This window comes from Pseudomonas taiwanensis DSM 21245, from assembly GCF_000425785.1.
Taxonomy (GTDB): Bacteria; Pseudomonadota; Gammaproteobacteria; order Pseudomonadales; family Pseudomonadaceae; genus Aquipseudomonas; species Aquipseudomonas taiwanensis.
The window spans coordinates 1-55,072 of sequence record NZ_AUEC01000023.1 but is presented as its reverse complement, the minus strand read 5'-3'; the positions used below and the strand labels follow the sequence as shown (position 1 = coordinate 55,072).

At 60.8% G+C, this 55,072-nt stretch carries 58 protein-coding genes, 4 pseudogenes and 1 riboswitch (1 of these 63 cut by a window edge); of the genes and pseudogenes, 38 read left to right on the top strand and 24 right to left on the bottom strand.

Annotation, left to right across the window (positions count from 1 at the left end):
- The 3 genes in view from eco to H620_RS0111065 are tightly spaced (at most 58 nt apart) and all read left to right on the top strand, a layout consistent with a single transcriptional unit that may run on beyond the window.
- Positions 1-433, top strand: the 3' portion of a protein-coding gene (gene eco / locus H620_RS0111075) for a serine protease inhibitor ecotin (RefSeq protein ID WP_023380746.1). 47 nt of this gene lie to the left of the window's left edge; the window shows 433 of its 480 coding nt (coding positions 48-480); the start codon falls outside the window, past its left edge; its stop codon occupies positions 431-433.
- A 58-nt stretch (positions 434-491) separates the two neighbouring features.
- On the top strand, positions 492-2,450 hold the full coding sequence (locus H620_RS0111070) for an acetoacetate--CoA ligase (protein ID WP_027907356.1): 1,959 nt from the start codon (positions 492-494) through the stop codon (positions 2,448-2,450).
- A gap of 35 nt (positions 2,451-2,485) precedes the next feature.
- Positions 2,486-2,761: a peptidylprolyl isomerase gene (locus H620_RS0111065; RefSeq protein ID WP_023380749.1), complete on the top strand. Its 276-nt coding sequence runs from the start codon at positions 2,486-2,488 to the stop codon at positions 2,759-2,761.
- A gap of 50 nt (positions 2,762-2,811) precedes the next feature.
- Here the strand turns inward: H620_RS0111065 and H620_RS0111060 are convergent, their stop codons facing one another.
- The gene (locus H620_RS0111060) at positions 2,812-3,435 is read right to left on the bottom strand and encodes a LysE family translocator (RefSeq protein ID WP_023380751.1); all 624 of its coding nucleotides are present in this window, start codon (positions 3,433-3,435) and stop codon (positions 2,812-2,814) included.
- Positions 3,436-3,573: 138 nt separating this feature from the next.
- Between H620_RS0111060 and H620_RS0111055 the strand changes: the two genes are divergently transcribed.
- Both H620_RS0111055 and H620_RS0111050 read left to right on the top strand, forming a co-directional pair.
- Positions 3,574-4,395: a helix-turn-helix transcriptional regulator gene (locus tag H620_RS0111055; RefSeq protein WP_027907355.1), complete on the top strand. Its 822-nt coding sequence runs from the start codon at positions 3,574-3,576 to the stop codon at positions 4,393-4,395.
- Positions 4,396-4,459: 64 nt separating this feature from the next.
- Positions 4,460-5,074 carry a LysE family translocator gene (locus H620_RS0111050; protein WP_023380755.1) on the top strand — a complete coding sequence of 205 codons (615 nt, stop codon included), beginning with the start codon at positions 4,460-4,462 and terminating at the stop codon, positions 5,072-5,074.
- Here the strand turns inward: H620_RS0111050 and H620_RS0111045 are convergent.
- Complete coding sequence (locus H620_RS0111045; RefSeq protein WP_023380756.1) at positions 5,031-5,747, bottom strand: metallophosphoesterase; 717 nt, start codon at positions 5,745-5,747, stop codon at positions 5,031-5,033. The two genes, H620_RS0111050 and H620_RS0111045, sit on opposite strands and share 44 nt — an antisense overlap.
- A gap of 75 nt (positions 5,748-5,822) precedes the next feature.
- Here H620_RS0111045 and H620_RS0111040 point away from each other — a divergent pair, with 75 nt between their 5' ends.
- From H620_RS0111040 to H620_RS26450, 3 genes are all read left to right on the top strand, one after another.
- Entirely contained in the window at positions 5,823-6,338 is a 516-nt protein-coding gene (locus H620_RS0111040; protein WP_027907354.1) for a DUF3016 domain-containing protein, read from the top strand.
- Between the two features lie 76 nt (positions 6,339-6,414).
- Positions 6,415-7,158 carry a carbon-nitrogen hydrolase family protein gene (locus tag H620_RS0111035; RefSeq protein ID WP_023380761.1) on the top strand — a complete coding sequence of 248 codons (744 nt, stop codon included), beginning with the start codon at positions 6,415-6,417 and terminating at the stop codon, positions 7,156-7,158.
- Positions 7,155-7,397, top strand: a complete 243-nt coding sequence (locus H620_RS26450; RefSeq protein WP_081669687.1) for a hypothetical protein — start codon at positions 7,155-7,157, stop codon at positions 7,395-7,397. Before H620_RS0111035 ends, H620_RS26450 begins: the two co-directional genes overlap by 4 nt.
- 4 nt (positions 7,398-7,401) lie before the next feature.
- On the opposite strand, the gene H620_RS0111030 is transcribed toward H620_RS26450, so the two are convergent.
- Positions 7,402-7,902, bottom strand: coding sequence for a methylated-DNA--[protein]-cysteine S-methyltransferase (locus H620_RS0111030; protein WP_023380762.1), 501 nt, complete (start codon positions 7,900-7,902; stop codon positions 7,402-7,404).
- A gap of 193 nt (positions 7,903-8,095) precedes the next feature.
- On the opposite strand from H620_RS0111030, the gene H620_RS0111025 reads away from it, so the two are divergent.
- Together H620_RS0111025 and H620_RS0111020 are read left to right on the top strand one after the other, a co-directional pair.
- The gene (locus tag H620_RS0111025) at positions 8,096-8,311 is read left to right on the top strand and encodes a hypothetical protein (RefSeq protein WP_023380763.1); all 216 of its coding nucleotides are present in this window, start codon (positions 8,096-8,098) and stop codon (positions 8,309-8,311) included.
- Between the two features lie 61 nt (positions 8,312-8,372).
- Entirely contained in the window at positions 8,373-9,035 is a 663-nt protein-coding gene (locus tag H620_RS0111020) for an SOS response-associated peptidase (RefSeq protein WP_027907353.1), read from the top strand.
- Positions 9,036-9,038: 3 nt separating this feature from the next.
- On the opposite strand, the gene H620_RS0111015 is transcribed toward H620_RS0111020, so the two are convergent.
- Positions 9,039-9,365 carry a hypothetical protein gene (locus H620_RS0111015; RefSeq protein ID WP_023380765.1) on the bottom strand — a complete coding sequence of 109 codons (327 nt, stop codon included), beginning with the start codon at positions 9,363-9,365 and terminating at the stop codon, positions 9,039-9,041.
- 949 nt (positions 9,366-10,314) lie between these two features.
- Between H620_RS0111015 and H620_RS0111005 the strand changes: the two genes are divergently transcribed.
- Positions 10,315-10,584, top strand: coding sequence for a hypothetical protein (locus H620_RS0111005; RefSeq protein WP_023380767.1), 270 nt, complete (start codon positions 10,315-10,317; stop codon positions 10,582-10,584).
- Between the two features lie 147 nt (positions 10,585-10,731).
- Here H620_RS0111005 and H620_RS27780 read toward each other — a convergent pair whose 3' ends face one another.
- Complete coding sequence (locus H620_RS27780; protein WP_371919395.1) at positions 10,732-10,905, bottom strand: hypothetical protein; 174 nt, start codon at positions 10,903-10,905, stop codon at positions 10,732-10,734.
- Positions 10,906-11,063: 158 nt separating this feature from the next.
- Here H620_RS27780 and H620_RS26445 point away from each other — a divergent pair, with 158 nt between their 5' ends.
- The 3 genes from H620_RS26445 (at position 11,064) to H620_RS0110990 (ending at position 12,573) form a co-directional block, all read left to right on the top strand.
- Positions 11,064-11,300, top strand: coding sequence for a hypothetical protein (locus tag H620_RS26445; RefSeq protein ID WP_081669686.1), 237 nt, complete (start codon positions 11,064-11,066; stop codon positions 11,298-11,300).
- A gap of 236 nt (positions 11,301-11,536) precedes the next feature.
- Positions 11,537-11,812 (top strand): hypothetical protein, encoded by a 276-nt coding sequence (locus tag H620_RS0110995; protein ID WP_148299919.1) that lies wholly within the window; start codon positions 11,537-11,539, stop codon positions 11,810-11,812.
- An 86-nt stretch (positions 11,813-11,898) separates the two neighbouring features.
- Positions 11,899-12,573: a polysaccharide lyase family 7 protein gene (locus H620_RS0110990; RefSeq protein ID WP_027907351.1), complete on the top strand. Its 675-nt coding sequence runs from the start codon at positions 11,899-11,901 to the stop codon at positions 12,571-12,573.
- Positions 12,574-12,661: 88 nt separating this feature from the next.
- Here H620_RS0110990 and H620_RS0110985 read toward each other — a convergent pair whose 3' ends face one another.
- Genes H620_RS0110985 through H620_RS0110955 form a run of 7 tightly spaced genes read right to left on the bottom strand, consistent with a single transcriptional unit; the run spans position 12,662 to position 18,390 of the window.
- Entirely contained in the window at positions 12,662-14,077 is a 1,416-nt protein-coding gene (locus H620_RS0110985; RefSeq protein WP_081669685.1) for an MFS transporter, read from the bottom strand.
- A 32-nt stretch (positions 14,078-14,109) separates the two neighbouring features.
- A complete protein-coding gene (gene aroQ / locus H620_RS0110980) occupies positions 14,110-14,547 on the bottom strand; it encodes a type II 3-dehydroquinate dehydratase (protein WP_027907349.1) in 438 nt (145 codons plus the stop codon).
- A gap of 4 nt (positions 14,548-14,551) precedes the next feature.
- The gene (aroE, locus tag H620_RS0110975) at positions 14,552-15,370 is read right to left on the bottom strand and encodes a shikimate dehydrogenase (RefSeq protein ID WP_027907348.1); all 819 of its coding nucleotides are present in this window, start codon (positions 15,368-15,370) and stop codon (positions 14,552-14,554) included.
- The gene (locus tag H620_RS0110970; protein WP_027907347.1) at positions 15,367-16,599 is read right to left on the bottom strand and encodes a CaiB/BaiF CoA transferase family protein; all 1,233 of its coding nucleotides are present in this window, start codon (positions 16,597-16,599) and stop codon (positions 15,367-15,369) included. The genes aroE and H620_RS0110970 overlap by 4 nt, the downstream gene beginning before the upstream one ends.
- Positions 16,596-17,051 (bottom strand): MaoC family dehydratase, encoded by a 456-nt coding sequence (locus H620_RS0110965; RefSeq protein ID WP_023380777.1) that lies wholly within the window; start codon positions 17,049-17,051, stop codon positions 16,596-16,598. The genes H620_RS0110970 and H620_RS0110965 overlap by 4 nt, the downstream gene beginning before the upstream one ends.
- Positions 17,048-17,446, bottom strand: a complete 399-nt coding sequence (locus tag H620_RS0110960) for a VOC family protein (RefSeq protein ID WP_023380778.1) — start codon at positions 17,444-17,446, stop codon at positions 17,048-17,050. Before H620_RS0110960 ends, H620_RS0110965 begins: the two co-directional genes overlap by 4 nt.
- Positions 17,443-18,390, bottom strand: coding sequence for a ketopantoate reductase family protein (locus tag H620_RS0110955; RefSeq protein WP_023380779.1), 948 nt, complete (start codon positions 18,388-18,390; stop codon positions 17,443-17,445). Before H620_RS0110955 ends, H620_RS0110960 begins: the two co-directional genes overlap by 4 nt.
- Before the next feature lie 93 nt (positions 18,391-18,483).
- Between H620_RS0110955 and H620_RS0110950 the strand changes: the two genes are divergently transcribed.
- The 7 genes and pseudogenes from H620_RS0110950 to H620_RS27770 all read left to right on the top strand — a co-directional run bounded on the left by H620_RS0110950 (position 18,484) and on the right by H620_RS27770 (position 25,210).
- Positions 18,484-19,395: a LysR family transcriptional regulator gene (locus tag H620_RS0110950; RefSeq protein WP_027907346.1), complete on the top strand. Its 912-nt coding sequence runs from the start codon at positions 18,484-18,486 to the stop codon at positions 19,393-19,395.
- Between the two features lie 130 nt (positions 19,396-19,525).
- Positions 19,526-20,182 carry an HAD hydrolase-like protein gene (locus H620_RS0110945; RefSeq protein ID WP_023380781.1) on the top strand — a complete coding sequence of 219 codons (657 nt, stop codon included), beginning with the start codon at positions 19,526-19,528 and terminating at the stop codon, positions 20,180-20,182.
- Positions 20,183-20,611: 429 nt separating this feature from the next.
- Complete coding sequence (locus H620_RS0110935) at positions 20,612-21,586, top strand: fimbrial protein (RefSeq protein WP_023380783.1); 975 nt, start codon at positions 20,612-20,614, stop codon at positions 21,584-21,586.
- Between the two features lie 509 nt (positions 21,587-22,095).
- Positions 22,096-22,866 (top strand): EAL domain-containing protein, encoded by a 771-nt coding sequence (locus H620_RS0110930; protein ID WP_342342017.1) that lies wholly within the window; start codon positions 22,096-22,098, stop codon positions 22,864-22,866.
- Positions 22,867-22,891: 25 nt separating this feature from the next.
- The gene (locus H620_RS25735; protein WP_049818769.1) at positions 22,892-23,866 is read left to right on the top strand and encodes a GGDEF domain-containing protein; all 975 of its coding nucleotides are present in this window, start codon (positions 22,892-22,894) and stop codon (positions 23,864-23,866) included.
- A 12-nt stretch (positions 23,867-23,878) separates the two neighbouring features.
- Positions 23,879-24,664, top strand: a pseudogene (locus H620_RS27775) (PAS domain-containing protein); the annotation flags it as partial.
- 84 nt (positions 24,665-24,748) lie between these two features.
- Positions 24,749-25,210 carry a methyl-accepting chemotaxis protein gene (locus H620_RS27770; protein ID WP_238346437.1) on the top strand — a complete coding sequence of 154 codons (462 nt, stop codon included), beginning with the start codon at positions 24,749-24,751 and terminating at the stop codon, positions 25,208-25,210.
- Positions 25,211-25,238: 28 nt separating this feature from the next.
- On the opposite strand, the gene dmeF is transcribed toward H620_RS27770, so the two are convergent.
- Entirely contained in the window at positions 25,239-26,171 is a 933-nt protein-coding gene (gene dmeF, locus H620_RS0110915; RefSeq protein ID WP_023380787.1) for a CDF family Co(II)/Ni(II) efflux transporter DmeF, read from the bottom strand.
- 7 nt (positions 26,172-26,178) lie between these two features.
- Entirely contained in the window at positions 26,179-26,454 is a 276-nt protein-coding gene (locus H620_RS0110910) for a metal/formaldehyde-sensitive transcriptional repressor (protein ID WP_027907343.1), read from the bottom strand.
- Between the two features lie 25 nt (positions 26,455-26,479).
- Between H620_RS0110910 and H620_RS27630 the strand changes: the two are divergent.
- The 3 genes and pseudogenes from H620_RS27630 (at position 26,480) to H620_RS0110895 (ending at position 29,784) form a co-directional block, all read left to right on the top strand.
- Positions 26,480-26,815, top strand: a pseudogene (locus tag H620_RS27630) (site-specific integrase).
- Positions 26,816-26,856: 41 nt separating this feature from the next.
- Positions 26,857-28,443, top strand: a complete 1,587-nt coding sequence (locus tag H620_RS0110900) for an ABC-F family ATPase (RefSeq protein WP_023380790.1) — start codon at positions 26,857-26,859, stop codon at positions 28,441-28,443.
- 150 nt (positions 28,444-28,593) lie between these two features.
- Positions 28,594-29,784, top strand: a complete 1,191-nt coding sequence (locus tag H620_RS0110895; RefSeq protein WP_023380791.1) for an MFS transporter — start codon at positions 28,594-28,596, stop codon at positions 29,782-29,784.
- Here the strand turns inward: H620_RS0110895 and H620_RS0110890 are convergent.
- On the bottom strand, positions 29,734-30,792 hold the full coding sequence (locus H620_RS0110890; protein WP_023380792.1) for an alpha/beta hydrolase family protein: 1,059 nt from the start codon (positions 30,790-30,792) through the stop codon (positions 29,734-29,736). The two genes, H620_RS0110895 and H620_RS0110890, sit on opposite strands and share 51 nt — an antisense overlap.
- 130 nt (positions 30,793-30,922) lie before the next feature.
- Entirely contained in the window at positions 30,923-31,534 is a 612-nt protein-coding gene (locus H620_RS0110885; protein ID WP_027907342.1) for an FMN-dependent NADH-azoreductase, read from the bottom strand.
- 133 nt (positions 31,535-31,667) lie between these two features.
- Here H620_RS0110885 and H620_RS0110880 point away from each other — a divergent pair, with 133 nt between their 5' ends.
- Both H620_RS0110880 and H620_RS0110875 read left to right on the top strand, forming a co-directional pair.
- Complete coding sequence (locus H620_RS0110880) at positions 31,668-32,570, top strand: LysR substrate-binding domain-containing protein (protein ID WP_023380794.1); 903 nt, start codon at positions 31,668-31,670, stop codon at positions 32,568-32,570.
- Positions 32,571-32,577: 7 nt separating this feature from the next.
- Positions 32,578-32,922 carry an MmcQ/YjbR family DNA-binding protein gene (locus H620_RS0110875; protein ID WP_425311460.1) on the top strand — a complete coding sequence of 115 codons (345 nt, stop codon included), beginning with the start codon at positions 32,578-32,580 and terminating at the stop codon, positions 32,920-32,922.
- Positions 32,923-33,039: 117 nt separating this feature from the next.
- Here H620_RS0110875 and H620_RS0110870 read toward each other — a convergent pair whose 3' ends face one another.
- A complete protein-coding gene (locus tag H620_RS0110870) occupies positions 33,040-33,468 on the bottom strand; it encodes a DUF1294 domain-containing protein (protein ID WP_027907340.1) in 429 nt (142 codons plus the stop codon).
- Position 33,469: 1 nt separating this feature from the next.
- Positions 33,470-34,300 (bottom strand): undecaprenyl-diphosphate phosphatase, encoded by an 831-nt coding sequence (locus tag H620_RS0110865; protein ID WP_027907339.1) that lies wholly within the window; start codon positions 34,298-34,300, stop codon positions 33,470-33,472.
- Between the two features lie 262 nt (positions 34,301-34,562).
- Here H620_RS0110865 and H620_RS27765 point away from each other — a divergent pair.
- From H620_RS27765 to H620_RS0110815, 11 genes and pseudogenes are all read left to right on the top strand, one after another.
- A pseudogene (locus H620_RS27765) lies at positions 34,563-35,363 on the top strand (cache domain-containing protein); the annotation flags it as partial.
- A gap of 138 nt (positions 35,364-35,501) precedes the next feature.
- On the top strand, positions 35,502-36,236 hold the full coding sequence (locus H620_RS27760) for a methyl-accepting chemotaxis protein (protein WP_409269921.1): 735 nt from the start codon (positions 35,502-35,504) through the stop codon (positions 36,234-36,236).
- Between the two features lie 215 nt (positions 36,237-36,451).
- The gene (gene pnuC / locus H620_RS0110855; RefSeq protein WP_027907338.1) at positions 36,452-37,018 is read left to right on the top strand and encodes a nicotinamide riboside transporter PnuC; all 567 of its coding nucleotides are present in this window, start codon (positions 36,452-36,454) and stop codon (positions 37,016-37,018) included.
- Positions 37,015-37,542, top strand: a complete 528-nt coding sequence (locus tag H620_RS0110850; protein ID WP_027907337.1) for an AAA family ATPase — start codon at positions 37,015-37,017, stop codon at positions 37,540-37,542. The genes pnuC and H620_RS0110850 overlap by 4 nt, the downstream gene beginning before the upstream one ends.
- A gap of 307 nt (positions 37,543-37,849) precedes the next feature.
- A complete protein-coding gene (locus tag H620_RS0110845; protein ID WP_027907336.1) occupies positions 37,850-38,287 on the top strand; it encodes a hypothetical protein in 438 nt (145 codons plus the stop codon).
- A gap of 1 nt (position 38,288) precedes the next feature.
- A complete protein-coding gene (locus H620_RS0110840) occupies positions 38,289-38,861 on the top strand; it encodes a hypothetical protein (protein WP_027907335.1) in 573 nt (190 codons plus the stop codon).
- Between the two features lie 51 nt (positions 38,862-38,912).
- Positions 38,913-40,448 carry a hypothetical protein gene (locus tag H620_RS0110835; RefSeq protein WP_023380803.1) on the top strand — a complete coding sequence of 512 codons (1,536 nt, stop codon included), beginning with the start codon at positions 38,913-38,915 and terminating at the stop codon, positions 40,446-40,448.
- A gap of 68 nt (positions 40,449-40,516) precedes the next feature.
- The gene (locus H620_RS0110830; protein ID WP_023380804.1) at positions 40,517-41,197 is read left to right on the top strand and encodes a C39 family peptidase; all 681 of its coding nucleotides are present in this window, start codon (positions 40,517-40,519) and stop codon (positions 41,195-41,197) included.
- Between the two features lie 33 nt (positions 41,198-41,230).
- The gene (locus H620_RS0110825; RefSeq protein WP_027907334.1) at positions 41,231-41,977 is read left to right on the top strand and encodes a hypothetical protein; all 747 of its coding nucleotides are present in this window, start codon (positions 41,231-41,233) and stop codon (positions 41,975-41,977) included.
- A gap of 50 nt (positions 41,978-42,027) precedes the next feature.
- The gene (locus H620_RS0110820; protein ID WP_023380806.1) at positions 42,028-43,308 is read left to right on the top strand and encodes a hypothetical protein; all 1,281 of its coding nucleotides are present in this window, start codon (positions 42,028-42,030) and stop codon (positions 43,306-43,308) included.
- Between the two features lie 124 nt (positions 43,309-43,432).
- Complete coding sequence (locus H620_RS0110815; protein WP_027907333.1) at positions 43,433-45,634, top strand: LTA synthase family protein; 2,202 nt, start codon at positions 43,433-43,435, stop codon at positions 45,632-45,634.
- A gap of 68 nt (positions 45,635-45,702) precedes the next feature.
- Here H620_RS0110815 and H620_RS0110810 read toward each other — a convergent pair whose 3' ends face one another.
- Positions 45,703-47,028, bottom strand: coding sequence for a sigma-54 dependent transcriptional regulator (locus tag H620_RS0110810; RefSeq protein WP_023380808.1), 1,326 nt, complete (start codon positions 47,026-47,028; stop codon positions 45,703-45,705).
- A 344-nt stretch (positions 47,029-47,372) separates the two neighbouring features.
- Here H620_RS0110810 and H620_RS0110805 point away from each other — a divergent pair, with 344 nt between their 5' ends.
- Entirely contained in the window at positions 47,373-47,639 is a 267-nt protein-coding gene (locus H620_RS0110805; protein ID WP_023380809.1) for a hypothetical protein, read from the top strand.
- A 112-nt stretch (positions 47,640-47,751) separates the two neighbouring features.
- Here the strand turns inward: H620_RS0110805 and H620_RS0110800 are convergent, their stop codons facing one another.
- The 5 genes and pseudogenes from H620_RS0110800 to H620_RS27415 all read right to left on the bottom strand — a co-directional run.
- Positions 47,752-48,312 carry a vWA domain-containing protein gene (locus tag H620_RS0110800; RefSeq protein WP_027907332.1) on the bottom strand — a complete coding sequence of 187 codons (561 nt, stop codon included), beginning with the start codon at positions 48,310-48,312 and terminating at the stop codon, positions 47,752-47,754.
- Between the two features lie 110 nt (positions 48,313-48,422).
- Positions 48,423-49,424: a magnesium chelatase ATPase subunit I gene (locus tag H620_RS0110795; RefSeq protein ID WP_023380811.1), complete on the bottom strand. Its 1,002-nt coding sequence runs from the start codon at positions 49,422-49,424 to the stop codon at positions 48,423-48,425.
- A 1-nt stretch (position 49,425) separates the two neighbouring features.
- Positions 49,426-53,187 carry a cobaltochelatase subunit CobN gene (gene cobN / locus H620_RS0110790; RefSeq protein WP_027907331.1) on the bottom strand — a complete coding sequence of 1,254 codons (3,762 nt, stop codon included), beginning with the start codon at positions 53,185-53,187 and terminating at the stop codon, positions 49,426-49,428.
- Positions 53,188-53,190: 3 nt separating this feature from the next.
- Positions 53,191-54,258: a cobalamin biosynthesis protein CobW gene (cobW, locus tag H620_RS0110785; protein ID WP_023380813.1), complete on the bottom strand. Its 1,068-nt coding sequence runs from the start codon at positions 54,256-54,258 to the stop codon at positions 53,191-53,193.
- Between the two features lie 95 nt (positions 54,259-54,353).
- Positions 54,354-54,562, bottom strand: a riboswitch (cobalamin riboswitch).
- 34 nt (positions 54,563-54,596) lie between these two features.
- Positions 54,597-54,733 (bottom strand): annotated as a pseudogene (locus tag H620_RS27415) (IS481 family transposase); the annotation flags it as partial.
- Between the last annotated feature and the right edge of the window lie 339 nt (positions 54,734-55,072).

The window sequence follows — 55,072 nt, the reverse complement described above, 5'->3', positions numbered from 1 at the left end:
GGCCGCCCCGGCGATGGCCGCCAAACTTGAAGATGTCGCACCCTACCCCAAGGCTGAAAAAGGCTTCACCCGGCAGGTGATCCACCTGCCGGCCCAGGCCGATGAATCGGCCCACACTCTGGAAATCCTGGCAGGCAAGACCTTGCAGGTGGACTGCAACCGCCAGCGCCTGGCCGGCAGCCTGGAAGAAAAAACACTGCAAGGCTGGGGTTATAGCTACTACCGTCTGGAGAAAGTCGGCGGCCCGGTCAGCACCCTGATGGCCTGCCCGGACGGCAAGAAGACCGAGGCCTTCGTGCCAGTGGTCGGTGAAGGCTTCATGGTCCGCTACAACAGCAAGCTGCCGGTGGTGGTGTATGTACCCGAAGGCGTCGAAGTGCGCTATCGCGTCTGGTCGGCATCGCAGGACGTACAAAAGGCTAAAGTGGAATAAGAGACCCTCTGTGGGGCTGCTTCGCGGCCCCACGCCCCAGATCCTGCGGAGGTTCGGCATGAACGATGTGCTCTGGCGCCCCTCCACGGCGCAGATCGAGGCCAGCCGGATGGATGCGTTCCGTCGCCGAGTCAACCTGCGCTACAACCTTGAACTCAACGACTACCCGGCGCTGCATCGCTGGAGTATCGAGCACCGCGCCGCCTTCTGGCAGACGCTGGCCGAGTACTTCCATGTGCGTTGGCATACCCCTGCCAGCCAGGTGCTCAGCGAAGGGCCACTGATGCCGGACGCCCGGTGGTTTGCCGGCGGGACCCTGAATTTCGCCGAGCACTTGCTGCACCGGCGCGATGATCGTCCGGCGCTGATCAGTGTGCGCGAGGATGGCCTGCGCGTGGTGCTGACCCATGCTCAACTGGCAAGCCATGTCGCCGGTCTGCAAAGGGCCTTCATCGCCGCCGGCATAGGCGTCGGCGATCGGGTAGCAGCGATCATGCCCAACACCTGGGAAACCCTGGTAGCGATGCTTGCCTGCACCAGCCTCGGGGCGGTGTGGTCCAGTTGTTCGCCGGAGTTTGGCTTGCACGGCATTATCGACCGCTTCGGGCAGATCGAGCCGAAGCTGCTGATCGCCTGTGCTGGTTATCACTACGCTGGCAAGACCCTCGACCTGGTGGACAAGATCAACCAGGTCTGCGCCCAGTTGCCAGGCCTCGAACAGTTGCTGATAGTGCCCTACACCCGCACCCAAACCCACGCCGATGCGTTCAGTGCACCGCAGGCAAGCCTGTGGGACGATTTCTACCGGGCCGGCGGTTCACCCAACTTCGTCCCGCTGCCGTTCGATCACCCGCTGTACATCCTCTACTCCAGCGGAACCACTGGAGTACCCAAGTGCATCGTTCATGGCGCCGGTGGCGTGCTGCTGCAGCACCTCAAGGAGCATGGCCTGCACAATGACCTGAAGGCCGACGATGTACTGTTCTACTACACCACCTGCGGCTGGATGATGTGGAACTGGCTGGCCAGCGGCCTGGCGGTCGGGGCCACCTTGGTGTTGTATGACGGCTCTCCCTTCCACCCCGGCCCCGAACGACTGCTCGACCTCATCGACGCCGAGGGCATCCGTGCCTTCGGCACCAGTGCCAAGTACCTGGCCGCGCTGGAGCAGGAAGGCATCGAGCCGTGCAACAGCCATCGACTCGACAAGCTGCGACTGATCATGTCCACCGGCTCACCGTTGTCGCCGCACAGCTATGACTACGTCTACGGCAAGATCAAGGCGGACCTGTGCCTGGCGTCGATGTCGGGTGGCACCGACATCGTCTCGTGCTTCGTGCTCGGCAATCCGACCTTGCCGGTACGCCGCGGCGAAATCCAGTGCAAGGGCCTGGGTATGGCGGTCGAGGTGTGGGACGAACACGGCAGGCCGATAACAGGTGAGAAGGGCGAGCTGGTGTGCATCCATCACTTCCCCTGCATGCCGCTGGGTTTTTGGAACGACCCCGATGGCAGCCGCTATCACGACGCCTACTTCAGCCAGTTTCCGGGTGTCTGGGCGCAGGGCGATTATGCCGAGCAACTGACCAGCGGGGGCTTGGTGATCCACGGTCGTTCCGATGCGGTGCTCAACCCTGGAGGGGTGCGTATCGGCACGGCGGAGATCTACCGCCAGGTGGAAAAGGTCGAACAAGTGCTGGAAAGCGTTGCCATTGGCCAGGAGTGGCACGGCGATGTGCGTGTGGTGCTGTTCGTGCGCCTGCGCGACGGTCTGCTCCTGGATGACGATCTGCGCCAGCGTATCCGCCAGGTGATCCGCCAGTACACCACACCGCGTCATGTACCGGCGGTCATCGCGCAGGTCACCGACATTCCCCGCACCATCAGCGGCAAGCTGGTGGAATTGGCGATTCGCAACGTGGTGCATGGGCGGCCGGTGAAGAACACCGATGCCTTGGCCAACCCAGAGGCACTGGACCAGTTTCGCGACCGCACGGAGCTGCGCGATCAGGCATAATGTCGCCCTTTTTTGCCCCGAAGCACAGGTGTCCCATGAAAGCCCAAGCCCGCCATATCCTGGTCAAGACCGCTGAGGAAGCCGAGAAGCTCAAGCAGCGCATCGCCAACGGCGAGGCTTTTGACGTATTGGCCAAGAAGTTTTCCACTTGCCCATCGGGCAAGCGCGGTGGCGATCTTGGCGAAGTACGCCCCGGGCAACTGGTAGGGGCAATCGACCAGGTGATCTTCAAGAAGGCGTTACGTGTGGTGCATGGGCCGATCAAGAGCAAGTTCGGCTATCACCTGGTGCAGACCTTCTACCGCGACTGATCGAGCAGTCACCGCGCAAGCCACGGCGTCAACCTGGGCTTGAGCCAATCCTAGCGACGTGCCGCCAGCAGTCCGAGGCCAGCGCAGCCAAGCAAGGAGGCGCTGACCCGGTTGAACAACCGACGCGGCGCAGGCTGGCTGAACCAGCGTTGCAGGTATGCACCAAGCCCGGCGTAGAGGGCGATGGCGGCCCATTCCAGCAGCAGGAACAGCACGCCCAACCACAGGAACTGCTCACTCACAGGCGTGGCGCTGCCCACGGACACGAACTGTGGCAGGAAAGCGGTGAAGATCAAGATGGCCTTGGGGTTGCCCGCTGCCACCCAGAACTCCTGACGAGCCAGGCGCCAGGTGCCGCGCGGATGGTCGGCTGCCAGCACGGCATCACCCACTGGAGCACGCCACAACTGCCAGGCGATATAGAACAGATACGCTGCGCCCACCACCTTGATCGTCAGGAACAGGTATTCGCTGGTGTGCAGCACCACGGCCAGGCCCATGGCCGCCAGCGCGATCATGCCACTGAAGGCGACGATTCGCCCGCCGCCGGCGACACAGGCCGTACGCAGGCCATAGCGGCTGGCGTTGTGCAGCGAAAGCAGGTTGTTTGGCCCCGGTGCCATGTTCAGGGCAAAGCAGGCGGGTATGAATAACAGCAGGCTCGACAGGTCCATTCGCGTTCTCCCAGACGTCAAGTGCTTATTTCGACGTTCGCCCGCACCAGGGTCAAGGTACAGCCATGGGAAAAAACTGTACGGTCGCCCCCTTGGCCTTGGCGCTGGTAAGCTGCCTGAGTGATCAAGGAGCCTGCCATGCCCTCTTCCTCGTCCCCCGCGCTGTGGCGCGATGCGGCGCTGCCCTTCGTCGAAAGCCGCCGCGCCTGCGATAGCCGGGCCTGCTACAAGGCCCATAGCCACCCAACCTTCTCCATGGGTGCGGTGGATGCCGGCAGCAGCTATTTCACCGGCGCCGGTGCCGGGCAAGCGCACCTCACCCCTGGCACCCTGGTGCTGGTTCCGGCGCAGCGTGTGCATGCCTGCAACCCCGAACCCGGTCAGGCCTGGAGCTACCAGATGCTGCACGTGGACGCGCACTGGCTGGCGCAGTTGCGTCTGGAGTCCGGTCTTGCCGCAGCCGAGACCGGGGCCCCCGCACGCATCAGTCGATCCCCTGCGCTGTACCGTGAGTTCTGCGATCTGAACGCCCTGCTGTTCTCCACGGCAGCCGCGTCGGAGAAGGAAGCTGCACTGGTAGCCTTCCTCGGCGACCATGACTTTTCCGTGCATCCGCCACTGTATCCTGCACCTGCGCCGTCGCTGGATGCGCCCACCCTGAGAACACTGATCGAACGCATGGAAGCCGACGACCCGGCTGAACTGAGCCTGGCTGCGATGGCCAGCCAGGCAGGCCTGGGCCGCTATCAGCTGATCCGTGCCTTTCGCGCGGCCACCGGGATGACGCCCCATGCCTACCTGCTGAACGCTCGCGTCAATCGGGGGCGGCGTTGGCTCCTTCAAGGGCATGACCTGGCCGAAATCGCCTATCGCTTGGGCTTCGCCGACCAGAGCCATTTCCAGCGAGTGTTCAAGGCCCATGTGGGTGTGACACCAGGGCAGTACCGGGCCACGCAATAATCTTCAATACGCGCCATCGGGCCGACGCCAGACTGGGGTTTTGGTAACCCGAGTGACCTGCCTCATGGAGCAGTTTCTGATTGTCGCCTTCGCCCACTTCCTTGCCCTGCTCTCGCCCGGCCCGGACTTTTTCCTGGTCGCCCGAAGTTCGGTATCCGCTGGCTGGCGAGTTGCCAGCGGCGCATGCCTGGGTATCGCCTTGGCCAATGGTCTTTTCATCGTCAGCGCCTTTGCCGGCCTTTCCATCCTGCGCGACGGCAGCGCCTTGTTCATCGCCTTGCAAGTGGCTGGCGCGGGTTACCTGCTGTACATCGGTACGTTGTTCGTTCGCCACGCCGGGAAAACCGAATTGGCAATGGCAGGCGAAGTGCAAGCGGCCGGTGGCTGGAGCCGCTGCTTGGGCATGGGCTTTTTATCCGGAATCCTCAACCCCAAGAACGCCTTGTTCTATGCAAGCCTGGCCAGCATGGTCGCCAGCAGCAGCGGTGCTTGGAAGACCGTCTACGCTGGCTGGATGTTCAGCATCGTGCTGGTCTGGGACCTGCTGGTCGCTGTGACCATCGGCAATCGCAGGGTGCTGAAACGCTTCGCGTACGCCTTGCCGTGGCTGGAAAGGCTCAGTGGCGCATTGCTGATCATGTTGGCCATGGCGCTATTCGGTCACCTGGTAGCGGGTTGACCAAGGTCAGTGTGCGCAGGTCCATCAGGCTGAAATGACCAAGGTTCCAGCCGCCGGTATCCAAGTGCCAGACATTGCCCAGCAGCGTGGCCTCGACCAGCGGCGTATGCCCCACCAGCAGTGCCCGCAGACCTTCCACCGCGCGGCTGTCGCGTTCGTGCAGGCGCCTGCGCGACCACTGGCAGAATTCGCAGACTTTGGGTTCGAGCACGCCTTCGAGTTGGTCACGCAGCACGCTCCAGTCGGCGAACGGGCTGTCAGCGTGCAACAACCCGACAAGGCCTTCGGAGGTCTGTACTTCCATGGCGATTGGCAAGCGCTCGAACGCATCGACGAAACGCTGCTGATCCGTCCTGGGCAGATCCAGAAACCAACCTCCGCCGGCAGAGCGATACATCTGCGGATCCAGCTGACCGCCGTTGAGGTGGTTCACCGCCAGCGACTCGTGGTTACCCTGCACGGCATGAAACCAAGGCCGGGCAAGCCAATCCAGCACCGCTTCGCTTTCCGGGCCCCGATCCACCAGGTCACCGACACTGAACAGGCGATCTACCTCGGGGTCGAAACCCACGGCATTCAACAACTGCTCAAGGCGGCTGAAATGCCCGTGGATATCACCCACCGCCAAGTCACGCCCCTTGCCATTGGCGGTTACCCGCCGAAACCGGCTCATTGCACTATTCCTCTACGGCAGCTCCCATGGCAGGCGTAAAATGGTTTGACACGCAGTCCGCTCCGGAGGTGCCTCGTGCGTAACGTCCTTGCCTGTGCCGTGCTCATGGTGCTTTCACTCAATAGCATGGCACAAGGCACACAAACCCTGCAGGTTCAGGTGCATTTCGATCACCCTGAGCACTTCCGCGATGCCAGGCTGGATCGCGCAGGTTACGCACGTGGCGCTGACGACTACGTCCTGAAGACCCTCACGCACTATCTGCAAAAGCTTGGCCAGCGCTACCTGCAACCCGGCCAGCAACTGGTCATCGATATCCATGACATCGACCTGGCTGGGGGCTTCGAACCCTGGCACGTCAATGCCTACGATGTACGCTTCATGCGCGAGACCACCTGGCCGACCATCGACCTGAGCTACACCTTCAGCCAGCCGGGCAAACCCGACCAGCATGCCCAGGAACGGGTCAGCGACAAGATGTACCTCAGCCGCCCCGGACGGGTAACCAGTAGCAGCGAGCGCCTGTATGCGGAAAAAGCCATGCTCGCCGACTGGTTCCGCCAGCGTTTCGCCGCCCAGCCAGCGTCATGATGGTCTCTTCACTGGCGAGGCGTAGCGTGCCGGTAGTATCCTCGGGGTTTGGATCCGTACCAAGGAAGGGCTAGCCATGAAACTCTGTGCCATACAACTGGCGTCGCACAAGGGCGACCTGGATAGCAACCTCGACCGCCACCGCTACTGCATCGAGCAGGCCGCCGCCCTGGGCGCCAGGCTGGTGGTGTTTCCCGAACTGTCCCTGACTGGTTACGAGCCGACCCTGGCCCGCCAATTGGCCCTGCCCCTCTCATCTGCCCGACTGGACCCGCTGCAAGCACTCTGCGACCACCATGACATAACGGTTGCAGTGGGCCTGCCACTGCCGACCCCCAATGGCATACAGATCGGCATGCCCATCCTGCGCCCGGGCCAACCCAGGCTGAGCTATGCCAAGCAGCGCTTGCACGACGATGAGCTGCCGTTCTTCACGCCTGCCGGGCAGAGCCTCGTATTCGAGGTGGACGAACACACCATCGCGCCAGCCATCTGTTACGAATCCATGTTCATGGCACATGCCGAGAAGGTCCGCGCCCAAGGGGCTGGTCTGTATTTGGTCAGCGTCGCTAAAACCGTCAAGGGTATCCGCGAAGGTTACGAGCACTACCCGGAGGTGGCCCGGCGTTTGAACATACCCGTATTGATGGCCAACTGTATCGGGCCGGCAGACACCTTCATCGGGGCCGGCGGGTCCGCGGCCTGGGACCCTCGAGGGCAGTTGCTGGCGGCATTGGATGAGCGGACCCAAGGCCTGGTGATGCTCGATCTGGCGACAGGCAGTGCCACTGCCCTGGTGTTACCGGAACTGCCTGCATGAGGTATCTGCTGCTTGCCTTGGCATGTTACGGGGCCACCTACTACCTGGTCGGTTTGACGATTCAAGGCCAACTGGCAAACATCGCCGACGGGCTTAGCCATCGACCGGATGCGCCAACGCCCGCTCAATATCTGCGCGAAGTACGCCACCAGGCGCGCCGCGCCCATCGTCACTACACGTTGTTGGCTGGCTCGGCACTAGCACTTGGGTGTTGCCTGGTGGTCAGTTGGGCAAGCTGAACGCCTACCATTCCAGCGCCAGGCTCTGCCGTCCTTCCAGTGCCAGCAAGTATTGCTTGGCCTGCAAACCACCCGCGAAGCCGGTCAAGTTGCCGGAGGCGCCGATCACCCGGTGGCAGGGCGCGATGATCGAAATCGGATTGCGCCCGTTGGCCGCGCCGACGGCCCGAACTGCGCTGGGGTTGCCGATCTGCCGGGCAATCTCGCTGTAGCTGCGGGTTTCACCGAAAGGAATGGTCAGCAGCGCCGCCCACACCTGGCGCTGAAACTCGGTGCCGACAAAATCGAGCGCCAATTCGAAGCGCTGCCGGGTACCGGCAAAGTATTCACCCAGCTGACGAGCGGTTTCGCGCAACAGCGGATGGTCGTCGTCGCGCTGCAGTTCGCCAAGGCAAACGCGGTTTTCACGTTCATGCTCCCACAGGACGGCTGCCAAACGCTGGTTGCGGGCCACCAGGGTCAGCGTGCCGACAGGGGATGCCATCAGGGTGAATGAACTGGACATGGAAGACTCTGCTCAGCAAGACGTTCGCCGCACTCTAACCCTGCCTGCGGCGCCCTGCACCCGCTTTCTTGCTCAAGCAACGCCAGCCGCGGGTGTACCGACGGTAAGCGAACTGTCATTTATTCATGAGCTTCCTTGATGCTTATCCGCAGCAGGACTAATACTTAGATCTCTGCCTGGGGAGGCACAAAAAATGCAACCAAGATTCGTTATCGTTCCGGCGGTACCCATCGAAAAGGAGTCATTTCGTATCGGTGCGCGCTACTATGCGGCGACCACGGGTGGTGGCTTCGACATCTACGATAACCAGGCCAAGGAGCGGCTCAAACCTAGCTATCCGGACAGGACGGCCGCAGAGGCGCAATGCGTTCGCATGAATGCCGCGGGTGATGCGCCCCCCAAGTCGTGAGCCAATCGCCACCTTGAGAGCGGCGACGCTATGCAGACAGTTCCGGCAGGAGGGTTGGTTGATGTGCGGGCGCCTCTCTCAATACCGTGGCATTCACGAGTTCGTCGACACCCTTGGTATGCCCGGAGCCTGGCGTAACGTCATCGACGGGCCCGTCACGCCTGGCTACAACGTGGCCCCGTCGACCCCGGTGGTGGTCTTGCGCATAGACGGTGCCGGCCTCAGGGCCGACCGAGTGAGATGGGGCTGGCGGCCACACTGGGCCGAAGACCGCGCACCACCGATCAACGCGCGCGTCGAGAAAGTCGCCCATGGCGCCTTTTTTCGCGCGATCTGGCCCCACCGGGCAATTACCCCAGTCGACAACTGGTACGAATGGGTCGATGAAGGCGGCCCGAAAAAGCAGCCTTACCTGATCAGGCGTCGCGACGGCCGCCCTGCCCTCTGTGCCTCGATAGGACAGTTCACCGGCCACGACAATGACGGCTTCGTGATCATCACCGCCGACGCCCAGGGCGGTATGGTCGACGTACACGACCGACGCCCCGTCGTGTTGTCGCCCGCGCTTGCCAGGGCCTGGCTGGCCCCGTCGACAGCACTGGCACAGGCTGAGCAGATGGCGTTGCACCTGGGCGAACCCGCCGAATCCTTCGAGTGGTACCGTGTGAGCGTGGCTGTGGGCAATGCGCGTAACCAGGGGCCGGAGTTGATCCAGGCCGTATGATCACTACAGGCAGTCGCGCGCCGCCTGGCGCAACTTGTCACCCGCGAAGAAACCACCTTTGTAGAACGTGGCGAGGCCGCCGTCGTGGTGCTTGACGACTTCCAGCACCTCATCGGATGCCAAGGCACTGGGCACCGTCAGACGGTAGCCGTTGTTGATCGATTTCTGAACCGTGAGCGGGGCTATGGCTTTCCATTTAGGCAGCACGCACGCGGCGTAATCCTCGGGTGATTTTTTCGTGGTTTTACTGCCTGTGGGGGCCGCTGGCGATGCACAGGCAGTCAGGAAAGCGGCCAGCGCAAGCGGAAACAGAATGCGAAAGGTATGCATGGACAAAGTGACCAAATCAAAGTGATGGCAGTTTACTGAGCTACTGTAAGGAACTCCAACCCACCAAAGTCGCCCCCAACCCTCTTGTACGCACTTCATCGCACATCCGGGCAAGCCGCGACACGCCACTGAAGGCTGACCGGGTCTGCGACGTATTACCAATAGGCCAATGCCGGCGACTGTCTACAATGGGCCTCGCTGACGGATCAGCACCCATCGGAAAGCCCGCCTCGGCGGGCTTTCCCCTGCCACCCTGCGACCTCATGCCATTCGCCGCCCTGCGGTAGGCCCTAGCAGCACCTGCCATGCCGGGTATCCACTGGTCAGATCCGCACCGCAGCGAGACAAAACGGGCGCCTACTGAGGGTCATGCCTTCTGGCTCGGCATAGCAGATGTCCATCGAGGTGAGCCGCCATGAAACGCATCCACAAGATCATCCAGTTACACCGCCGTCAGCTGCACTTCCATCTACCACCCAGCGGGCTGGACAGTGAACTGCCTGCCCTACCCCCACACCCGGTTGTCACTCTCCAGTTGGCCCAGGTTCGGGAGGTCGCCATACCCAGTAACGGGGATCAAGCGCTGGCCTGCAAGAACACGAATATCGCCACGACATCCACGGTCAACACCGCCGTTACGATGAAACTCAAGAAGTAGAGGTCATTCTGGAACATGGCTGCACCCCCCATTTTTGTCAGTGTTACTGGGAGTGCAGCAAAACCTGTTCCACCCTAGCGGTACGCATGAACTTCAACGTGTGACTTGCCAGGGCCCGGTCAAACTTCGATCAGGACCGCTGAGCCCGACCGTAGGGGCCCATGCCATAAATAGGCTAAGCTGCAATCTCCGGCGCCTCGATGGCACTGGGCGTTTCGACACGCAGCTATCCATCGTCGCTCTGGCGATTCACACCAACGAGCCGGAATCTGGCTCAAAGAGGGTGTACCAATGGCGACAATCGAGACAAAGGCGTTCGCTCGCGGGCTGCAACGGGTGGAGAACAGCTGGCAGGCCTATGTCCTGTCACAAAAGTCCGCCGCGGGTCTGGTGGGAAAGGAGCTCGAATTAGCCTTGGCGATCAGTGCTCGACACTTCACGAAATTTCAGAATCAGAGCCAACAGTTCTATGCAGAGGTTCGAAAGCGTGTGGGAGACGCCGAAAAACTGGAAAGGGACATGGCGTTGTATCCCCATTACTACCTGCCTAAACCCCAATAGCCGCCACGCTTCGGTCTGCGCCGGCTGGAGTAATGGGCGAGATCCTGCGGCGCGGATCCCTCCTTCACCTGAACACTCACCCTAAGAGCATGCTGATGCATGCCCTGGGTGATACAGCTGCATGGGTTTTTGGATCAGCACGCAACCTCAAGGTCTGGCCGTGTGGCTTTTGCTCCATTGCGTTTTCAGCGGCAAGCGGTTGAAACCGCTAACCCCTGGGTCGACGTTCTGAATAGAACCGCCATTGGAGAGAAATCGCTCGACTTGCTCCGAGATCCGTAAATGCGCTTCTCGGTTTTGGGCGGGCTGGGGCGGGAACATGATGACAACCTCACTGTTGTGCCACTGTAATCCAGTACTCGGCATCCACTATACGCCAAACCCTACAAAAAATACGCAATTCGCCGCAATATTATGCAAAATAGCCACAACATAGAGACAATCAACCAATCACGCAGCGCTTGCAGCGGGAGCACGTCATGACCCTTCGAAGCCTGGCCAGGAATCTTCCGTCAGATCCAGAAAGAGAGGGATGGGTGCTTGGCTGGGGCGTCCTGCGCGCCCTGCACCCCTGGCATTTTGTCGACGTCTATGCCGACCGGAACACCGCCTGGGCGGAAGCGCAGCGCCGCGGATCAGATTATGTCGTTGAGTTCGGCTCGCATCGCCTTGGATCGGATGAATTCATCTGCGGGATAACACCGCCTGAAGGCTAAGGCTTGGCCGGCAAACCCAGAGGGACGCCTGCGGGGCACGTTGGTAGGGACTGGCGGCACATCGATGCAGCCGCCGCGCCCTGACACGCCCTCCAAGACCATCGACCCTTGGTCGACTTTTTGTACCATCCAGTACATTCCTTGATTACACTCCGCGCGTTTCACCCCTGTCCTACAAACTGACGATCTGATACTTGGAGTGTATTAAGTCGATGCAAACGGATTCGATTCGCCTGATGAGCGATCTGGAGCAACAAATGCTGCTGGAAGAGCTCAGCAGCAACGCAACGCAGGTCGAAGAGCAACTGAAATTCGTCGTTTGTGGACAATCCACTTTAAGTGAGCTGGAGAGTCTGCTCGGCCCCTTCGAACAATGTGAAGTGCTGGGCGACATGAAATTACTCCGCTGGAGGTTTGTCTACACCGAGGGGGGCCTGGCCCTGAGTGATCCTCAAGTCCTCACAGTGGCAATCGACCAGAAAGACTGCATAACCGATTTCGCCTTGGTCTAGCGCTGCGAAAGCGCTCGCCAGATTCGGTCCGCTCCATTGATCTGCCATGAAACAGGCACCCCGTATCATTGTCAGGAGACGTATCAATGAGCGTAAACATCAACAGTCTCACGATCACCACGCCGGTTCCCACTTCAGCCACCAACCCGGTTGCGCTGGAGCTCAGTGGAGCCGAGGCGATCGCACAACTGCCCAGCGTCGTCAAGGTCTTGGCCGATGGCTCTGTACAGTTCTCGGCACCGACCAAAGGTGCATCCAGCAAGAGCACTCACCGCACGCGGTGCGAATGGAAGGAGCCGGTCTATTGGTCGCTCGCAAGCGATGCCGAGCACATCAACGTGCAGGAGATGACGCTGACCAAGGTCAACTCCGCCCAGAAGGTTGTCATTGCGCAGCTCCATGTGAAGGACGACGATAGCCCGCCAGTGAAGGTGTTCCGGAGCAAGGCAAACATCACCCTGGGATTTCGCAAGACATTCAATCAGGCGGCCCCAGTGAACATGACCCTACTCAAAAACGTGCCCCTCGGGACGACGTTCAGGGTGATCATACGCGTCCTGGCTTCGGGTGCCCTGACCGTTACCGCGCAAAGCAATGGCCGCGCGGGATCGTCCGGCAGGCTGGAGATGGACAGTTCCTGGCGCTCATCGCTGTTGAACTTCCACGGCGGTGTGTACAACCAGGTCGACTATACCGACGCCACTGCAGCTGATGACGGCTCGATCTATATTCTGAGCGAACTCTCGCTGACTCACGTCTGACCTTCGGGCGCCGGCCAGGTGGCACTGTCCGTTCAGTTGTCGGTGCCGGCTTCACCGCTTGCCCGTCGCCCCCATAGTCATGGCGGCCCTAGTGGGTGCGTAGCACTTGCTCACCAGCATTCCCAGGCAAGCGGATGGCGTCGGCCAGGGCGACACCGGCGATCAATGCCACACCGATTAGCGCCCAGTGAAAATCACTCACCGTCAGCTCACCCTCACCTCCTCGCAGCATCAGCGAAAGGCGCAACAGCAGCGCGACAACCGCCACACCAAGCGCCATCGCCAGCTGGAAGAACATACTGAACAGTGTCGATGCCTCGCCCATCTGCTGCTTGGGCACCTCGGAAAATCCGAGCGCGTTGTAGGTGGTGAACTGCATCGAACGCGACAGTCCGCCTATGAATAGCACCAGCGCCATCCAGTACCACGCCATCCCCTGTTGCAGGCCCAGACAAGCCAGGATGCAACCGACGCCGATCAAGCCGTTCACCAACAGTACGCGTCGAAAGCCATGACGCCGCAACAACCCCGTCGTAAACGGCTTCATCGCCAGGTTACCGGCGAAGATCGCCAGCACCAGCAACCCAGTATCCAACGGTGACATGCCCAAACCGATCTGCAACAGCAACGGGACCAGGAACGGCAAGGCGCTGATCGAAAGGCGGAACAGCGTGCCACCGACGACGCTGGCCCTGAAGGTGGCGATACCCAGGGTCGTCAACGGCAGCAGCGGCGCCGGATGGCGCTGGCAATGACGGACCGACATCCAGGTCAGGAGGCCACCCACCGCCAGCAGGGCTAAGCCTCTATCGAGGCTGCCACCGGAAAGCGAACCCAACATCTCCAGCCCAAGCAGCCACGCGGCGCAGGCCAAGGCAAGAAGAACGAAGCCGAGCACATCGAAGCTGCGGACTTCGCTCGAACGAGTATTGGGCACCAGCCACCACGCCGCCGCGATAGCCAGCAGGCCCAACGGGATGTTCAGGTAGAAGATCCACGGCCAGGACAGGTGGGTCACGATCAGCCCACCAACGGGGGGGCCGAGGACCGGTGCCACCAACCCAGGCCAAGTGATTACCGCGAGCATCTTCACCAGGTCCTGCTTTTCGGTGGTGCGCAACACCACCAACCGACCGACCGGGACCATCAGGGCGCCACCGATACCCTGGAGCGCCCGTGCGGCGACAAAGGTTTCCAAATTGTAAGCCAGGCCGCAGAGCCAGGACGCCAGGGTAAACAGAGCAATGGCACCGGCGAATACCTGGCGGGCACCGAAGCGGTCAGCTACCCAGCCGCTGAGCGGAATGAACACTGCCACCGCCAGCAGGTAGGCGCTGATGCCGATGTTCAGACTCACCGGACTCGCGCCAAAATCATGGGCCATCTGCGGTAGCGCCGTGGCGATGACGGTCGCATCGAGGTTTTCCATGAAAAAGGTGATGGCGACCAGCAAGGCAATGCAAGTGGTCTGCCGGGCGCTGAGGGTTACGGCCGCTTCGGTCAAGGCTACACGTCCTTCTGAAAGTGAAGAATCGGTCAGACCATCTTCATCGCCGCACGCAGGGCGAGCAGATAAGTCTCGACACCGAACCCGCAGATCTGTCCGCGCACGACTTCGGCGAACACCGAATGGTGACGAAACGGCTCTCTGGCATGGATGTTCGACATATGCACTTCGACCACCGGCGCCTCGAGGATGGCCAACGCATCGCGGATACCATAGCTGTAGTGCGTCCACGCCCCGGCATTGATCAGCACAGCATCGACCCGATCTTCAAACGCCTGATGGATTCGCTCGCACATGGCGCCTTCGAAGTTGGTCTGGAAGCTCTCGACCCGCGCCCCCAGTTCCTCGCCCAGCGCCTGCAAGGACTGGTCGATATCGGCCAGCGTGGCCGTACCATACTGGCGCGGGTCGCGTTTGCCGAACATGTTGTGGTTGATACCGTGCAACATCAGCACATTGGCAACCATGGGCTTACTCCAGAGGAATGGTCAGTCGGTCGATCACGGCGCGGGTTTCGGGACGCACCCCACGCCACCAGGCAAACGCTTCCGCCGCCTGCTCGACCAGCATGCCCACACCGTCGGCCAGGCGCGTCACGCCTTGTGCTTGCGCCAGACGCAGGAATGGCGTCAGGCCTTTGCCATAAGCCAACTCGTACGCCAGCCGCGTCGCGCCCAACACATCAGCAGGCAACGGCGGCAGTTCACCGGTAAGGCTTGCAGAGGTGGCATTGACAACGATGTCGAACGCCTGCCCTTCCAGCTCCTCGTAGCGGCTGATACGTAGCAGCGGATGGTCCAGTTCATTGCGCAAGGACACCGCCTTGGCCATGTCGCGGTTGGCGATCACCAGCTCGCTCGGGCCCGCTTGCAGGAACGGCAGTAGTGCTCCACGAACCGCACCACCAGCGCCGAGTACCAGCACCCGACGGTTGCGCAGCGGCTCTGCAAGGTTCTCTTCGATATCCCGCAACAAGCCGATGCCATCGAAGTTCTCGGCGAAGATATGGCCATCCTCGAACTTCAGCGCATTGGCCGCCCGTGCCAGCTGAGCCCGCTCGCTGCGCCGGTCGGCCAGCTCGAAAGCGCGCAACTTGAATGGCGCGGTGATGTTCATGCCCAGCCCGCCATCGCTGCGAAATTGCAGCACCTGGGTCTCGAACCCCTCGAGCTCGCCCTCGATGGCACCATACGCCAGGGTCTGGCCGCTGGCCTGGGCAAACAGGCCGTGGATCAAGGGGGATTTTGTGTGATTGATCGGTCGCCCGATCACTGCATAGCGGTCGCTCATCGTGCATCTCCGTGGGTGAACAGCACACCGTCCGCTTGCATGGCGGTGATTTCTTCGGGGCTGAAGCCAAGCCCGGCAGCGACTTCGGCATTATGCTGGCCAAGGTCCGGGGCCACCTGATGGATCGTGGTGTCGCAATCGGAAAAGCGGAACGGCAGATTGGGCAGGCGCAGGGTACCGTAGCGCGGGTGCCGCTGTTCGATGACCATGTTGCGAGCCTGGATCTGCGGGTCGGCCAGCACTTCGTCGATGCGTTGCACCTTGGCGCTGGGAATGTCGATGCCATCGAGCAGTTGCAGGATGTCGGCGACCCGACGCGCGCCGACCCAATCGCGGACCACTGCGAGAATCGCTTCGCGATGTGCATTGCGGCCATTGAGGTGATGGTAGCGGCTATCGCTACCGAACCCGGACGGGCCGCCATTGGCCTCGACCATGGCGGCAAAGCGCTGCCAGGCATCGTCGACCTGGGCGGCGATGACCAGGTCGCCATCGGCTGCGCGGAATACGCCATAGAGGGTCGAGGTCGGCATGTCATGGCCGGTCTGCTCCGGTAGCACCTTGCCGTCGGACAACGTGTAGCACTGCACCGCATACTCGTGCATCGACACCAGCGTGTCGTACAGGGCCATGTCGATATGTTGTCCGCGTCCAGAGCTTACCCTGCCCAGCAACGCCGCGTTGATCGCCGCAACAGCATGAATACCGGTGTACATGTCGCCCAGGGAAATGCGCAGCAACGGGGGCGCCTCGCCCGGCACGCCAACCATCTGCATGATGCCGCTCTTGGCTTCGGCAATCAGCCCGAAGCCGGCGCGGTGAGCATCCGGTCCGGTGTGACCGTAGGCTGAGATCGAGCAGTACACCAGGCGCGGGTTGCGCGCCGACAACTCGGCATAGCCAAGACCAAGCTTATCCAGCGCACCCGGGCGATAGTTTTCGATGAACACGTCGGCCGAATCGGTCAGGCGTTGCATGAAGGCCTTGCCACGCGGGTCCTTCATATTGACGCTGACGCCCTGCTTGCCCATGTTCAGCTGCAGGAAGTAGCCGCTCTGCTGCTCATCCAGGGTAAACGCATGCTGGCGGCCGGCATCGCCGCTGCCGGGCCGTTCGACCTTGATCACCTCGGCACCCAGCGCGGCCAGGCAGCGCCCCACATAAGGACCGGCGAGGAAGTGGCTGTAGTCGATGACGCGGATACCTGCCAATGGCATTGCCTGGCTCATGCTTGTGCCCTCCTCGGCACCATCAGGCGGTGCTCGCCGCGCTGCACGACTTCGCCATGCTGGTTGATCAGTTCCGACGGCAGTACCACGATGCCCCACCCTGGGCGACTTTTGCTGGGACGCATCGCCCCTACGCGCATGCGGACATGCAGCACATCGTTGACCTTTATCGGCAGCACGAAATCCCAGGTCCAACCCAACGACATACCCGGCACGAAGCGGTATTGGCACTGGGTCTTCAGGCCGTCGGCGATCGACAACCCGAACAAGCCGTGGGCGACCAGGCAGCCGAAGTGGCTGGCATTGGCGTACTCCTCATCGACATGGACTGGGGTGTGGTCGCCGGTGAGGTCGGCGTAGGCCAGGATGCGCTCGCGAGTTACCGTGTAGGTGGGGCTGATGCACTCATCGCCTTCGCGGGCGTCGTCCCAGAATTTTTCCACTACGCTCATGCCGATACCTCCGCACGCGGGTCGATGGCCAGTGCCTGGGCGACGCACTTGGCCGGCGAGGCCTGGATGAACTCCACCGCCAGGCCGTCGGGCAGGCGCAGCCAGTTGCGACCCTGAGACATTTCGCTGACACCGAAGCGTTGGGCTGCGGCCAGGGCGGCTTCGAGGTCCTCGCACATGATGCCCAGGTGGGCCAAGCGCCCCTCCGGCCCGGCGAAGTCCGGCTGGTGAATGAACTGCAGGCCACCCAGCGTCCAGTACTGCGTCGGCAGCTCGACGTCGCCCTGCACTTCCCGCATGGTCATGCCGCACACTTCATTGAAGAAACGGATATGCCACTGAATGTCCCGCACCCAGAAGGCAACGTGTTCGAGATAGGCTTTCGGCTGGCTCATGGATTATCCCTTTTCTGGTGATCGGCCATCGCGCGTTCGATGCCCTTGATACAGGCCACCAAGGTCGCGTTGACGGGGGTGGCAACGCCATGACGCTGGCCCCAGCGCACGACGGAGCCGTTGATGAAGTCGATTTCGGTGATCGAGCCCTTTTCCAGGCTCTGCAGCATCGAGGTGCGGAAGCTCGCCGGCAGGCCCTCGGCAGCCAGTCTCCATGCCGCTTCGGGACTGGTCAGGCTCAGGCGGATGCCGGCCCGCTCGGCGACGGCAATGGCCTCGGCCACGGCAGCCTTTGCGGTGCATTCGAGCAGCGGCTCGCTGTACAGCTGGCCATAGCTGAGCATGGTGATGCCGCTCAACGCGCCAGTCGCGACGTTGACCAGCAGCTTGTCCCACATGGTGCCAAGGATGTTGTCGCTGACCGTGGTGGCCAGTCCGGCGCCGTTGAACGCCTCTGCAATGGCTTGCACGCGTGGGGTCATCTGGCCGTCGAGCTCGCCAATGAAGGTCTGCTTGCCTGCCACCCCGGCCCGGATCGATCCGGGTGCCAGCAGCACGCCGCCGACATAGGTCTTGCCGGCCAGCACCCGCTCGCGGCCCACGGCCTCGGCCAGGATGTCCTCATGGCCGAGGCCATTCTGCAGCGACAGCACCAGCGTTTGTGGCCCGAACAGTGCAGTGCCGCCAGCGATGGCATCGGCGGTGTGGAACGACTTGACCAACACCACCACCAGGTCGACCGCGCCAATGTCTTGGGCGTCAGTCGTCGCGTTGACCCGCACTGAGCGCTCGCCGCGTTCGTCCTGCACCTGCAGCCCGTTCAGGTTCATCGCCTCGACATGCGCACGGCCACGGTTCAGCAGCCAGGTTTCATGCCCCGCCTCGCTCAAGGCCGCGCCAATGGCGCAGCCCAGGGCACCGGCACCCAGAATGCAGATTTTCACGTCGCAGACCTCCTGTGATTTGCGACCACCTTATGCAGACGGGCTTATTTAGACTATACAATGCGCTCAATACCACTATTGAGAATCGCAATAATGAGTGCATTGGAGGCTCTGCCTGAGCCGAAACTGCTGCAGCTGTTCGACGTGCTGTATCACTGCCGCAGCGTTACCCGCGCGGCCGAGCAGCTCGGTCAGAGTCAGCCGACCATCAGCATCTGGCTGGCGCGGCTGCGCGAACAATTGAACGATCCGCTGTTTGTGCGCACGCCGACCGGCATGGCACCTACGCCACGCGCCGACCAGTTGATCGGCCCCTGCCGGGAAGTCCTGGAATCCCTGCGCCGCCTGACCGCCTGGGAACCACAATTCATTCCAGCCACGGCGCAGCGTCGCTTTCGCCTGTGCGTCAGTGATGCCAGCCATATCACCTTGCTGCCCAGCATTCTCAACCACCTGCGCTCACATGCGCCGGGAATTCGCCTGGAGGCGGCACGTATCGATGGCAATACTGAAAGCGCACTGGAGTCCGGCGAGGCGGACCTAGCGATCGGTTTCGTACCATGGCTGGGTGGAGGGATGTATCAACAGGTGCTGTTCGACCAGGACTGGGTGTGCCTGAGCAATCCGCAGCATCCACGCCTGGCACATGGGATGAATGTGGCGCGCTACCGCGCCGAAGGGCATGTCCAGGTCAGCGCCGGCACCGGGCAGAAATTGCTGGAGGCCGGCTTGGCGCGCGCGGGCATCGAACGCAGGATCATGCTGGAGCTGCCGGCGTTCCTGGGGTTGGGGAGGATCGTCGGGTCGACGGACTTGGTGGCCACGTTACCCCGCCATATCGGGCAAACTCTCGCCGAAATGCATGGGCTGCGCCTGCATGACTGTCCGTTTGCAGTCGAGGGATTCACGGTCAAGCAGCATTGGCATGCCCGGTATCACCAGGACAGCGGGAATCGGTGGTTGAGGGAGGTCGTCCGGGGATTGTTCCAGTCAGGGAAAGGTTAGCTTCAGGAGCAACAGTCCGCTGAACCAGGGTTGCCAGCGCTGCCATGTAGGAACAATTGCCGTCGCACCGCGAGCGCATCAAAATAGCGCTTCCCGCGAAGACACCCACACTCCAGGAAGGAACACTCAGATGCCGTACCGACTTGCCATCTTCGACTTTGACGGCACGCTCGCAGATTCATTTCCCTTCTTTGTCCGGGTGTTCAACCAAGTCGCTGACCGGCACGCATTCAACCGAATTCAACCCGAAGAACTAGACAGTCTGCGCAAACTGGGGGCACGGGAGATCATGTCCCATATCGCAATGCCCCGCTGGAAGCTGCCTTTCGTAGCGCGGACATTCATGAGTCTGATGAACAACAATCGAAGCTCGATCCCGCTTTTCGATGGAATCGCCGATACGCTAAGCCATCTGGATGAGCAAGGACTGATGCTCGCGGTGGTCTCTTCCAACGCCAAAGACAATGTCACGCAGATCCTGGGCGCCAGCTGTCGACATTTCCGCGCCTTCGAGTGCGGGGCATCCATTTTCGGCAAGGCATCACGCTTGCGCCGGGTCATGCGCAAGTGTGGGGTTACGCCAGAAGAAGTTATCTATATAGGCGACCAGCCTACAGATGGCGAAGCAGCATCGGCTGCAGGCATTGCGTTTGGCGCGGTTGCTTGGGGATATGGGACCCATGAAGCATTCCATGATCTTCCATCCCACGAGTGGTTTGCCGATGTAAGCCAATTAAGGCGACTGACCGGAAACCCTCTGCTGCTGCCATGCATACCCACGCGCTGACGTGTAGCCCGCAAAAAAGCTGTCGGCTGCGGTGAGGTATCAGATTCGTCTGATTAAGCTAGCGGCGGCCCTTGACATAACTTGGCGCATCCATTTACCGAGCATGCACCATGCAAATTTCAAGGCGAACTTATGAACAAGCAAGCAAGCAAGCAAGCAAGCAAGCAAGCAAGCAAGCAAGCAAGCAAGCAAGCAAGCAAGCAAGCAAGCAAGCAAGCAAGCAAGCAAGCAAGCAAGCAAGCATTATAGCGCTCGAAGCGTAATTGCCGCAAGCCTATTTTTAACTATTTCCGCGTGTACATTACCCGCTCGTGACAACTCGGACGAAATCCATAATACATCAGAAACCCTTCGTTTAAAGGAAGCCTATGATCGCTTGACATTCGAACACCCTGAATTTAATTGGAAATACGTTGAGGGACTCGCCGAATGATAAAGCCGATCAAATACCTGGTAGCTTGCATTATTGCGACACCCTCGCTTTCGTTCGCCGCCTGCGAATTTTTCGAGGGCCACTCCCAGAAACAAATCACCGTAAGCATACCCTCAACGCTTTCCATCCCCCGAGACGCAGAAAACAACACCGTTATCTACGAGTCTCCAGCCCAGACCTTTTCCGGTAACGCGTCGTACACCTGTTCCACTACCTTCACCACCGGAATAGTAAACAACGTCGGCAGCAACGCACCGACGAAAAACTACTTCCCCATCGGCAATACGGGGCTTTCGTGGCAGTGGATCTATCAGGACGCGCCCTATAACGGATTCGGTGGTGGATCAATTAGAACCCCGGGCGGGTATGGATTCAACACCACGAAGAACGCGTTGCGCATCATAAAAACCGGCGACATCCCGTCAGGTACGACGATACCTGCTGGCACCTTGGGATATATACAAGTCGAAACATCAGCCGTCAGACCGCTAGCGATGATAATAGACAAAAGTCCATCCATCGTACTTCAGTCATGTGAAACGCCGAACATAGCGGTGGAGATGGGCGAATACAATCTAAGTGTCTTTGCCAGCGAAGGCAACGCCACCCCACCCAAACACTTCGAAATAAAACTGAACAACTGCCCCAGCGGAATCAAAAAAGTCAGTTATCGCTTGACTGCCACTTCAGGTTCGCCAGCGGTAAATGGGCAACTCGGGATAATAGAACTGAACAAGGGTTCAACCGCCAAAGGCATCGCGCTTCAACTACTTGACAGCAACCAGGCACCTCTACAACTCGACAAAACTTATGTTTTCAACGAATACTCAACCCTCGGCGGAAATTTCTCCATCCCCATGAGCGCGAAGTACATACGCACGCTGCCTAACGGCAGCGCGGGTCAATACGATGACGGTATGAGCGCGGGCTCTGCTAGTAGTGAAGTGACGTTCGTCATGAGTTATCTGTGACTCACGGTGCGCGTCAAGGACATTGTCATACCCGGTTGGCCGGCTCGCCCTTATGGGCTCATCGACCGCCCCACAGGCAGGCTGGGCCACCGTAGGCAATAGACAGCAGCACACCATCGCGTATCAGCACACATCATTTTTAGCCGCCGTCGGACCAGCACATCAGCCACAAAACCTCGACCAAATCCGCCTATGGGGCCTTGCGTACACAGAGGAAAAGCGAAACTCGCTAGGTCACGGAGCCAGAGACCGATTGGCGCAGCGTGAAACCTGACGGGGCCTGTTGTACAGAACGTCACAGTAGGCCAATGAAAATACAGCCAATACGGCGCTTATACCATCTACTTTGGCCATTTCGACATCCAAACAATGAAAAATACCTGTACAAGGTACTTTCTTTGTACAGGTATTAAGGCAATACTCCCTGCACCGAGGATCGCTCGTACGCTCCCAGCCTGTCGGCATGAAGCCGTACCGCCATGTTATTCCTTCTGCAGGAGGTGCCAGCCTTGTCTATACAACTCATACCTGTTGAGCCTCAACGACCTCATGGCTGCCGCAGCTGCAAGGATAACGCTGGCATTGACTTCGACTTCACCATGGCGTTCCAGCCCATTGTCGACACCCGCGCCAACTGCGTTTTTGCGTATGAATCTCTGGTCCGGGGTAAAGATGGCGCTGGCGCACAGGCCATATTGCAAAAAGTAAATGACTCAAACAGATATAAATTTGATCAAGCGTGTCGTGTCAAAGCGGTGGAACTTGCTGCGAGAGCCGGCATGCCAAGCTGCTTGAGCATCAATTTTCTACCCAATGCTGTGTACCAAGCAGAGGCCTGCATTAGAACCACCCTCCTTGCCGCAGAAAAATACAATTTTCCCATTGAAAAAATAATATTTGAAGTTACTGAAAATGAGAGCATCGCAGACAAAGCACACATAAAAAAGATCATGGAATCCTATAAAAAACAAGGCTTTAGAACGGCAATCGATGACTTCGGCTCCGGGCACTCCAATCTCAATTTACTGGCCAGCTTTCAACCCGACATCCTCAAGATCGACATGGAACTGATAAGAGACATCCATACCAGCAAGGCCAAGCAAGTTATCACCAAGGGCATTGTAAGCGTCTGCCGAGACCTCAACATACAAATCATCGCCGAAGGGATCGAGTGCGTTGAGGAACTTGATACGCTTCAGGCACTCGAGATACACCTGTTCCAAGGGTTCTTTTTCGCAAAGCCAAAACTTGAATCCCTTCCTGAGATTGCATGGCCCTAGCAGCGAAACCTAATAGGAGTCATCCATGGACAGCGCGATAGACTTCAACGCTGTAATAGCGCTCACACTGGACTACTTAAAACTTCATTTCACACACGCAGAATGGAGCATTGTTCGCGTGGGTGCCGATGAAGCCCCCAAGGCGAGCGGCAGTCATTTCGAACACCCCACGCGCGACGCCGAACTGCAAGCCATCACGAATAAAATACGCGCCGACCTCTTGGTCAATGATGTTCACGCGCCGGGAGGGGTCATACAACATGCATTATCAGGCGAGCACGGCGACACTACGCAGACTACACAGTACGTTGCCATACCCCTACTCCACTATCCGCCTATGCTCTACGGATTTATTTATGGAAGATCGGTAGATCGCAACCTATTGGAAAACCGTGCCGACCTCAGACTGCTGGAACTTATTGCGTCGCTTCTAAGTAGCTTACTGCATGCTGAAACACAAGCAGATTTCCAGGCGCGCCGCGCCGAGCGTTTCGAAACCCAGGCGTACACAGATGCTATGACCAACCTGTTCAACCGAGCAGCATGGGAACAACTCTTGCACCAGGAAGAACTGCGCTGCGAACGCCAAGAAACACCCTGTGCTGTCATCGTGATTGACCTGGACGACCTCAAGCAAACCAATGACGCCGAAGGGCATTATGCCGGAGATCAGCTTATCAAACGGGCCGCGACCTCGTTACTTCAAGCTTCACGCAAAGAGGACATCGTTGCCCGACTCGGCGGCGACGAGTTCGGGATAATTGCCACCCACTGCAACGAATATGACGGCGCGTGCTTATTGCAGCGAATTAGAGACTTGTTCAAAAAAGAAAAAATCAATGCCTCAATCGGAATGGCGCCACGCCAACCGTCTGGCTCACTAAAAAAGGCGTTCATCCGGGCTGACCAAGCGATGTACAAAGAAAAGCGTGTAAAGCGTGGTTCCGCAACGGCGCGAACCTTAGAAAACCCGTTTACGCCGGGTCACCAAACGGTCTGATTTAGCCACTGCATGGGTGCCATTATGTTTAACAAACGTCTAAAGTGCGAATTGGATGATGCCTTGTCAACGCTCCGGTCCCAGGAGGCCAGAGAAACAGCCATCAGTCGCTCGACGGCGACCATTGAGTTCACACCGGAAGGCATTATAACGAACGCCAATCAAAACGTATTGCATGCAATGGGTTACACGCTGGATACGCTGATTGGCCAACACCACGACATCCTTTGCCCGAACGACGATACCCACAGTGTCGGGCATGAGGGCTTCTGGAGAACATTGCGAGACGGGGAATATATCCGCGACCGCATCCCCTTCCGCAGCCGCCAAGGTGAAACGCTCTGGCTTGAGGCAACCTACAATCCAATTTTTTCGGCGGACGGTCGCGTCAGTCGCATACTGATGCTCGCAAACGACATAACAGAGCACGTCAGGCGCGAGCAAGAGCAACGCAACGTCCTAGAGGCCATGAGTCGATCGATGGCCATGATCGCGTTTGACCCAGACGGATATGTACTTGAAGCCAACGATAATTTTCTGCATACGCTCGGATATCGTATGCCTGAAATTCAGGGTAAACACCACCGACTCTTTTGCACTCAACAAGAGGCGCAGTCGTCGGAATACCAAGATTTTTGGGCGCACCTCAACAAGGGCGCGTTCTTTTCCGGCCGTTTTCAGAGGGTGAACCGATGCGGCGCCACCGTTTGGTTGAGCGCCACTTACAACCCGATATTTGATGCCAACAAGAAACTGTACAAGATTGTAAAATTTGCTCGCGACATTACACCGCAGGTTGAACAACAGCAAATCGAGTCAACGGCCGCCACGCTTGCCTATCAGGTCTCGAAAGAAACCGACCAACGTGCGCAGCACGGCGCCATGGTCATCAGCGAAACCGTGGCGGTGGTCCGCAGCATTGCGGGCGAACTTTCAAATGCTGCCCTCAAAATATCAGCCGTTGGTCAGCAGTCTGAAATGATCACTGGCATTGTCCAAACCATACGCGGCATCGCTGATCAGACTAATTTGCTGGCGCTAAATGCAGCCATTGAAGCGGCCCGAGCAGGCCCCCAAGGAAGAGGTTTCGCTGTCGTCGCAGATGAGGTGCGTCACCTCGCTGTTCGCACCGCCCAAGCCACCTTGGAAATCAGCGACGTTGTAAAGCGAAACCATCAATTATCGCAAGACGCTGTAAAAGGTATGCAGATGACTCAACATATGGCTGACGTCGGCGTAGGGTTAGTAGGCCAAGCCGGGGATATCATTGGGGAAATTCAAAGCGGCGCCCGCCAGGTCGTGGACACGGTCAAGCAACTCAGTGAAGCGGTAGATAAACTCTGAGCCTTTTCGTCAACTCGCTTCTTCGCCTTCACGTTGTTGCCCTGTACTCAACCGTGAGATGAGTGACTTGGTGAACAGGCTCCAATGCAGCGCGTACATCATCGACCGATAGACCTACAGAACCTTGCACACTCACGATGGCTGCTCGCGCCTGCGGCCCCACTCGCCAGACATGGAGGTCTGTAATCTTGAGCGTCCCGAACTGACTGAGCAATTCACGGATCTCCTCGGCTATATACTCATCGCTCTTGTCGAGTAGCACGGCTGCAGTATCGCGAATGAGCGACCACGCCCAGCGCGCAATCACGACAGCCCCCACTATACCCATCAACGGATCAAGCCATACCAAGCCGAGGTACTTGCCAGCCACCAGTGCGACGATGGCCATGACAGATGTCACTGCATCCGCCAGCACGTGCATATATGCGGAACGCAGGTTGTTGTCGTCGCCATGCGTGTGGGTGTGGGTGTGGTGATCATGGGAGTGTCCATGATGATGCGCATGCTTATGACTGCCTCCCGCGAGAATGAGGGCGCTGACAAGGTTTACGACCAAACCTATTACCGCAATGAGCGTGGCCGCCTCGAACTCCACGTGGGCAGGTTCGAAAAGGCGTACTAACGATTCAGCACCGATGCCCAAGGAGATCAACCCGAGAACGAGAGCGGACGCAAAACCGCCAAGGTCACCCACTTTTCCCGTTCCAAAACTATAAGCAGCATTCTGCGAATGCTTGCGGGCAAACGCATAGGCCGCCACGGCGATACCCAGCGCGCCTGCATGAGTGGCCATGTGAAAACCATCGGCCAACAGGGCCATCGAACCGGTGATGTATCCGGCAGCTATTTCTCCCACCATCATGGCAAGGGTCAGCGCTACAACCCACAAGGTGCGCTTGGCATTTTCATCGTGTCCAGCACCCAGGAAATCATGGCTGTGAATGGGATCGATCGTGCTCATGTGTTTCTCACTTTGAGTATCGGCGGATGGCTTCCAGGAGCGCTTCCACACCTTGCGCCCTCTCTTGATCAGTGAGACCCGCCCTGGCTACATGCTCACGGGCATGGTCCTCAACAATCTCATCAAGTAGCCCGTTGATTGCGCCACGGGTTGCAGCCACCAGATGCAGGGTTTTTGCGCAGTCAGCATCGCCCTCCAGTGCACGCTCTATAGCCTGTACTTGTCCAGCGATGCGCTTCACCCGCTTGAGCAACTCATCTTTTCCGGATTGCATGTGGGCCATAACATACCCCCCTACCCTATATTGCGTGAATGATGCGCTTGATTTTCGTTGGGAGCAAGGGAGGGTCGGCAAAAGCAGGCTGTGGTTCCACGAACCAAGTGTTACAATCCGCCACTTCAAAGCGGCGCTCGAAGCGCTGGACATCCGTGAACGTCGGCAGTACGACACCCGCCACACCTACGCAACCATGCGCCTGATGACTGGGATGAACCGTGCGTTCATCACGAACCAGCTTGGCCAAAGCGTTGAGATGTTGCCCTCTACCTACGCGTAATGGATCAGCTCCTCCTCGGACTGGAGGGAGCTGGAGAAGCTGCCGCCCCGAGTCGAATTGGCCCAGCATTGGCCCAACACTGACTAGAGGGCCTAAATACACCTCTGGAACCCCCGCAGGACAAGCACTTGATTTCTACCGCCAACATCACCATGCAATTCGGCTCCAAGCCGTTGTTCGAAAACGTCTCGGTCAAATTCAACAACGGCAACCGCTACGGCCTGATCGGCGCCAACGGCTGCGGCAAGTCCACCTTCATGAAAATCCTCGGCGGCGACCTCGAGCCGTCCGCGGGTCAGGTCATGCTCGAGCCGAACACCCGTCTGGGCAAGCTGCGCCAGGATCAGTTCGCCTATGAAGAGTTCACGGTCATCGACACCGTGATCATGGGTCACAACCAGTTGTGGAAAGTCAAAGCCGAGCGCGACCGCATCTACTCGCTGCCGGAAATGACCGAGGAGGACGGCATGGCCGTCGCCGAGCTGGAAACCGAATTCGCTGAAATGGATGGCTACACTGCCGAGTCCCGTGCCGGCGAGCTGCTGCTGGGCCTGGGTATTCCGCTGGAACAGCACTTTGGACCGATGAGCGAAGTCGCGCCAGGTTGGAAGCTGCGCGTGCTGCTGGCACAGGCGCTGTTCTCGGATCCGGACGTGCTGCTGCTGGACGAACCGACCAACCACCTGGACATCAACACCATCCGCTGGCTGGAGAACATCCTCACCGCGCGTAACAGCACCATGGTGATCATTTCCCACGACCGGCACTTCCTCAACAGTGTCTGCACCCATATGGCCGACCTGGATTACGGTGAACTGCGCCTGTTCCCGGGCAACTACGACGAGTACATGACCGCCGCCACCCAGGCCCGTGAGCAGTTGCTGGCCGACAACGCCAAGAAGAAGGCCCAGATCGCTGAACTGCAGACCTTCGTCAGCCGCTTCTCGGCCAACGCCTCCAAGGCCAAGCAAGCCACCTCGCGCGCCAAGCAGATCGACAAGATCCAGTTGGCCGAGGTCAAGCCTTCAAGCCGTGTCAGCCCGTTCATCCGCTTCGAGCAGACCAAGAAGCTGCACCGCCAGGCCGTGACCGTCGAGAAAATGGCGAAAGCTTTCGACGACAAGGTGCTGTTCAAGGACTTCAGTTTCACGATCGAAGCCGGCGAGCGTGTGGCGATCATCGGTCCGAACGGTATCGGCAAGACCACCTTGCTGCGTACCCTGGTCGGTGAAATGACCCCGGACAAGGGTGAAGTGAAGTGGACCGACAGCGCCGAAGTGGGCTACTACGCCCAGGATCACGCGCACGACTTCGAAGACGACATGAGCCTGTTCGACTGGATGGGCCAGTGGACCACCGGCGAGCAGGTGATTCGCGGCACCTTGGGCCGGATGCTGTTCTCCAACGACGAGATCCTCAAGTCGGTGAAGGTCATTTCCGGTGGCGAACAGGGCCGCATGCTGTTCGGCAAACTGATCCTGCAAAAACCGAACGTACTGGTCATGGACGAACCGACCAACCACCTGGACATGGAGTCGATCGAGGCACTGAACCTGGCGCTTGAGAACTATCCAGGCACGCTGCTGTTCGTCAGCCACGACCGCGAGTTCGTGTCGTCGCTGGCCACTCGCATCATCGAACTGACCCCCACTGGCGTGGTGGACTTCAGCGGCACCTACGATGACTACCTGCGCAGCCAGGGCGTCGTAGTCTGAGCCGACCGCACAAGGGCCGCACCGCGGCCCTTTTTTGCGCCCCGGCCCAGCGGGCAAGGCTCGCAATCAAATAATCATTAGCCTGCTTTCATTTCCGTCGCGCAACGGCCATGATGAATCCACGCCCACCGCCCGCCCGCGAACGAGCCCATGACCGCGCAACAACCCTCCCCCAGCACCCGCGCCAACCTCACGCTACAGATCCTGTCGATCGTTTTCTACACCTTCATCGCCTTCCTCTGCATTGGCTTACCGATTGCGGTGCTGCCCGGCTACGTGCATGACCAATTGGGCTTTGGCGCGGTAATCGCCGGGGTGACCATCGGCCTACAGTACCTGGCCACCCTCCTCAGCCGTCCCTTCGCTGGGCGTGTGGCCGATACCTTGGGTGGCAAGCGTGCCATTGGCTACGGACTGTTCGGGATTGCCGGCTGCGGGGTATTGACGTTGCTGTCGGCCTGGACGCTTGCACTTCCCGTGCTGAGCCTGTTGCTGCTGCTGGCTGGACGGGTGCTGCTGGGCGTGGCCCAGGGGCTGATTGGGGTGGCGACATTGAGCTGGGGCATCAGCCAGGTAGGTGCGGAGCATACGGCCAGGGTGATTTCCTGGAACGGCATCGCCTCCTACGGCGCCATTGCCATCGGTGCGCCGGTGGGCGTGCTGGCCGTGGACGGCCTTGGCTTCAGTGTGCTGGGCCCGGCGCTGTTGCTGCTTGCGCTGTCGGCCTTGCTGGCATTGCGCAAGCGCCCGGATGTGGTGGTGGTCCGTGGTGAACGCCTACCGTTCTGGTCGGCTTTCGGGCGCGTCGCGCCCTGCGGCCTGGGGCTGACACTGGCCTCGATCGGTTATGGCACCCTGACCACCTTCGTCACCCTTTATTACCTTGAGCGTGGCTGGATTGGCGCAGCGTGGTGCCTGAGCGCATTCGGCCTGTGCTTCATCGTTTCGCGGCTGCTGTTCGTCAACGCGGTCAACCGCTTTGGCGGCTACAACGTGGCCATCGCCTGCATGGCCACCGAAGTGGTCGGTTTGGGCCTGTTGTGGCTCGCCCCTTCGCCGCCCTGGGCACTGCTGGGGGCGGGCCTGACCGGCTTCGGGCTTTCACTGGTGTATCCGGCGCTGGGGGTCGAGGCCATCAAGCAGGTGCCCAGCAGCAGCCGAGGTGCCGGACTGGGCGCTTACGCGGTGTTCTTCGACCTGGCCCTGGCCATCGCCGGCCCAGTCATGGGCGCGGTCGCCGTGCACTTGGGCTACGCCTCGATCTTTTTCGTCGCGGCCCTGCTCGCCCTGTCAGGGGTGGGCCTGATCCTGCTGCTGGCCCGGCGCAACAACGGCGGTTGAGCGCCCTGCGGGCAGCGGCGCGCCCAGTGCCTGGCTGAAAAATGCAGCAGTGTCACGCGTTAGCGAGCGATGGATATGCCGGCGGTCGACACCGTCGGCATCCTTGCACAGCACTGGCATGCGAGCGTGCTGCTCTTCGTCGCAGCGGGCCATGAACACGAAATGCCCAGCGCCGGCCAACAAGCGGTAATCCGGGGTGAGCGGAAGCTTACGGGCAAGGGCCTCGGCATTCCGGTCCAGCGCCACCAATTGGTCGCTGTCACCGCTGAAGATCAATGCCGGCACCTTTACGCCAGCCAGGGCGTGACGGCCAAACATCAGGCTAAGCGGTGCCATCAGCATCACCGCGCCTATCCGTGTATCTGGCTGGGGGCTCAGTTCGCTACGGTCGGCTATCAATACACCATGGGTCTTGCAGGCATCGGCATCGTCTGGGCGCTCCAGGCAGTAGCGCCTCAGCCGGTCCAGATCTGGCTGCGCGCCCGACAGAATCAGCGCCGTTTCACCGCCGGCCGAATAGCCAATCACACCCACTTTGCCGTCATTCAGGTAGGGCCCCAGCAACCGATCGACACGGGCGGCGGTGATGGCGGCACTGACCTGCAACGGACGACCATAGAGGTTGCTCAGGGTGCCCAGGCGGCTGTGGTCGCGGGCGTTGTCGCCTGGGTGAATCACCGCCACCACGACGAACCCCTGGTGCGCCAGGGCCGTTGCCAAGTAATGCAGCGCCAGCGGGCTTCCGGTGTTGCCATGGGACAGTACCAGCAAGGGAAATTGACCCAAAGCGACCGGGGCCTCTTCGGCCACCTGGATCGGGTAGCCGTCGATACGATTGGTGCGAGGCTCGCCTGTGGACGGGTAGAACGCCAGGGCCTGCATCGGACGGGCATCGACAGGATCGTCCAGGGTCATGCGGTGCAGCCCAACGTTCCAAGGCTGCGCCTCGGCGCGGGGCAGCAGCCCCCCCAGCAGGACCAGCGCCAACAAGATTCGGGAGGTGCTCATCGGCCCGCCACCCCTGCGAAGCAAAAGGATGACGCCAGCATAGATCCAGGATCGTCCGGGGCGGATGAAACCTAAATGAAAAAACGGCTGACACCCCAGGTGGCAGCCGTTTTCTAATTGCCTCAGCGGATCACGCGGCGGCGAACAGATCGTTGGCGATCTGCGCCTGAGCGTCGTCAATTGCCTTGCTGCGCTGCTCCGGACCGTAGGCCAGGCCGTGGGCGCGGACGATTTCCAGGTCGGTGATACCGATGAAGCCGAGGAACACTTTGAGGAAGTCCTCATGACCGGCACCGGTCGCTTGGCCGGCGTGCAGGCCGCCTGCAGTGGATACCAGGACCACTTTCTTGTCGCCGCACAGGCCTTCAGGGCCGGCTTCGGTGTAGCGGAAGGTCTTGCCGGCGACGGCAACACGGTCGATCCAGGCTTTGAGCTGGGTCGGCACGGTGAAGTTGTACATAGGGGCGCCGATCACCACAGCGTCGGCGGCCAGGAACTCTTCCAGGGTTTCGGCGCTGAGCTTGGCTTCGAACGCCTGGGCCGCATCGCGCATGTCTTCAGGGGTACCGGCTGCAACCAAGGTCGCGGCGGAGAAGTGGGCGATGGCGTCGGCGGCCAGGTCGCGGTAGACCACTTCGATGCTCGGGTCGACGGCTTTCCAAGCTTCGACCACTTCGCGGCTCAGCTGACGGGAGGCGGAATTGTCGCCCAGGATGCTCGAATCGATATGCAACAGTTTCATGGGACTCTCCTGTGAATGAAGACCGCGGCGGTGGGCGATCACGATGGAGAGAATCCTACCGGGGCAGCCAATGGCTGATAAGGCGGCAAAAATGCGTTAGTTTGTCCTATGGATAGGACAGTGAGACAGGACCATGCAAGACCTCAATGACCTCTTTTACTTCGCCCGCGTGGTTGACGCCGGGGGGTTCGCGGCGGCAGGACGCCAGCTGGGCATCCCCAAGTCACGCTTGTCGCGACGCATCGCCGAGCTGGAGGAACGTCTGGGCACACGCCTGCTGCAACGCACCACCCGCCAGCTCAAGCTCACCGCCGTGGGCGAACGGTACCTGCATCATTGCCAGGCCATGCTGCTGGAGGCCGAGGCGGCCGACGAGGTGGTGGCGAGCATGAGCAGCGAGCCGCGTGGCCGACTGCGGGTTTCCTGCCCGGTCGCCTTGGCCCATGCCTTCTTGCCGGACGTGGTCAGTCGTTTTCTGGCGCACTACCCTCAGGTACAACTGGACATGGTGCTGCTCAACCGCCGGGTCGATCTGATTTCCGAGGGTATCGACGTGGCCCTACGGGTCCGCGATCTGGGCGATGAGGACCCTGCGCTGGTCACCCGTCGTTTGCGCCAGGCACAGATGCAGCTGGTGGCGGCTCCTGGCTTCGCCGACCACATTCGCGACCCCGCCGAACTGGCCACCCTGCCAGTCCTGGGTGCAGCAGAGGCCGACAGGCTGGTGCACTTTCGTCTGCACGGCCCAAACGGCCAACAGCAGGAGATTGCGCTGGAGCCGCGCCTGGCCATCGACGACTTCGTGGTGCGAAGCGCAGCCGTCCGCGCCGGGCTCGGCTTCTCGGCCTTGCCAAGCATGTTCTGTGAGGAACAGCTTGAACGAGGCGAACTGGTCAGGCTGCTGCCCGACTGGTCGCTGCCTGGTGGCTATCTGCAGGCGGTGTACCCTCACCGGCGGGGTCTGCTTCCAGCGGTACGGGCCTGGATCGATCATCTGGCGGCGTCGTTCGAGGCCTGTGGGGAACGTTATGTCTAGGCAGCACATGACCGAAGACCAGGTCGTGACCTTCTGCCTGGGCTTGCCGGGTGCACGGGAAGACTACAAGTGGGGCGGTGTCCGGGTGTTTTCGGTAGCCGGTAACAAGATGTTCGCGGTGCTGGATCTGGCCGGTGCAGGGCTGTCGTTCAAGGTGGCGGACGACATCTTTCTGGGCTACTGCGACCGACCCGGCGTCCGCCCGGCACCTTACCTGGCGCGGGCAAAGTGGATCAGCATGGCGCCACCCTACCCCATGGGCCGGGATGAGCTGTGCGATTTGCTGCAACGCTCGCACCAGCTAGTGGTGAAACGCCTGCCAAAACGGCTGCGGGTTGGCCTGGTGATGTGAACCGATCGCTGGCAAGCCGAGGCTCCAGGTAACGCGACGACTTCAAGAAGGACGCGCCCCTGGAGGAGCGACCTTGGGTCGCGAAAGGGCTGCAAGCAGCCACCGGCAACGCCGCCATCAAAACAACGAGAAAAGCTGCTGATTCAGGAACAGGTAATCCACCCAGAACACCTGGTGCAGCAGCACGATGCCCCAGAACACCAGCTGGTAGGAAACCTTCCGAGTCTTGTGCCGAAACAGTTGTTGGGCCACCAGTGCTCCAGGCCAGCCCCCTAGAAGCTCGCTGACATGCAACACCTTCTCAGGCGTACGCCAGGCTTGGGCGCGCGCCTGGTGCTTGTCCTGCCAGTACAGCAGCAGGCAGATCAAGCTCGCCGCCGGATAGACGGCTAGCGGCCACCAGGCTTGCCCACCCCAAGCCATCTGGGCCACGCCAATTCCTGGCAGCAGGCACAATGCGCCCAAAACCAGCAGCTTGAAGCGGGCATGGCGTACCCCCTCCTCACGAGCGGCGCCATACTGCCCCTTGGCTTGCGTGCGTGCCATATCAGCCGTGCGCCGTCGACCAGTCGACCCAGCCGAACTGCCAGGTGGCCAGAATCAGCAGGCCAAAGGCAATGCGGTACCAGGCGAACACTGCATAGCTGTGATTGGCGATGAACTTCAACAAGCCTCGCACGGCGATCATGGCGAAAATGAACGAAGTCACGAAGCCGATGGCGAAGACTGGCAAGTCGCTGGGCTGGAACAGATCGCGGTACTTGTAACCTGAATACACCGCCGCCCCCACCATGGTGGGCATGGCCAGGAAGAAGGAGAACTCGGTAGCGGCCTTGCGCGACAGACCGAAGATCAAGCCGCCGATGATGGTCGAACCGGAGCGGGAAGTGCCGGGGATCATGGCCAGGCACTGGATGAAGCCGATTTTCAGCGCATGGCTCCAGCGCATGTCGTCGACGTGATCGACCTCGACGCGGTGGTCGCGGCGCTCGGCCCACAGCATGATGAACCCACCGACCACCAGCGCAGCAGCCACGGTGATCGGGTTGAACAGGTATTCATGAATCAGGTCGGCGAACAACACACCGAGCACCACCGCAGGCAGGAAGGCCAGCAGCAGGTTACCGGTGAAGCGTCGCGCGCTGGGCTGGCGGGTCAGCCCAAAGACCACATCGAGGATCTTGCGTCGGAATTCCCAGACCACCGCCAGGATCGCCGCCAACTGGATGATGATGTTGAACGCCATGGCCCGCTCGCCACCGAAGCCGATCAGGTCGGCGACGATAATCTGGTGGCCGGTACTGGAAATCGGCAGAAACTCCGTGAGTCCCTCGACCACACCTAAGATGATTGCCTGGAAGGCAGTCCAAAAATCCATCGTTCCCCCGGGTGGAGCACTGCTCTGTGCAGGCCCCTAGTTCTTGATTTGCTTGTGATTTGCCGCACGCGGCGCGGCTGTTTTACAGCGACTGTTGGTGGCAATGCCAGTCGAAAAGTTCACGCTGCCTAAAGGTTTCATCTTGGGCGGCCGAAATCCTAACAGAGACGCTCTGCGATCGCTTGCCTGAACAGCGGCAGAGTAGCCCGGATCTAGCACTTAGCCATTAGTCGAGTGGGGGGCGACGGCAAAGCGTGTTTGGATGCACCTGAATAACAAGAAAAACGCGGGAGTAACCTTCATGAAGACCTTGAGGTCGATGTCGATCAGCCGCCGCTTGTGGCTGATACTGCTGGTGGCCGTGGCAATGCTGGTAGTGCTGGGCTTGTTGATGCTGCGCCAGATCCACGGCGACCTTTACCAGGCCAAGGCGGAGAAGACCCGCCATGTGGTCCAGACTGCCGCAGGTGTGCTGGCCTACTACCAGGGGCTGGAGGCTGCCGGAAGCCTCAGCCGCGAGGCGGCCCAACAGCAGGCCCTGCAAGTGGTGCGTGGGCTGCGCTATGACCAGAATGACTACTTCTGGATCAACGACCTGGGGCCGAAAATGATCATGCACCCGGCCAACCCCAAACTCGATGGCCAGGACCTTTCGGCCATCCGAGACCCAGACGGTTTCGCCGTTTTCAACGAAATGGTCGCCCTCGCCCGCAGCCAGGGCGCAGGCCCGGTCAACTACCGCTGGCCCAAGCCGGGCGCCACCGATCCGGTGGCCAAGACCTCCTACATTCAATTGTTCAAGCCTTGGGGCTGGATCATCGGTTCGGGTGTGTACGTCGACGATGTGCAGGCCGAATTCGCCCGTCAGTTGCGCGACGCCACCCTGGTCGGCCTGGGCATCGCCCTGTTGATGGCGCTTGTGGTGATGCTCATTGCCCGCAGCATTGCACGCCCACTGCAGGAAGCCGTTCAAGCCATGGGCAACATTGCCAGTGGCGAGAGCGACCTGACCCGGCGTCTGGACACCCACGGCCGTGACGAGATCACCCACCTGGGCGAGCATTTCAACCGCTTCAACGGCAAATTGCAGGGGGTCGTCGGCCAACTGCAAGGTGCCGCCCATGCCTTGGCCCAGTCCGCAGGACAAGTCGGTGACAATGCTGGAGCCGCGCAACAGCGCAGCGCCCAGCAGTCGCTGCAGATGGACCAGGTGGCGACTGCCGTGAACGAAGTCACTTACGCCGTGCAGGACGTGGCCAAGACCGCCGAGCAAGCGGCCGGCGAGATGCGCGCTGCGCAACAGCAGGTGGAGCATGGCCAGCAAGCGATTCACGGCAGCCTGCAGCAGATCGACAGCCTGTCACAGACCATCGATCAGGCCGTGCAGGTGATCCGGGAACTGGCCGGGCACAGCAGCAAGATCGGCGGTGTACTCGATGTGATCCGCTCGATCGCCGAGCAGACCAACCTGCTGGCCCTGAATGCTGCGATCGAGGCAGCCCGCGCGGGCGAACAAGGCCGTGGTTTTGCCGTGGTTGCCGACGAAGTGCGCCTGCTGGCCCAGCGCACGGCTCAGTCGACCGCGGAAATCCATACCATGATCGAGCATTTGCAGGGCCAGTCGGATGCCGCGGTCAAAGCCATCGACACCAGCAGCGAGGCCTCCCGCCAGACGGTTCAGCAGGCCCGAGAAGCCGGCACCAGCCTGGATGCGATCAGCCACGCGCTGCACAACCTCACCGCACTCAATGCCTCCATCGCCAGTGCCACCTTGCAGCAGTCGCATGTCGTCGAGGAAATCAACCGCAACGTGCTGGATACTGCCGGTTTGTCACAGCAGACCGCCGACGCTGCCCGCCAGTCGAGCGATGCTGGGGAGGCACTGGCCCGCTTGAGCGAGGAACTGGAGCAGCTGCTGCGTCAATTCAGGGTTTGAACCGCGTCTGCGAAGGGCCGCGAGGCGGCCCCGACAGGGACTGATGCGAGGGCTATGCCCTCGATCGCAGGCTACGCCCGCGCCCCCGCAGCTTCTTCGAATCGATGAGCTTTCGTTGTTCGGTCAGAGCCGGCAGCCAAGCGGTTCACAAAGCCTTGTCACTCATCGCCCCCCACGGGCTACAATCGCGCCCCCTCCCATTCCAAGGATCGCCGATGTCCGGCCTTGAGTTCATCGCCGCCGTGCTCGGCGTAATCGCCGTCTGGCTCACCGTCAAACAAAATGCCTGGTGCTGGCCGATTGGCCTGGTGATGGTGCTGATCTATGCCTGGCTGTTCCATGAGGTCAAACTGTACTCGGGCATGCTCCTGCAAGTGGCCTACGCTGCGCTGCAGCTGTATGGCTGGTGGCAATGGCTGCGCCCGGATCGCGCCGAAGATGCACGCAAGGTGTCCCGCCTGGGGGGACCTGCCGTAGGTCACAGCCTGTTGGCCGGCCTTGTGTTGAGCCTGGCGCTGGGCGCGGCGATGGCCCGGTGGACCGATGCTGCCCTACCCTGGCTGGACGCCACCTTGACCGGTTTCAGCTTGGTGGCGCAGGTATGGATGGCGCAGAAGCGCCTGCAGTGTTGGCCGTTGTGGGTGGTGGTCGATGTGGTGTACGTCGGTCAATACCTGCATCAACAGCTGTACTTCACTGCTGGATTCTTCGCCGTGCTGACCGTCATCGCTGTGCGCGGCTGGATGGAGTGGCGTCGTGATCCGGCGTTGGTGGCGCAATGAAAGTCGTAGTGCTGTGTGGTCCGGAATCCAGTGGTAAAAGCTGGCTAAGTCGAGTGCTTCAGGCTCGCTTCGGCGGCCTTGTCGTGCCGGAATACGTGCGCCACTTCATCGACCAGGAGGGCCGCGATACCTGCTACGCCGACATCCCCACCATCGCCCGCGGGCAACTGGCGTGGGAAGATGACGCTCGCGCCCGCCAGCCTCGTTTGTTGATCCTCGATACCCACTTGCTCAGCAACCTGTTATGGAGCCGGGCACTGTTTGGCGATTGCCCGGCCTGGATCGAGCAGGCCCTGCTGGAGCGCGACTACGACCTGCATCTGTTGCTCGACCCGGAGGGTGTCGACTGGGTGGACGATGGCCAGCGCTGCCAGCCCCAACTGAGTGAGCGCCAAGGTTTTTTTGCCGACAGCCTCGGCTGGCTGCAACGCCACGAACAAGTTTGGCAGGTCGTCGGCGGCGACTGGCCAACCCGCAGCGCCGCCGCATTGGACGCTGTCGGCCAACTGCTCGCAACCCCGTGATGTGTTAAGCCCCTGAGACACCAAGGCAAGCCATGGTTCCCGTGCTTGCGCGCTTTCCGCAAATGCCGGGGTGAGTGTTACGCCGCTGATACAACCCCGCCAAAGCCGCTTGGGGCAGGGCCACAACCAGAAAAAGCTGTTCTTGGCCTGCCCCGTGTCTCGTCGCTGATACAGCTAAATGATGAAGCATTCAGCTATTGAAGCTAATTCCTTGAATTATCTATGAAAAGCAAAAACGGCACAGCTCCTGCTCTCTTCCTCGCAACGCTGATAACGGGCCAGCGAACGGAAAGAAGGAATTGCCACCGTGGAGAAACTCGATAAAGGCCTTTTCCGCCGCCTGCTGATAGGGTGCGTACTGGGTTCATGCCTCAGTCTACCGGCCCAGGCCGACAACGGAATCATCGTGATCACCCGCGATGTCCAACCCCGAATGGCGATCCGCGCGCCGCTGGCGCCAGACCCCAACCCTACCACCGCCAACGCCAACCCCTCTGCCTACATCCTCAAGCAGACCAATGAGCTCAGTGATGGCGACTTCGCCAACATCACCAGCGGCACTGGTATTTCTTCGCTGGTCAACCAGCAGACCAACAACCTGGGCGGAGCCATCGGCAACCAGAACCAGCTTCCCAACATGGCCGCTGGCCGTGGCACAGGCGCAGGCAATGGCATCTCCAACATGGTCAATTCGAGCGTCCAGCGCGGTCTTGCACCGCTGCAGATCCTGACTGGAGGCAAATGAGATGAGGCAGACGCTGTTCATCCTTGCCGCGTTTTGCAGTGCATCGACCTTGGCCCAGTCCCCCGTGATGAATGACGCTTCCATCGACAGCTCCGGCGGGCAGTACCAAGGCAACTTCTCCCTCAACCAGGCAGCGGGCGACCTGCAGCAACAGGTCAACGCCCGCGCGTTTGCCAATGGGCCGCAGGCCAGCGCGAATACGCAGATCCAACAACGCCTTCAATCCGTGATCGATCCGAACATGGATGCCCGAGCCAGCATTCAGGGCACCGCCTTCAGTCACGGCAGCGGCGCGCTGGGCATCAACCAGAGCGCAGGTGCCAGTACCCAGCAAGCCAACGCACTGAGCATCAGCACCAGTGCGCATCCGCAAAGTATCGACGACAGCGTCCTGATGCAGCAGAACGTGGCGCTGATCAAAAGCTCCGATCCAACCGATACCTCCCCTGGTTATCGCCAGGTCACCACCGGTGACCAGGCCTTCACCGGTAGCCGTGGGGTGATTCAGTTGAATCAGAGCGCCGGGGTGGGAAACCAGACGGCAAACACCCTGAGCGTACGGGTCGCGAACTGACCCAAAAAGGTAAGAACAACACTTAACCGAAAAAAAAGACGGAGAAACACCATGAAACCCTCGATGGCACTCAAGCCTCTGGTTTTCGCAATTGCTGCGGTCATGGCTGTTGCTGCACAAGCGGATCAGAACGATCGGCGTGGACATGGCCACCACGGCCACTACAACCCTCCTCCAAAACCTATCTACACCAGCGCTACTGCCACAGCTGACGACACCCAAAGAAGCACCAACAACTTCATCCTCAATGAAGGCACCGTCAACGAAGCAGAAATGAGCAGCTCGGCCGCAGGCGCGAGTGGCAACGTCGGCGTCAACGTGGCAGCCGGTAACGGCAACCAACAAGACAACGCGGCGGCTATCGCCAACACCGCGTCCGACAACTCTGCCATCGACAACAGCTTCGTCTTCGGCGACTCCGTGGCAACCGCAAACGTCGATCAACACAGCAACAACAACACCGTCAAGAACTGGTCGACCCAAAGCTCGGCTGTCATGAGCGGCTCGGCTGACGGTAGCAGCGGTAACGTGGGTATCAACATTGCTGGCGGCGACCTGAACCAGCAGAAAAACACCATGGCCATTGCCAACAACAGTGCGCCAATTGGTAACTCCACTGCCACTGCCACTGCCAAGCAGACCGGTCCAGGCCTGACCGTCATCAACCGTGCCGACCGCACCTATCGGGTGGATACGCTTACCTTCACCACCTCCAAGAGCGGTTCGTCCTCGCGCAGCGGCTCGTTCGATGCCAACATCGACAAGAGCTCCAGTTCGAGCTTCAGCGTGGCTGGCTCGCAAAGCAGCAGCGCCAGCGGTTCGAAGAGCAGCAGCGCCAGCGGCTCCAGCAGCAGCAACGCCAGTGGCTCTAGCAGCATGAACGCCAGCGGCTCCAGCAGCAGCAGCGCCAGCGGCTCGAACAACATGGCTGCCAATGGCTCGAACAGCTGGAATGCCAGTGGTTCGCATAACTCGAGCTCCAGCTCCACCTCGAGTGCTTCGCTCAGCGCCTCGCTGGATGCTTCGGCCAGTGCCGATGCAACCTCCAGCTCGTCGTTCGGCCCGTTCACCCGGACCCGCAGCGAAAGCTTCGACGGCTCGCTCAGCGCTAACCTCGACGTAGACGTCGATACCTCGAGTGACAAAACCCACGCGTCGTCCTTCGACAAGTCCTTCGATTCGTCGTTCGACAAGTCGTATAGCTCTTCGTATGACCGGACCCGCGACTCTTCTTACGACAAATCTCGCGACACCTCCTACGAGAAGTCTCGCGATTCTTCGTACGAAAAAGCGAGAGCCTCGGAGTGGGAAAAAGCCAACGCTTCGGCCTTCGAGAAGTCCGGCGAGAAAGCCTCGCAATCTTCGGACAGCATCTCGAAGAGCTACAGCGAGTCTAGCGAGTACGCACTGAGCAACACTGTGTCGTTCCAAGTGCTGACCCCGACCGGCTGGGCCAACCCTGTGACCAACACCGCAACCCTCAGTGGCTCGGTGAACGGTGGCAGCGGCAACCTGGGCGTCAACGTGGCAGCCGGTGTGGGCAACCAGCAAAGCAACTCGCTGGCCATCTCCAACACCTCGATGTAGCAACTGCGGCGTGGAGGCCCCCTTCGGGGGGCCTCTTTCTAACAAGAAATCAAAGGGGGGCGTCGAACATGCGCATTATCGCCTTGGCGTTTTTGCTGTGCATGGCCAGTGTGATCGAAGCAGCCCAGATGCCGTTGTCCGTCCTGCCGGGAGGCGCGGTCATCTACAAACCCATCCAGAGCATCCGCGAACGCAAGTTCGCCGACCTGGTGCAACAGAAAACCGACTTCAGTTGCGGCGCCGCGGCCCTGGCGACCATCCTGCGCCAAGCCTACTGGCTGGACGTCGACGAGCAGCAGATCATCGAAGGCATGCTGGCCCATGCCGACCCCGACCAGGTGCGCGTCCAAGGTTTCTCGATGCTGGACATGAAGCGCTACGTGGAAAGCCTCGGCATGCGCGCCCGTGGTTACAAGGTGGCCCCCGATACCCTGCACAGCATCCGTATTCCAGTGGTCGTGCTGATGGACATCCGCGGCTACAAGCATTTCGTGGTCATGCAGAAGGTCGATCGTGGTTGGGTCTACATCGGCGATCCGGTGCTGGGCCACAAGCGCTTCAAGGTAGAGGACTTTCTCAAGGGCTGGAACGGCATCATCTTCGCCGTCATTGGCCAGGGATACGACAAGAACAACATCCTGCTCGACCCACCGTTGCCGCTGAGCGCCAAGAACCGCATCAGTAACTTCACGCCGGTGCAGGACGCTGAGTTGATGGACTTTGGCTTTATCCAAAGCGACTTCTTCTAGCAATCAATGGGCAAGACGCTCCGGGAGCTCCCCATGAAAACTTCTACCTGGCTGGCCTTGATGTGCCTGGCCGCTACCCTGCCGACCCAGGCAGAGACATTCAAACCCATCGAGCTGAAGGATCAGGAGCTGGCCAACCTGCGTGGCCGCTACGTGATGCCGGGACGGATCGTCAGCTTCGGCATCGTCATGACCAGCACCTGGCAGAACGCCAATGGCGAGGTGATTGGCGCAACGTCTTCGATGCAGATTCAGCAATCGACCATCAAGCCGCAGTTCTATGTGTCGATGATCGACGAAAAAGGCACCGGCACCTCCCAACCCACGAGCAATGGCACAGGGACCGTCACCGGCGGCAGCGGCCTGAACACCACCGAAGGCGTGACCCAGGTGGTACGTGCCGCGGGTGACTTCAACACAGCACACAACAATGTCGCCATCAACGTGACCAAGGGCAACCAGGCCCCAACCAGCAGCCCCCAAGGTCAAGCCCTGACTGACGGCTCCTCGCTGACCGGCAGCAACGGTGCGGGTTCGCTGAACGTGTCAGCTTCCGGCACCGGGGTTCAGATGAGCATCGTTGCCAATAACAACCAGGGCAACACCTTCCAGCGCATCGGCCAAGGTGGACTGATGCAGAACACGACATTGCTCGGTGCCAGCAACCGGGTCAGCAACCTGACGTCGCTCAATGTCGTGATGCGAGACAGTGCTCGCACGGCCGGCACGATGAATGTCAACCTGGACCAGCTCAAAGGCCTTCGAAACCTCGGATACTGATCTACGCTCAGTCTCATCGAATGCAGTCAGTCAGAAGGGACGGCTAACCCATGCACCGTTTGTTGACGCTAAGAGCTATCGTCTGTTTGAGTACCCTGGCACCGGCCACTCTGCTCCAGGCTGCGGCCGACCCGGAGGTCGAAGCGCTGAAACAGGAGCTTATCGCGCTGAAACAGCGCTATGAAGCACAACAGAACGCATTGATGGTGCTGGAGCAACGACTGCGCCAGGTCGAAGAGGCACCTCAGGCCCCAGCCCCGAAACGCCTGACCAAATCGCCTGCCGAAGGGGTCAAGGGCAGCCAGACCGTGGCCTCTGGCGCGCCCGGTACCACAGGCAGTTCCTACGGACAATCGTTGCAGGACAATTCCGAGCCCGCGCAAAGCGTGTCCAACCTGTATGACGAAGCCAGCGGCTTTTTCGGTGGCGGCAAGTTCAGCGTCGAGACCGGCCTGACCTATACCCATTACGACACCCGCGCCCTTACCCTCAACGGATTCCTGGCGCTGGATTCGATTTTCCTGGGCAATATCAACATCGACCGTATCAAGGCGGACAACTGGACCCTGGACCTGACAGCCCGCTACAACATGGATCAGCGCTGGCAGTTCGATATAAACGTCCCGATCGTCTACCGCGAATCCACCTACTCCTCAGGCGGCGCAGGCGGTGCCGCTGGGGTGACGTCCGATGATACGGTGACCCGCGACCCGGCCATCGGCGACGTCAACTTCGGGATCGCCTACAAGTTCCTCGACGAAGACGAAACCTGGCCGGACGCCGTGGCCACACTGCGCGTCAAGGCACCCACCGGCAAGGACCCCTATGGCATCAAGCTGATCCAGAGCCCTGGCAACGACAACCTGGCGGTTCCGGAAGACCTGCCGACCGGCAATGGTGTCTGGTCGATCTCGCCCGGCATCTCGCTGGTCAAGACGTTCGACCCGGCCGTGTTGTTCGCCAGCCTGCAGTACACCTACAACATGCAGGACTCGTTCAGCGACATCAGCCCGCAGGTCAATTCCAAAGTTGGCGGGGACGTAAAACTAGGGGACTCGTGGCAGATCGGCGGCGGTATCGCCTTTGCCCTCAACGAGAAGATGAGTATGTCGTTCTCGGTAACCGACCAGTTCTCGAGCAAGAGCAAGATCAAGCCTGACGGGGGCGACTGGCAGTCGATCAGCAACAGTGACTACAACGCTGCGAACTTCAACATTGGCATGACATTCGCTGCGACCAACAACCTGACGATCGTACCGAACCTGTCCATCGGGCTGACCGATGATGCGCCGGACTTCTCCTTCAGCCTCAAATTCCCTTACTACTTCTGAGTTGTCCGGGCCTGCCCGGCCCGGCAATTGGTAACCAACCTTGTAACCGACCGCTTTCCTGAACTTGGCCTGTTATCATCGAGCACAGAAACATGACGTTTTAATGGCAATAAGGAAAGTTTTCGTGAATGACCTGTTAGGCCACCCTCGCACCCGTCTTGCCGCCCTGGCGACCTTGGTGCTGGTGATCCCACTGGGCGCGCGCGCCATGTTGGGTTGGTCCAACGCTTTTGGTTACCTGTCGGACCTCGCGATCGGCAGCCTGCTGGTGCTGGCACTGCATCGCCGCCCCTGGTGGCTGGCCCTGCCGGTGCTTCTGGCCTGGGCCGGGTTCTGGGTGACTTCGGCGGAGCTGGTGAGTGCAGTGGGCCGGCTGCCCACCGCCGCCGACCTGGGCTACCTGACCGACCCACAGTTCGTGGAAAACTCCACCGGTGGCGGCCTTGCCCATGCCTGGCTACCCTGGGCACTGGCGCTGGGCCTGCTGGGGTGGCTGGCGAGCCTATCGTTCGGGGTCCGTTCGCCTGCTTCTCCCTTACCCCGCAAGGCCTGGGCCATTCCCGTGCTGCTGTTCGGCCTGCACTGGAGCGGTCAGCACCTGGCGCCGTCGGACGCCGACCAATGGCGCCAATACAACCTCTCCCACCAACTGCTGGCAGCAGGCGTCGGCAGCGTGCAGCAACGTGCCCTCGATGCGTTTGGCGAACAACAGCCCGTAACCCCGCTGCCAAGCGCGGGCCTTACCCAGTCCGACTTGCATGGCCGCAAGCTGTTGGGCGTGCCCGGCCAGGCGCGCAACCTGCTGGTGATTACCCTCGAAGGTATTCCCGGGGCTTACATCAGGCCTAATCGCCAGGCCCTGAATAGCCGCTTCGACGAAGAGCTGATGCCCAAGCTCAGCCACTGGGCAGAGCGCGGCATGAATACCCCGGATTACGTGCTGCATACCCACCAGACCATTCGCGGCCTGTACGCCATGCTCTGTGGTGACTACGACAAGCTCGCCAACGGCACTCCCAAGGGCATGGAGCTGTTGACGCAGCAGCAGCGCAATCAGGCTTGCCTGCCGGCGCAGCTGCGTCAGGCAGGATTCACCACCCATTACTTGCAGGGTGCAGGCCTGCGTTTCATGGCCAAGGACCGGATCATGCCGCACATTGGCTTTGACTCGGTGAATGGCCAGGAATGGTTCCGCAACGGGAACTACCTGGAGTTCCCCTGGGGCAAGGATGACCGGGCCTTCTTCGAGGGTGCGCTGGACTACGTGGGCCAGCTACGCAAACAGGACAAGCCGTGGATGCTCACCCTGCTGACCGTGGGCACGCACCAGCCCTACTCGGCGCCCGAGCAGTACCTGGAGCGGTACGATACCGCCAAGCAGGCGGCAGTGGCCTATCTGGACGATGCCATTGGCGCGTTTCTCGACAGCCTCGAACAACAGGGTGTCCTCAAGGATACCCTGGTAGTGGTTACGTCCGATGAGTCCCACGGCATCGACGGAGTACGCCTGGCATCATCCTGGGGTTTCAACCTCACCCTCGCCCCCGAGCAAGCCGCATTGCCCCGCGTGAACCGCGGCACCTATGGGCATATCGACCTAGCCACTTCGTTGCTCGATTACTTCGCACTGCCCATTCCCGCCGCACTCGGCGGGCGCTCGCTGTTTCGCGACTATGACAGTGGCCGCGAGATGATCGCCTACACCAACGGCATGCTTCGCTACCATGACGGCAAGGGCGTGTTCACCGAGTGCGATTTCCAGCAGCGCTGCCGGCGATACGCCAGCGAGGGATTCATTGCCGACCAAGCCAAGTACCTGGGGCCAGGCGATGCGATTACCGGGCTGCAGATCAGCGCTCTGGCCGGAGTGCTCGACCAGTCCTTGCTGCAGACACCGCTGAACCTTCGCTACCAGTTCGGCGGTCCGTCCGCCATCCCGCTGCAAGCCCGAATACACGACGACTGGGCCGATAACCTGATCGGCGCACAGTATCTGGAACTGCCGGAGGGCTCGCACACCAGGGTACGGGTCAAGATCCGCTCCCTCGACCCGCAGCACAATGCCTACATTCAGCTCAAAGCCAAAGAGCTAGAGCAGGATGTACCATTGGGGCTACCTGAAGAAATGCTGGTAACGGCGGACCAGCCTCTGGACATGGAGTTCGGTTTCGACAACCCGACTGAGCGCAAGGCGTTTTCTTTCCATTTGCTGGGGTACGGCGGTGGCGAGGTGGAGGTCAGTGACTTCAGTGTGATCACAGCGCTGCCGGGCGAGGACGAGGCTGTCGAGGAAATTGCCGACGGGCATATTGCGCAGTCGAGTTGAGACGCAGTGCCAAAGTGTCCAGGCTGCTTCCGAACAACCCCACACGTTGAGTCAGCCCGGCTGAATGCTTACCTGATCTGATGCTTGTGCAGCAGGCGATAGAAGGTTGGCCGCGACACCCCGAGCACCCGCGCCGCGATGCTCAGGTTATCGCTGTGCCGGTTGAGCACATCGCACAATGCCTGACGTTCCGCGCGGTGCTTGTAGTCCTCCAGCGTGCCCAGCGGTTGATCCTGTTGCTCCACTACCTGCAAACCAAGGTCCTGCGCCTCAATCTGCCGCCCTTCGGCCAGGACCAAACCTCGCCTCACACGATTGGCCAGTTCCCGCACATTACCCGGCCAGTCGTGTCGGCCCATCGCAGCCAGCGCATGGTCGCTGAACGAACGCGGTCTGCGCCCAGTTTCCAGGCTGTAGAAATGCGAAAAGTGGTTGGCGAGCATCGACAGGTCACCATGGCGGTCGCGCAGGGGCGCAGTCACGACCTGCAGGACGTTCAGCCGGTAATAGAGGTCTTCGCGAAAGCGGCCCTGTTCGATGGCCTTCTCCAGGTCCACATGGGTCGCGGCCAGTACCCTGACGTCAACGGGGATAGGTTGGCTGCCTCCCACCCGTTCGATGTGCTTCTCTTGCAGAAAACGCAGCAAATTGGCTTGCAACTCCAACGGCAAGTCACCGATTTCATCGAGAAAGAGCGTACCGCCGTGCGCTGCTTCGATTCGCCCGACCTTGCGCTGGTGGGCACCCGTGAAAGCCCCCTTTTCATGACCGAACAGTTCGGACTGGATCAGGTGTTCCGGGATCGCGCCGCAGTTAATGGCGATAAACGGTTGATCGAAGCGTTGCGACTGACGGTGCAACGTGCGGGCCACCAACTCTTTGCCCGTGCCACTTTCTCCCCGGATCAGCACCGGCGATTCGGTCGGCGCCAGTTTGCCCAACAACTTGCGCAGTTCACGGATGGGTCTGCTGTCGCCAAGCAGTTCGTGCTCAAGCTCCTCCACCTGCATCGCACCTTTGCCACGCAAGCGCGCCATGCCAAACGCACGCCCCAAGGTAACTTGAACCCTGGACACATCGAACGGCAAGGTGTGGAAATCGAAGAACCACTCGCAGACGAAATCTCCGACGTTCTGCATGCGCAGCTCTTCAGCGCTCAACACGGCAATCCATTCGGTGTTGCTGCGCTTGATCATGTCCTTGACTGCGTCGGGGTGGCGCAGGTGCGACGCCTGCAGGCGCAGCAAGCCGACATCGCATGGGTACTCCAGCGCAGCGCCCAGCGTACAGCTATGCACGTCCCAGCCCGCTCCACTCAGGCCTGGCAAAAGACGGTGGCAATCGTCGCAAGGATCGACAATGAGCAAGCGGCGTTGAGATGCAGGCTCGTGCATAACCTTTCCTTGGCGCCAAATTATGGTTTTTTACATGAAAACAGTAAGTTGCGACGCCCGAATTAACAGTAGCAACGAACTTGGCGCCGCCCACTACCGTTTGTCTGTAAACGGGAGTGGCCACAATTCGACAAGGGAATTTTCACCGGTTGATGACGTCACACGGGGCGTAGAATGGAGAGTCATTTCTCCGCCCCCAAAAAATTTACAACTGCCATGTGACTTGAACACCGACTTGGAGCATCAGTACGAATAACCCCGCGCTGCGTATCGCGAAATGTTTTAGCGAGCACTCGACAACGCGGACTTCACTTCGATGTTTGGGACCATAGAGAGACCGAACCATGAATGCCCCGCTCCGTGTCAACGAAGCACTGCTGATTGCCGACCATGCCTTTGAACCCTTCCAGTGCGTTGCCTGGGATGCCCCAAACGGTTCGGGCGAGCTGAGTCTGGCAGTCATCGACCGGACCAGCACCCGTATCGGCAGCAAACAGGTTTCCTCGCGTATCTATTCCGACCCAGCGCAATGGGCGAACCTGATCGAGGAAGTGCGTGCCGAACTCTCCGAAAAAGGTTATGACCTGCAACCTTGGTCGATGCCGAAGTAATAGCTGCGGGTGACACAAGTGCGTGCCAGTGCACGCACCTGTGAAACATGTGCTGTTACTGCCACGGCAACTTTCCTTATTGCGGCACAGTGTCGCAGCCTGCTGACAAGTGTCACTTTTGCATTACCTTGAAGTTTTGCAGGTGCCGGTATTCGGCTTGCAGTTCTTCGGCCAATTGTCTGGCACGCCCCAGGCGTACTGGCGCCATTTCCATATCCACCAGCAGGGTGTCGCAAGCCAGTGGTTGCACAGCGCCCCAACGCTGCAGGCGGCCATCGGTGAACACCAGGCAGCGCTGCAGCTCCTGTGGACAGGCCTTGCGCCGCGCCAGGAGCCACTGACGAGCCTGGTCCAAGGCCGCGATCAGGGGGGTACCACCACCGGCGCCCAGCGCCTGCAACCAGGGTTGCAACGCTGCAGAGGCCTTGAGGCCATGGCGCTGCCATTGTGGCGTACCTCCGCTGGCGGTCAGCAAGGCCAGACGCGCTCGCTGGCGATAGGCCTGGTCGAACAGCTCTGCCAGCAGCCCTTTGGTGTGTGCCAACGCCTGGTGACGACGGGTCGACGCTGAGGCGTCGACGATCACCAGCCATAATTCGTTCGCTTGGGCCCGTCGCTGTTGCCAGCACAGATCCTTGCGCACGCGTGGCCGCCCCTTGAGCAGGGTCGGCAACCAGGCAACCCGGCCGGTGGCAGCCGCCTGAACACGGCCCCGGCTGGCGCCCTTGAGCGGTCCGACGCGGGGCCTGGCATCCGTCGCCTTGGCGTCAGGCGGGCGGATGCTCAGGGCTTTTTTGCCCAGTTCGGCACCTCGCGGCGGGCCCCGGTGGCTACCGGCTGAGGCGCCATGGCGCCCCAATCCCCCTGCCCGCCTTGCCTTTGCCCTTCTCCTTGGCCGCCCTCCGGCGCTGCCGATGGCGGCATGGCGGGGGGCGAGACCCGACGGCGGTGGCGCAGGGCGAACTCCGCTACGGCGTCGACATCTTCCTCTGCAATGACTTCGGCGCCGCGCCAGGCGCAGTGGGCGCGGGCTGCTCGCAGCCAGACCAGATCGGCACGCAGGCCATCGACGCCAGCGGCGAAGCAGCGCTCGGTGATCCAGGCCAGAGCCTGGTCATCCAGGGCAATACGCTCGAGCCGCTGACGCGCGGCCTGACAGCGTTCACGCAGTTGCGCCTGGGCTGCGGCCCATTGCGCGCAGAACGCTTGAGGGTCGCTGTCAAAAGCCAGACGGCGGCGAATGATGTGCTGACGAGCGTCTGGGGTAGGCACCCCTTCAAGAGCCACATTCAAGCCAAACCGGTCCAGCAGTTGCGGGCGCAGCTCGCCCTCTTCCGGGTTCATCGTGCCAATCAGCACGAACCGGGCGCTGTGGCGATGAGAAATGCCGTCGCGCTCGACTCGGTTGGTTCCGCTGGCCGCCACATCCAGCAGCAAGTCCACCAGGGTATCGGGCAGCAGGTTGACTTCATCGACGTACAACACGCCGCCGTCAGCCTGGGCCAACACTCCTGGGGAAAACTGCGCCTTGCCCTGGCCCAGCGCCGCGTCCAGGTCAAGCGTACCGACCAGCCGCTCTTCACTGGCGCCCAAAGGCAAGGTGACAAACGGCCCTTCACCCAGCAAATCCGCCAAACCACGCGCCAAGGTGCTCTTGGCCATGCCGCGCGGACCTTCGATCAGTACGCCGCCAATCCTCGGGTCGATGGCCGTCAGGCACAGCGCCAGCTTGAGGTCGTCGGCGCCAACCACGGCCGCCAGGGGAAATTGTACGGGTTCACTCATTTCAAGCCTGTTCCTCGCCGTCGAGCAACTGCTCCTCGAGGGCCTCTCGATAATCGCCTGGGGCCTGCCAGAGGCCTCGTTGCTGAGCCTCCAGCAAGCGCTCGGTCAGATCGCGCAGGGCCTCTGGATTGTGCTCGCGCATGAATTCGCGCGTCGCCGGGTCGAGCACATAGGCATCGGCCAGGGACTGGTAATGATGGTCATCGATCAGGTGCGTGGTGGCATCGAAGGCGAACAGGTTGTCGACCGTCGCGGCCATTTCGAAAGCCCCCTTGTAACCGTGGCGCTTCACCCCGTCGATCCACTTGGGGTTCAGCGCACGCGCACGAATGACTCGGTTCAGCTCTTCCTTCAGGGTACGGATACGGGGGCGGTCGACCTGGCTGTGATCGCCGTGATAACTGGCCACTGTCGTACCGGCCAGCGTCTCCGAGGCCGCCAGCATGCCACCCTGGAATTGGTAATAGTCGTTGGAGTCGAGCACGTCGTGCTCGTGGTTGTCCTGGTTCTGCAACACCGCCTGCACCTGACTCAGGCGACGGGCGAACTGAGTGCGTGCCGGTGTGCCCTGGTCAGCGCTGCCATAGGCATAACCACCGTGGTTGAGGTAGACCTCGGCCAGGTCCTCACGCTGCTGCCACAAGCGTCCATCGATGGCGTTCTGCACGCCGGCGCCATAGGCGCCTGGCTTGGCACCGAAAATCCGCCAACCCGCTTCACGGGCGGCCTGCTCGGCCGAGACGCCTTGTGCGATCAGCACTTCACGCTCACTGCGCACCCGAGCCGCCAGAGGGTTAAGGTCATCTGGCTCATCCAGTGCAGCCACCGCTTGCACGGCGGCATCGAACAGCCGGATCAGGTTACCGAAGGCATCTCGGAAAAAGCCCGAAACACGCAAGGTCACGTCCACCCGAGGGCGGTCCAGCAGGCTCAGGGGCAATATCTCGAAATCATCGACCCGCTGGCTACCGGTCGCCCACACCGGCCGAACGCCCATCAATGCCATGGCCTGGGCGATGTCGTCGCCCCCCGTGCGCATGGTTGCCGTGCCCCAGACCGACAGGCCCAATTGGCGCAGATGGTCGCCATGGTCCTGCAGATGACGCTCCAAGACAAGGTTGGCCGAAGCGAAGCCCAGGCGCCAAGCCGTGGTCGTGGGCAGGTTGCGCACATCCACGGTGTAGAAGTTGCGGCCGGTGGGCAGTACGTCCAGACGGCCACGGCTGGGCGCACCACTGGGGCCGGCAGGCACGAAGCGCCCCTCCAGCGCTGCCAGCAGGCTGCCGATTTCGGCCGCCCCACAAGCATCCAGATTCGGCGCGACCTTGTCCTGCAGCGCCTGCACCACCTCACGTACCGACTGCCACGGGGCTTGCTCGGGCAGTCGCAGCGTGCCGGCCAGGGCTTGCTCGATCACCTGCAAGGCCATCAGTTCGAGGCGTTCGCGGGTGTCGCCACAGGTTCGCCACGCCGAACCGCTGACGGCCTGCAACACGTCGGGGCGCGACCCTTGCCAGGGTTGACCGAGCTCGCAGTCCAGCGGATCGAAGCCCAGTTCCAGCGCCTTGGCCAGGGCTCGCGGCAAGCTGGCGTTGCCACCACGACCATCGCCACGCTCTACCCGCAGCAAGGCGAGCAAGGTATCCAGACGCAGCCGTCCTTCAGGAGATTGGCCGAACACATGCAAGCCATCGCGGATCTGCGACTCCTTGAGGTCGCACAGGTACGTATCCAGACGCGGCAACCATACCGTTGCGTCGTCCAACTGGCCTTCGAGCTGAAGTTCGCGGTCGATATGGTTGACCTTGACCAGTTCGAGTATGTCGCGCTGAAGCTCGCGGGCACGCCGCGGGTCAAGCAGTTGCGCCTCGTAGTATTCATCGGCCAGTTGTTCCAGGTGGCGCAGCGGGCCGTAGGTTTCGGCGCGGGTCAGTGGCGGCATCAGGTGGTCGATGATCACCGCTTGGGTACGGCGCTTTGCCTGTGCGCCCTCACCCGGGTCGTTGACGATGAACGGGTAGATGTTCGGCAGCGGCCCTAGCAATGCATCGGGCCAACATTGGGCGGATAGGCCGACCCCCTTGCCAGGCAGCCATTCGAGGTTGCCGTGCTTGCCGACATGGATCACCGCATCGGCGGCGTAGGCATGACGCATCCAGAAGTAGAACGCCAGGTAGCCGTGCGGCGGAACCAGATCGGGGTCGTGGTAGACGGCGCTGGGATCGACCTGGTAGCCGCGTGCGGGCTGGATGCCGACGAAGGTCAGGCCAAAGCGCAGACCCGCTACCATCAGGCGGCCACTGCGGAACATCGGGTCCTGCTCGGGCGGCCCCCAGCGCTCCAGCACGGCTTGGCGGTTGGCATCCGGCAGACGTTCAAAGGCTGCCTGATAATCCGCCAGGCTCAGGCTCTGGGCACAGGGGCGCTGGTCCACGTGGTCGAGGTCGTTGGTGACACCGCCCAGCAGTTGATGGATCAACGCGGTGCCGCTGCCAGGCAGCTCGCTCGTCGGATACCCCTCGTCCTGCAGGGCCTTGAGGATATTCAATGCAGCGGCCGGCGTATCCAGGCCGACACCGTTGCCAATGCGCCCGTCACGGGTCGGGTAGTTGGCCAGCACCAGGGCGATGCGTTTCTGGCCATTGGGCAGGCGCGCAAGCTCCACCCAGCGGCGCGCCAACTCGGCAACGAAATCCATGCGCTCGGGATGGGCGCGGTAGCACACCACGTCCGCCTGGCTACGCTCGCTGCGCCAGGCCAGATCCTTGAAACTCACTGGCCGGGTGATGATGCGCCCGTCAAGCTCGGGCAAGGCGATATGCATGGCCAGGTCGCGGGCGCCCAGGCCCTGCTCGCTTGCCTCCCAGCCGGGCTGGTTGTCCTGGGCGCAGATCGCTTGCAGAACTGGAATGTCGCGCCGGAATGGTCGCGAATTGGGTCGCTCTGGGCTGGACAGGGCAAACCCGGTCGTGTTGATCAGGACTTCGGCTTCGACCTCTTCCAGCCAGGCCTCGACCTGCTCCAGGCAGGCGCTTTCCTTGAGGCTGGCCACCGCGATGGGCAATGGATTGAGCCCGGCCTTCTGCAAGCGCTTGCAAAACACGTCGATGAATGCGGTATTGGCCGCCTGCAAGTGCGAGCGGTAAAACAGCACCGGTGCCACCGGCTGTTCCGGGCGCCAATGGCCATACCAGTCTTGGATTGATGCACTGGCCTTGGTGGGGTGATAGACGGCGGTCCGGGGCAGCGGTTGAGGCTCGTCCCAGGCGTAGTCGCAGCCCAGCCACTGGCTAGCGATGCAGTTGAACAGGTTGACGGCATTGGCCTTGCCGCCCTGGCGCAGGTAGTGCCACAGGCGGTCCGCCTGCTCGGGGGCCACCGTGCTCAAACCGGTAAGTTCGGGGTCCGGGCGATCATCGCCGGGCACCAGAATCAACTGCACCCCGCGCGCTGCCAGTTCGACCAGCTGTTCGACGCCATAGCGCCAGTAGCCGACGCCGCCGTGCAGCGAGACCAGGATCACCTTGGCATGGCGCAGCACCTGGTCGACATACAGGTCGACCGAAGCATGGTTCTGCACCTGCATAGGGTTGGCCAGACGTACGCTGGGGAAGCCAGGCGGCAGTTGCTCGGCGGTGTCGGCGAGCAACGCCAGGTGCGAATCGCCGCTGCAGAGGATCACCAGGTCGGCGGGGGTCTGGCCGAGGTCGGCGATGCTGTCGTCCGGCACGAAACCGCCGGGCTGGGTCCGCAGCAGGTGCATGGGTCAGGCGCCCAGGGCCTTGCGCAGTCGCGCTTCCAGTTCACTGGCGTTCAGCTCCTGGCCGATCAGCACCAGGCGGGTGATACGCGGCTCGTCGGCGCGCCAGGCGCGATCGAAATGCTTGTCGAAGCGCGTGCCCACGCCCTGCACCAGCAGGCGCATCGGCTTGCCCGGAATGGCCGCGAAGCCTTTGGCGCGCAGAATGCCGAATTCGACCACCAACTGGGTCAGGGCATCGAGCAGCAAGCTTTCATCGGCTTCGGGCAGGTCGATGGAGATGGAGTCGAAGGCATCGTGGTCATGATCGTCATGGTCGTCGTCATCGTGGTGCGAATCGTGGTGGGTGCGGCGACCGTCGATATGCGCCTCGGATTCAGCCCCCACGCCCAGTAGTACGTCCAGTGGCAGGCGACCGCTGCTGGCTTCGATCACCTTGACTGCTGGCGGCAGCTCTTCGGCGACTTCCGCCCGGACCTTAGCCAGGCCTTGGGCGTCGATCAGGTCGGCCTTGTTGAGCACCACCAGGTCGGCACTGGCCAGTTGGTCGGCGAACAGTTCGTGCAGCGGCGATTCGTGGTCCAGGTTGGGGTCGAGCTTGCGCTGGGCATCTACCTGGTCTGGATAGGCTGCGAATGTGCCGGCGGCCACCGCCGGGCTGTCGACCACGGTGATGACGGCGTCCACAGTGCAGGCATTGCGAATTTCCGGCCACTGGAAGGCCTGTACCAGGGGTTTTGGCAGGGCCAGGCCGCTGGTTTCAATGAGAATGTGGTCGAGGTCGCCACGGCGCGCCACCAATTCGCGCATTACTGGGAAGAACTCTTCCTGTACGGTGCAGCACAGGCAGCCATTGGCCAGTTCGTAGACGCGTCCGCTGGCTTCTTCCTCGGTGCAACCGATGCTGCACTGCTTGAGAATTTCGCCGTCGATGCCCAGTTCGCCGAATTCATTGACGATTACCGCGATACGGCGGCCTTGGGCATTGTCGAGCATGTGCCGGAGCAACGTGGTTTTGCCCGAGCCGAGGAAGCCGGTGACGATGGTGACGGGTAGCTTGGCCAGTGTTTTCATGTCGCAATGCCCTTGGCAGGATGGCGGGCATGCGGGACGAGAGCCACGGGCCAGTGGCCGGGCTTGTTCGCCACCGGATCACCCCGCCCGGTTGAAAGTCGAAATCGTCCGAGGCAGGTCTCCTGGCTTGCACTGCTTCGCCCTCTCTCTGCGGGGGCTTGTGGGATGACGCCTTCCCGCGCTTGGGCGCAGTGGCTGTGTCGATCCGTTGTCGGTGCTTACAGTTGCGGGGGCAGCCGCGGCTTGTACCGCGTTCCCGTCTTAGCTTCGGCGCAGCCGAAGAACCTCGAAGCGGCAAGGCTACGCGTGGGGTGGCAGGTGGTCAACTGTTCGCACAATCGCTCGACCCATTTGTAGCCGGTCTTTCGGCTGATCTCGTAGGCCTGGCATAGGGCGCTGAAGCTGGGCGCCCCTTGCAGGAATCCGCGATGAAAAGCATTTTCAGGTCCATAGGTTTCAGCTCTCGCCAAGGCATGGTCAGAACCTCGAATACCGACCCTGTCAGTCAAAGACTGTTACCTATGTGCGTGATCTGATTTGTAACCCATGTGGGTGAGTCATGCCGCCAGACCTTTTTGGCTACTTTTTGGGGCGTCTGCCAAAAAGTGACCCGCTGTAAGAGCGGAAAGGTGGTTGAGCGTCGCTTTGGCAAATGGATATGCCCATGCATCCATAAACCAAAACTTTGAAGCACAGATTTAAGGGCGGCATTCAGATAGCGTGAATATCCATTCGCCATGGAGGCGCTCATTCACCTTTTCGCCTTTACGGCGACCTACTTTTGCTCTTGGGCAAAAGTAGGCAAAAACCGCTG

Coding starts and splice junctions, on each gene's coding strand:
- H620_RS0111070 (WP_027907356.1), top strand. CDS start 492: ATGAACGATGTGCTCTGGCGCCCCTCCACGGCGCAGATCGAGGCCAGC.
- H620_RS0111065 (WP_023380749.1), top strand. CDS start 2,486: ATGAAAGCCCAAGCCCGCCATATCCTGGTCAAGACCGCTGAGGAAGCC.
- H620_RS0111060 (WP_023380751.1), bottom strand. CDS start 3,435: ATGGACCTGTCGAGCCTGCTGTTATTCATACCCGCCTGCTTTGCCCTG.
- H620_RS0111055 (WP_027907355.1), top strand. CDS start 3,574: ATGCCCTCTTCCTCGTCCCCCGCGCTGTGGCGCGATGCGGCGCTGCCC.
- H620_RS0111050 (WP_023380755.1), top strand. CDS start 4,460: ATGGAGCAGTTTCTGATTGTCGCCTTCGCCCACTTCCTTGCCCTGCTC.
- H620_RS0111045 (WP_023380756.1), bottom strand. CDS start 5,747: ATGAGCCGGTTTCGGCGGGTAACCGCCAATGGCAAGGGGCGTGACTTG.
- H620_RS0111035 (WP_023380761.1), top strand. CDS start 6,415: ATGAAACTCTGTGCCATACAACTGGCGTCGCACAAGGGCGACCTGGAT.
- H620_RS26450 (WP_081669687.1), top strand. CDS start 7,155: ATGAGGTATCTGCTGCTTGCCTTGGCATGTTACGGGGCCACCTACTAC.
- H620_RS0111030 (WP_023380762.1), bottom strand. CDS start 7,902: ATGTCCAGTTCATTCACCCTGATGGCATCCCCTGTCGGCACGCTGACC.
- H620_RS0111025 (WP_023380763.1), top strand. CDS start 8,096: ATGCAACCAAGATTCGTTATCGTTCCGGCGGTACCCATCGAAAAGGAG.
- H620_RS0111020 (WP_027907353.1), top strand. CDS start 8,373: ATGTGCGGGCGCCTCTCTCAATACCGTGGCATTCACGAGTTCGTCGAC.
- H620_RS0111015 (WP_023380765.1), bottom strand. CDS start 9,365: ATGCATACCTTTCGCATTCTGTTTCCGCTTGCGCTGGCCGCTTTCCTG.
- H620_RS0111005 (WP_023380767.1), top strand. CDS start 10,315: ATGGCGACAATCGAGACAAAGGCGTTCGCTCGCGGGCTGCAACGGGTG.
- H620_RS27780 (WP_371919395.1), bottom strand. CDS start 10,905: ATGTTCCCGCCCCAGCCCGCCCAAAACCGAGAAGCGCATTTACGGATC.
- H620_RS26445 (WP_081669686.1), top strand. CDS start 11,064: ATGACCCTTCGAAGCCTGGCCAGGAATCTTCCGTCAGATCCAGAAAGA.
- H620_RS0110995 (WP_148299919.1), top strand. CDS start 11,537: ATGAGCGATCTGGAGCAACAAATGCTGCTGGAAGAGCTCAGCAGCAAC.
- H620_RS0110990 (WP_027907351.1), top strand. CDS start 11,899: ATGAGCGTAAACATCAACAGTCTCACGATCACCACGCCGGTTCCCACT.
- aroQ (WP_027907349.1), bottom strand. CDS start 14,547: ATGGTTGCCAATGTGCTGATGTTGCACGGTATCAACCACAACATGTTC.
- aroE (WP_027907348.1), bottom strand. CDS start 15,370: ATGAGCGACCGCTATGCAGTGATCGGGCGACCGATCAATCACACAAAA.
- H620_RS0110970 (WP_027907347.1), bottom strand. CDS start 16,599: ATGAGCCAGGCAATGCCATTGGCAGGTATCCGCGTCATCGACTACAGC.
- H620_RS0110965 (WP_023380777.1), bottom strand. CDS start 17,051: ATGAGCGTAGTGGAAAAATTCTGGGACGACGCCCGCGAAGGCGATGAG.
- H620_RS0110960 (WP_023380778.1), bottom strand. CDS start 17,446: ATGAGCCAGCCGAAAGCCTATCTCGAACACGTTGCCTTCTGGGTGCGG.
- H620_RS0110950 (WP_027907346.1), top strand. CDS start 18,484: ATGAGTGCATTGGAGGCTCTGCCTGAGCCGAAACTGCTGCAGCTGTTC.
- H620_RS0110945 (WP_023380781.1), top strand. CDS start 19,526: ATGCCGTACCGACTTGCCATCTTCGACTTTGACGGCACGCTCGCAGAT.
- H620_RS0110935 (WP_023380783.1), top strand. CDS start 20,612: ATGATAAAGCCGATCAAATACCTGGTAGCTTGCATTATTGCGACACCC.
- H620_RS25735 (WP_049818769.1), top strand. CDS start 22,892: ATGGACAGCGCGATAGACTTCAACGCTGTAATAGCGCTCACACTGGAC.
- H620_RS27770 (WP_238346437.1), top strand. CDS start 24,749: ATGGTCATCAGCGAAACCGTGGCGGTGGTCCGCAGCATTGCGGGCGAA.
- dmeF (WP_023380787.1), bottom strand. CDS start 26,171: ATGAGCACGATCGATCCCATTCACAGCCATGATTTCCTGGGTGCTGGA.
- H620_RS0110910 (WP_027907343.1), bottom strand. CDS start 26,454: ATGGCCCACATGCAATCCGGAAAAGATGAGTTGCTCAAGCGGGTGAAG.
- H620_RS0110895 (WP_023380791.1), top strand. CDS start 28,594: ATGACCGCGCAACAACCCTCCCCCAGCACCCGCGCCAACCTCACGCTA.
- H620_RS0110890 (WP_023380792.1), bottom strand. CDS start 30,792: ATGAGCACCTCCCGAATCTTGTTGGCGCTGGTCCTGCTGGGGGGGCTG.
- H620_RS0110885 (WP_027907342.1), bottom strand. CDS start 31,534: ATGAAACTGTTGCATATCGATTCGAGCATCCTGGGCGACAATTCCGCC.
- H620_RS0110880 (WP_023380794.1), top strand. CDS start 31,668: ATGCAAGACCTCAATGACCTCTTTTACTTCGCCCGCGTGGTTGACGCC.
- H620_RS0110875 (WP_425311460.1), top strand. CDS start 32,578: ATGACCGAAGACCAGGTCGTGACCTTCTGCCTGGGCTTGCCGGGTGCA.
- H620_RS0110870 (WP_027907340.1), bottom strand. CDS start 33,468: ATGGCACGCACGCAAGCCAAGGGGCAGTATGGCGCCGCTCGTGAGGAG.
- H620_RS0110865 (WP_027907339.1), bottom strand. CDS start 34,300: ATGGATTTTTGGACTGCCTTCCAGGCAATCATCTTAGGTGTGGTCGAG.
- H620_RS27760 (WP_409269921.1), top strand. CDS start 35,502: ATGGACCAGGTGGCGACTGCCGTGAACGAAGTCACTTACGCCGTGCAG.
- pnuC (WP_027907338.1), top strand. CDS start 36,452: ATGTCCGGCCTTGAGTTCATCGCCGCCGTGCTCGGCGTAATCGCCGTC.
- H620_RS0110850 (WP_027907337.1), top strand. CDS start 37,015: ATGAAAGTCGTAGTGCTGTGTGGTCCGGAATCCAGTGGTAAAAGCTGG.
- H620_RS0110840 (WP_027907335.1), top strand. CDS start 38,289: ATGAGGCAGACGCTGTTCATCCTTGCCGCGTTTTGCAGTGCATCGACC.
- H620_RS0110835 (WP_023380803.1), top strand. CDS start 38,913: ATGAAACCCTCGATGGCACTCAAGCCTCTGGTTTTCGCAATTGCTGCG.
- H620_RS0110830 (WP_023380804.1), top strand. CDS start 40,517: ATGCGCATTATCGCCTTGGCGTTTTTGCTGTGCATGGCCAGTGTGATC.
- H620_RS0110825 (WP_027907334.1), top strand. CDS start 41,231: ATGAAAACTTCTACCTGGCTGGCCTTGATGTGCCTGGCCGCTACCCTG.
- H620_RS0110820 (WP_023380806.1), top strand. CDS start 42,028: ATGCACCGTTTGTTGACGCTAAGAGCTATCGTCTGTTTGAGTACCCTG.
- H620_RS0110810 (WP_023380808.1), bottom strand. CDS start 47,028: ATGCACGAGCCTGCATCTCAACGCCGCTTGCTCATTGTCGATCCTTGC.
- H620_RS0110805 (WP_023380809.1), top strand. CDS start 47,373: ATGAATGCCCCGCTCCGTGTCAACGAAGCACTGCTGATTGCCGACCAT.
- H620_RS0110795 (WP_023380811.1), bottom strand. CDS start 49,424: ATGAGTGAACCCGTACAATTTCCCCTGGCGGCCGTGGTTGGCGCCGAC.
- cobN (WP_027907331.1), bottom strand. CDS start 53,187: ATGCACCTGCTGCGGACCCAGCCCGGCGGTTTCGTGCCGGACGACAGC.
- cobW (WP_023380813.1), bottom strand. CDS start 54,258: ATGAAAACACTGGCCAAGCTACCCGTCACCATCGTCACCGGCTTCCTC.